This is a genomic window from Aquimarina sp. I32.4, assembly GCF_002924285.1.
GTDB lineage: Bacteria > Bacteroidota > Bacteroidia > Flavobacteriales > Flavobacteriaceae > Aquimarina.
This window is the reverse complement of sequence record NZ_PGUB01000035.1, coordinates 1-45,328: the sequence shown is the minus strand read 5'-3', so window position 1 is coordinate 45,328 and position 45,328 is coordinate 1. Positions and strand designations below refer to the sequence as shown.

The 45,328-nt window shown below is 32.2% G+C and carries 39 protein-coding genes; 17 read left to right on the top strand and 22 right to left on the bottom strand.

Features of this window, described 5'->3' with window-relative positions:
• Nucleotides 1-5: 5 nt before the first annotated feature.
• The 4 genes from CVD18_RS22340 to CVD18_RS09930 form a co-directional block, all read right to left on the bottom strand.
• On the bottom strand, nucleotides 6-185 hold the full coding sequence (locus CVD18_RS22340; protein WP_146052749.1) for a hypothetical protein: 180 nt from the start codon (nucleotides 183-185) through the stop codon (nucleotides 6-8).
• A gap of 262 nt (nucleotides 186-447) precedes the next feature.
• Entirely contained in the window at nucleotides 448-2,454 is a 2,007-nt protein-coding gene (gene uvrB / locus CVD18_RS09940) for an excinuclease ABC subunit UvrB (RefSeq protein WP_103865287.1), read from the bottom strand.
• Between the two features lie 170 nt (nucleotides 2,455-2,624).
• Nucleotides 2,625-3,458 carry an ABC transporter permease gene (locus CVD18_RS09935; RefSeq protein WP_103865286.1) on the bottom strand — a complete coding sequence of 278 codons (834 nt, stop codon included), beginning with the start codon at nucleotides 3,456-3,458 and terminating at the stop codon, nucleotides 2,625-2,627.
• A gap of 5 nt (nucleotides 3,459-3,463) precedes the next feature.
• Nucleotides 3,464-4,366 carry an ABC transporter ATP-binding protein gene (locus tag CVD18_RS09930; RefSeq protein WP_103865285.1) on the bottom strand — a complete coding sequence of 301 codons (903 nt, stop codon included), beginning with the start codon at nucleotides 4,364-4,366 and terminating at the stop codon, nucleotides 3,464-3,466.
• A 219-nt stretch (nucleotides 4,367-4,585) separates the two neighbouring features.
• Here CVD18_RS09930 and CVD18_RS09925 point away from each other — a divergent pair, with 219 nt between their 5' ends.
• Nucleotides 4,586-5,656 (top strand): hypothetical protein, encoded by a 1,071-nt coding sequence (locus CVD18_RS09925; RefSeq protein ID WP_103865284.1) that lies wholly within the window; start codon nucleotides 4,586-4,588, stop codon nucleotides 5,654-5,656.
• Between the two features lie 59 nt (nucleotides 5,657-5,715).
• On the opposite strand, the gene CVD18_RS09920 is transcribed toward CVD18_RS09925, so the two are convergent.
• The 10 genes from CVD18_RS09920 to CVD18_RS09875 form a co-directional block, all read right to left on the bottom strand.
• Entirely contained in the window at nucleotides 5,716-6,384 is a 669-nt protein-coding gene (locus CVD18_RS09920) for a hypothetical protein (protein WP_103865283.1), read from the bottom strand.
• Complete coding sequence (tssD, locus tag CVD18_RS22550) at nucleotides 6,384-7,964, bottom strand: type VI secretion system tube protein TssD (RefSeq protein ID WP_158250424.1); 1,581 nt, start codon at nucleotides 7,962-7,964, stop codon at nucleotides 6,384-6,386. Before tssD ends, CVD18_RS09920 begins: the two co-directional genes overlap by 1 nt.
• A gap of 254 nt (nucleotides 7,965-8,218) precedes the next feature.
• A complete protein-coding gene (locus tag CVD18_RS09910) occupies nucleotides 8,219-9,226 on the bottom strand; it encodes a hypothetical protein (RefSeq protein ID WP_146052748.1) in 1,008 nt (335 codons plus the stop codon).
• A gap of 183 nt (nucleotides 9,227-9,409) precedes the next feature.
• Entirely contained in the window at nucleotides 9,410-10,468 is a 1,059-nt protein-coding gene (locus CVD18_RS09905) for a nucleoid-associated protein (RefSeq protein ID WP_103865281.1), read from the bottom strand.
• 198 nt (nucleotides 10,469-10,666) lie between these two features.
• Nucleotides 10,667-11,179: a hypothetical protein gene (locus CVD18_RS09900; protein WP_103865280.1), complete on the bottom strand. Its 513-nt coding sequence runs from the start codon at nucleotides 11,177-11,179 to the stop codon at nucleotides 10,667-10,669.
• A gap of 43 nt (nucleotides 11,180-11,222) precedes the next feature.
• Nucleotides 11,223-12,239, bottom strand: coding sequence for a COX15/CtaA family protein (locus tag CVD18_RS09895; RefSeq protein ID WP_103865279.1), 1,017 nt, complete (start codon nucleotides 12,237-12,239; stop codon nucleotides 11,223-11,225).
• A gap of 23 nt (nucleotides 12,240-12,262) precedes the next feature.
• Entirely contained in the window at nucleotides 12,263-13,687 is a 1,425-nt protein-coding gene (locus tag CVD18_RS09890) for a CCA tRNA nucleotidyltransferase (RefSeq protein ID WP_103865278.1), read from the bottom strand.
• A gap of 7 nt (nucleotides 13,688-13,694) precedes the next feature.
• On the bottom strand, nucleotides 13,695-14,264 hold the full coding sequence (locus tag CVD18_RS09885; protein ID WP_103865277.1) for an L-threonylcarbamoyladenylate synthase: 570 nt from the start codon (nucleotides 14,262-14,264) through the stop codon (nucleotides 13,695-13,697).
• Nucleotides 14,257-15,381 carry a glycosyltransferase family 4 protein gene (locus CVD18_RS09880; RefSeq protein WP_233194520.1) on the bottom strand — a complete coding sequence of 375 codons (1,125 nt, stop codon included), beginning with the start codon at nucleotides 15,379-15,381 and terminating at the stop codon, nucleotides 14,257-14,259. Before CVD18_RS09880 ends, CVD18_RS09885 begins: the two co-directional genes overlap by 8 nt.
• The gene (locus CVD18_RS09875) at nucleotides 15,368-16,297 is read right to left on the bottom strand and encodes a glycosyltransferase family 2 protein (protein ID WP_103865276.1); all 930 of its coding nucleotides are present in this window, start codon (nucleotides 16,295-16,297) and stop codon (nucleotides 15,368-15,370) included. The genes CVD18_RS09880 and CVD18_RS09875 overlap by 14 nt, the downstream gene beginning before the upstream one ends.
• A 145-nt stretch (nucleotides 16,298-16,442) precedes the next feature.
• Between CVD18_RS09875 and CVD18_RS09870 the strand changes: the two genes are divergently transcribed.
• The 3 genes from CVD18_RS09870 (at nucleotide 16,443) to CVD18_RS09860 (ending at nucleotide 19,014) form a co-directional block, all read left to right on the top strand.
• The gene (locus CVD18_RS09870; RefSeq protein ID WP_233194519.1) at nucleotides 16,443-17,090 is read left to right on the top strand and encodes a methyltransferase domain-containing protein; all 648 of its coding nucleotides are present in this window, start codon (nucleotides 16,443-16,445) and stop codon (nucleotides 17,088-17,090) included.
• A gap of 3 nt (nucleotides 17,091-17,093) precedes the next feature.
• Nucleotides 17,094-17,891 (top strand): Kdo domain containing protein, encoded by a 798-nt coding sequence (locus tag CVD18_RS09865; protein WP_103865275.1) that lies wholly within the window; start codon nucleotides 17,094-17,096, stop codon nucleotides 17,889-17,891.
• 100 nt (nucleotides 17,892-17,991) lie between these two features.
• Complete coding sequence (locus CVD18_RS09860; RefSeq protein WP_103865274.1) at nucleotides 17,992-19,014, top strand: glycosyltransferase family 4 protein; 1,023 nt, start codon at nucleotides 17,992-17,994, stop codon at nucleotides 19,012-19,014.
• Between the two features lie 94 nt (nucleotides 19,015-19,108).
• On the opposite strand, the gene CVD18_RS09855 is transcribed toward CVD18_RS09860, so the two are convergent.
• From CVD18_RS09855 to CVD18_RS09845, 3 genes are all read right to left on the bottom strand, one after another.
• The gene (locus CVD18_RS09855; protein ID WP_103865273.1) at nucleotides 19,109-19,888 is read right to left on the bottom strand and encodes a glycosyltransferase family 2 protein; all 780 of its coding nucleotides are present in this window, start codon (nucleotides 19,886-19,888) and stop codon (nucleotides 19,109-19,111) included.
• Between the two features lie 26 nt (nucleotides 19,889-19,914).
• Nucleotides 19,915-20,976, bottom strand: a complete 1,062-nt coding sequence (locus CVD18_RS09850; protein ID WP_103865272.1) for a glycosyltransferase family 9 protein — start codon at nucleotides 20,974-20,976, stop codon at nucleotides 19,915-19,917.
• Nucleotides 20,977-21,046: 70 nt separating this feature from the next.
• The gene (locus CVD18_RS09845) at nucleotides 21,047-21,862 is read right to left on the bottom strand and encodes a 2,3,4,5-tetrahydropyridine-2,6-dicarboxylate N-succinyltransferase (protein WP_103865271.1); all 816 of its coding nucleotides are present in this window, start codon (nucleotides 21,860-21,862) and stop codon (nucleotides 21,047-21,049) included.
• Nucleotides 21,863-21,987: 125 nt separating this feature from the next.
• Here CVD18_RS09845 and ruvX point away from each other — a divergent pair, with 125 nt between their 5' ends.
• The 13 genes from ruvX (at nucleotide 21,988) to CVD18_RS09780 (ending at nucleotide 39,307) form a co-directional block, all read left to right on the top strand.
• Nucleotides 21,988-22,398, top strand: coding sequence for a Holliday junction resolvase RuvX (ruvX, locus tag CVD18_RS09840; RefSeq protein ID WP_103865270.1), 411 nt, complete (start codon nucleotides 21,988-21,990; stop codon nucleotides 22,396-22,398).
• Nucleotides 22,399-22,422: 24 nt separating this feature from the next.
• Nucleotides 22,423-23,013: a peptide deformylase gene (gene def / locus CVD18_RS09835; protein WP_103865269.1), complete on the top strand. Its 591-nt coding sequence runs from the start codon at nucleotides 22,423-22,425 to the stop codon at nucleotides 23,011-23,013.
• 109 nt (nucleotides 23,014-23,122) lie between these two features.
• Nucleotides 23,123-23,548 carry a DUF5606 domain-containing protein gene (locus CVD18_RS09830; protein WP_103865268.1) on the top strand — a complete coding sequence of 142 codons (426 nt, stop codon included), beginning with the start codon at nucleotides 23,123-23,125 and terminating at the stop codon, nucleotides 23,546-23,548.
• Nucleotides 23,549-23,752: 204 nt separating this feature from the next.
• Nucleotides 23,753-25,396, top strand: a complete 1,644-nt coding sequence (locus CVD18_RS09825; RefSeq protein WP_103865267.1) for a CTP synthase — start codon at nucleotides 23,753-23,755, stop codon at nucleotides 25,394-25,396.
• 89 nt (nucleotides 25,397-25,485) lie between these two features.
• A complete protein-coding gene (yidC, locus tag CVD18_RS09820; protein ID WP_103865266.1) occupies nucleotides 25,486-27,372 on the top strand; it encodes a membrane protein insertase YidC in 1,887 nt (628 codons plus the stop codon).
• 146 nt (nucleotides 27,373-27,518) lie between these two features.
• Nucleotides 27,519-28,199 carry a toxin-antitoxin system YwqK family antitoxin gene (locus CVD18_RS09815; protein ID WP_103865265.1) on the top strand — a complete coding sequence of 227 codons (681 nt, stop codon included), beginning with the start codon at nucleotides 27,519-27,521 and terminating at the stop codon, nucleotides 28,197-28,199.
• Between the two features lie 114 nt (nucleotides 28,200-28,313).
• The gene (mnmA, locus tag CVD18_RS09810; protein ID WP_103865290.1) at nucleotides 28,314-29,501 is read left to right on the top strand and encodes a tRNA 2-thiouridine(34) synthase MnmA; all 1,188 of its coding nucleotides are present in this window, start codon (nucleotides 28,314-28,316) and stop codon (nucleotides 29,499-29,501) included.
• Between the two features lie 16 nt (nucleotides 29,502-29,517).
• Nucleotides 29,518-30,471 carry a nitronate monooxygenase family protein gene (locus CVD18_RS09805; protein ID WP_255409436.1) on the top strand — a complete coding sequence of 318 codons (954 nt, stop codon included), beginning with the start codon at nucleotides 29,518-29,520 and terminating at the stop codon, nucleotides 30,469-30,471.
• 10 nt (nucleotides 30,472-30,481) lie between these two features.
• On the top strand, nucleotides 30,482-31,255 hold the full coding sequence (gene mazG, locus CVD18_RS09800) for a nucleoside triphosphate pyrophosphohydrolase (protein WP_103865263.1): 774 nt from the start codon (nucleotides 30,482-30,484) through the stop codon (nucleotides 31,253-31,255).
• Nucleotides 31,256-31,499: 244 nt separating this feature from the next.
• Nucleotides 31,500-33,029: an AraC family transcriptional regulator gene (locus tag CVD18_RS09795; protein ID WP_103865262.1), complete on the top strand. Its 1,530-nt coding sequence runs from the start codon at nucleotides 31,500-31,502 to the stop codon at nucleotides 33,027-33,029.
• Between the two features lie 178 nt (nucleotides 33,030-33,207).
• A complete protein-coding gene (locus CVD18_RS09790; RefSeq protein ID WP_103865261.1) occupies nucleotides 33,208-34,473 on the top strand; it encodes an AraC family transcriptional regulator in 1,266 nt (421 codons plus the stop codon).
• 269 nt (nucleotides 34,474-34,742) lie between these two features.
• Complete coding sequence (locus CVD18_RS09785; protein ID WP_103865260.1) at nucleotides 34,743-37,817, top strand: TonB-dependent receptor; 3,075 nt, start codon at nucleotides 34,743-34,745, stop codon at nucleotides 37,815-37,817.
• 14 nt (nucleotides 37,818-37,831) lie between these two features.
• A complete protein-coding gene (locus tag CVD18_RS09780) occupies nucleotides 37,832-39,307 on the top strand; it encodes a RagB/SusD family nutrient uptake outer membrane protein (protein WP_103865259.1) in 1,476 nt (491 codons plus the stop codon).
• A 94-nt stretch (nucleotides 39,308-39,401) separates the two neighbouring features.
• On the opposite strand, the gene CVD18_RS09775 is transcribed toward CVD18_RS09780, so the two are convergent.
• From CVD18_RS09775 to CVD18_RS09755, 5 genes are all read right to left on the bottom strand, one after another.
• A complete protein-coding gene (locus CVD18_RS09775; RefSeq protein ID WP_103865258.1) occupies nucleotides 39,402-40,031 on the bottom strand; it encodes a class I SAM-dependent methyltransferase in 630 nt (209 codons plus the stop codon).
• A gap of 5 nt (nucleotides 40,032-40,036) precedes the next feature.
• Nucleotides 40,037-42,166 (bottom strand): DUF349 domain-containing protein, encoded by a 2,130-nt coding sequence (locus CVD18_RS09770; RefSeq protein WP_103865257.1) that lies wholly within the window; start codon nucleotides 42,164-42,166, stop codon nucleotides 40,037-40,039.
• Between the two features lie 138 nt (nucleotides 42,167-42,304).
• Nucleotides 42,305-43,036: a shikimate dehydrogenase gene (locus CVD18_RS09765; RefSeq protein ID WP_103865289.1), complete on the bottom strand. Its 732-nt coding sequence runs from the start codon at nucleotides 43,034-43,036 to the stop codon at nucleotides 42,305-42,307.
• Entirely contained in the window at nucleotides 43,033-44,058 is a 1,026-nt protein-coding gene (locus CVD18_RS09760; RefSeq protein ID WP_103865256.1) for a DUF368 domain-containing protein, read from the bottom strand. The genes CVD18_RS09765 and CVD18_RS09760 overlap by 4 nt, the downstream gene beginning before the upstream one ends.
• Nucleotides 44,059-44,067: 9 nt before the next feature.
• Nucleotides 44,068-45,033, bottom strand: coding sequence for a DUF368 domain-containing protein (locus CVD18_RS09755; protein ID WP_103865255.1), 966 nt, complete (start codon nucleotides 45,031-45,033; stop codon nucleotides 44,068-44,070).
• Nucleotides 45,034-45,328 lie beyond the last annotated feature (295 nt).

Genomic DNA, 45,328 nt, shown 5'->3' with positions numbered 1-45,328 from the left:
TTTTATTAGTTCTTGCTCTTGGGAACACGACCAACAGATAATTGTAAAACTTCTTGCTCAACATTTGACATCATTGCAGCGTACGTAGATTCGTATTGATATCCATTCTCCATACGAGAAGGATCAGATAACCATTGTTCAAAATGTTTGTCGAAGATTAACGAGGCTTGAGTCTTTATATCCATTAAATATGTTTCTAATAAAAATACTAAATTTTAACAAAAAGGGAAATTTGTCGTACACCCTATAATATTTATAAGGGTTTATTCGTATTTTAATATCTCCTTTGGCAAAAAGCCCAGTAGCATTAGCTGTATTATATACTGCCTGTATAATTTCCTCTGGGGGTTTTAATTCAAGAATATGTTCTGAGCAATCTAAGATAAAATGAGGCATATTTTTTTAATATAAAATATTGAAAGATAATTGTTGAGTATATAATAGTACTTACACTTTTTGATCTTGAATTTTGCCTTGTAGCATTTTTATTTCATCTCGTAATTGAGCAGCAGATACAAAATCTAATTCTTTGGCAGCTTTTTCCATTGCGGTACGTACATTACGAATACGAGATTCAAGTTGTTCCTTGGTGTAATATGCAGTTTCTTCTTCTGCAGCTTTTAGAGTAGGAGCAGCCTCGAATGTGTATGGTTCTATTTTTTTTCCATATAAAGCATTGTCCATAGATTTTTTGATCGCAGTAGGGGTAATGCCATGTTTGGTATTATAATCCATTTGTTTTTGACGTCTGTATTCTGTATCATCCATAGTTTTTTGCATGCTATCTGTAATTTTATCTGCATACATAATCGCTTTTCCGTTTACATTTCTAGCAGCTCGTCCTACAGTTTGTACCAAAGATCTTTTATTTCTTAAAAAGCCTTCTTTGTCAGCATCAAGAATAGCAACCAATGATACCTCTGGTAAATCTAGTCCTTCTCGTAATAGATTTACTCCTATAAGGACATCAAAAATACCTTTTCGTAGATCTTGCATAATTTCTACTCGTTCTAATGTATCTACATCACTATGAATATATCTACATCGTATGTCAATTCGTATAAGGTATTTAGCCAGCTCTTCTGCCATTCTTTTGGTAAGGGTTGTTACCAAAATACGTTCGTCTACATCAATTCTCTTATGCATTTCTTCAATCAAATCATCAATCTGATTAAGGCTTGGACGAACCTCTATAACAGGGTCTAATAATCCTGTAGGTCTGATAATTTGTTCTACATAGATACCTTCACTCTTCTGTAGTTCATAATCAGCGGGGGTAGCACTAATATAGATAACTTGGTTTTGTAATGCTTCAAGCTCTTCAAATTTTAAAGGTCTGTTATCCATAGCAGCAGGAAGTCTAAAACCATATTCTACGAGATTTTCTTTTCTAGAGCGGTCACCACCATACATAGCATGCGTTTGGGGTACAGTGACATGACTTTCATCAATAATCATCAAATAATCATCTGGAAAATAATCTAATAGACAGAATGGTCTTGTGCCAGGAGCTCTGCCATCTAGATATCGAGAGTAGTTCTCGATTCCTGAGCAATACCCAAGCTCTTTTATCATCTCTAAGTCAAAATTAGTGCGTTCTTCCAATCGCTTAGCTTCTAGGTGTTTTCCAATTTCTTTAAAGTATTCTATCTGTTTACCTAGATCAAGAGCGATCTGATCAATAGAAGCATTTAATACTTCTGGTGAGGTAACAAACATATTAGCAGGGTAGATATTCAGTCGATCATATTTTTCGATGATAGCATTTGTTTGTACATTAAAGGCTTCAATTTCTTCGATTTCATCTCCAAAAAAATGAATTCTAAAAGCGTCATCAGCATAGCTAGGAAAAATATCTACAGTATCTCCTTTGATTCTAAAGTTTCCATGTTTGAATTCGGCTTCGGTTCTTGAATAAAGACTTTGTACCAAGCGGTGCAATAATGCAGTTCTGGATACAAGTTGTCCTGCTTCTATAGAAATTACATTTTTCTGAAATTCTACGGGGTTACCTATACCGTATAAGCAAGAAACAGAAGCTACTACAAGCACATCTCTTCTGCCAGAAAGAAGAGAGGACGTAGCACTAAGTCTCAGTTTTTCAATCTCATCATTGATAGATAAGTCTTTTTCTATATAAGTTCCTGAAGTAGGAATGTAAGCTTCTGGTTGATAATAATCATAGTAGGATACAAAGTATTCTATTGCGTTTTTAGGAAAAAACTGTTTAAACTCTGAATAGAGCTGTGCTGCCAGTGTTTTGTTATGTGCTAATATAAGTGTAGGTCGTTGTACACTTTTTATGACATTGGCGGCAGTAAATGTTTTTCCTGATCCTGTTACTCCCAGAAGAGTTTGGTATTTCTCGTTGGATTCAATACCATTAACGAGTTGTCGGATGGCTTCAGGCTGATCACCTGTAGGCTTGAATTCAGATTCAAGTTCGAACTTCATGTAGCTTTCTTTTTCAGAATAAAGATACTGAACTCATTTTATTCCTTGAAAAAAATGGATCAATAATTATTTTATCCATACTAATTATTGATTAATTTATAACTAGCAATAGTAGCTTCTAGAAATAAGTATACAACCTGTCTCTATTTCTAGAAGCTAACGTAATATTATTATAAGTCTCTTTTTTTGAGTAGATAATACGATAGAAATATAAAAATAGAGGTCCAGCCTAATACGATTAACAATTCATACCAATGTACAGCAAAGTCACGATTTACTTCTTCGCCAACCTGACTGGCGATAGATTTTACGGCATTTAATCTTGTGAATGGTTCTGCAATTAGATTCCACATAGATCCAAAAGGGAAAAAAGCAAATACTTTATCTGCAAATTCCTTTGAATACTTAGACATTAAGTAGATGTATGGAAAAATTTCTGCTATAATAAACCACATAAATAAAAAGCCTAAAGCAAACGCAGATCGCTTAATAAGTATTCCTACAAATAAGCAAAAGGAGAAAAAACCAACTAATTTTATAAAATAAGCGATCAAATACTCTAAATCTCTAAAGATGATACCTACTTCATTAAAATCAGAAAATGATAAGCCTAAGAGTAGGGATACAACAAAAATAAATAGTGTAGAGATAGCAGAAAAAGCTAATACAGTAAGAAACTTTGATAATATAAATTCTTTTTTGCTCAATCCATCGATTAGGTTCTGTTTTAAAGTTTTATTACTGTATTCATTGGCGACCATAGATACTATGATGATTGCCAAAAAGAGTTTAAAAAGAGCGGCAATAAAGGTGTTAAAATGCCAGATATATGGAAAGCTAAAGATTCCCATCTCTGCAAGATGAAATCGTATTGGTCCAATATTAAATTTGATTGATGCAAATAGCGCAATCGAGACTAATAAACCAAAGTAACATAAAATTAAGAATTTACTTGATTTATTATTCCAAAGTTTTATGAATTCTATCTGAAGGAGTCGTAACATGGTTTTTAGTTTAAATTGTTGGTTAATTGTAAGAATTGTTCCTCTAAGCTTTCTTTTCTTTTTACAAGATGAGTAAGTACAATTCCTTCTTCAAAAAGTTGCCTGTTAAGGCTTTCTGCATCTAATTCTTCTGCTAAAAAGGCAGTGATTTTGTTGTCTTCCCCTTCTTTAAAATCTTTAAAGGTATTTTGTTTTGATAACCATGTGAGTAATGCAGATTTTCGCTCACTTTTTAACTCAAAGAACCCAAAACTTTTATTCATATCATCAACGGGTCCAGAGTATAATTTTACCCCTTTTCTTATGATAACAACGTGGCTACATACTTTTTCTACTTCGTCTAGTAAATGAGAAGCTAATAATATGGTAGTGCCTTTTGCAGCAATCTTTTTAATAATTTCCCTGATCTGATGTATACCTTGTGGGTCTAGACCATTGGTAGGTTCATCTAGAATAAGGATTTCTGGATCGTTAAGCAATGCAGATGCGATGGCTAGACGCTGCTTCATTCCTAAAGAGAAAGTTTTGAATTTACTGTTTTTTCTATCTAATAAGCCTACTGTTTCAAGTTTTTCATCGATTTTATGATCAGATACACCTTTGATTTTACATACCAGTTTAAGGTTCTGTTCTGCGGTCATGTATGGATAAAAATTAGGACGCTCAATAATAGCTCCTACCTTTTTTAATGCTTGGTGTGTAGACGTGTTTCCGTCAAACCAAGTAAAGTTACCAGAAGTGCTATTAACGACATTGAGAACAATGCCCAAGGTAGTAGATTTACCACTTCCATTAGGTCCAAGAATGCCGTATACATTTCCTTTTTTTATAGTAAAAGAGAGGTCTTTGACGGCGGTAAGTGCCCCAAATTTTTTGGTGAGGTTATTTATAGTGAGAATATTTTCCAATTGTAATTGTTTTTGGTGGTTATATAAAACAAGACGACAAGTATAAGGTTTTGTTACAAGAAAACTAGAGGTTATCTATTGATTTTTGATGATACAGGAGTTCTGATAGTGTTTGGTTTTCTAAATATTTTTTTTGAAAAAAGTATGTAAACTTGATTCAGGGTTCTTGATTTGTTGTTTTAAAAGGTTGTAACTTGCTTTGTGAAATGATAGAAGATTATGGCAGAAAAACTAATGTCAAGAAAAAAACCTACGTATCCTATTAATGATAAATTGGATGCTTATCTGAAAGAGTGTAATCGTACCATTAAAATCCCAGTATTTTATGATGATTTACTTAGATTTTCGGGGTCTATAGTTGTGTATGATAGTAATGATGAAGATACATTATGGGTACGTGTGTATTATGAAGAACATGAACGATTAGAAATAGAATCAAGCTTAAAAAAAGCATATTCAATTCTTCATTCTGATGGTAATGAGGATGCAATAGAGTTTTTGAATATTGATGCAATTGATTATTGTACTTTTGGAAACTCAAAGCCTTTTAGAATAAAAGTAAGGAACATTCTTAATGATAACTATACTTATATTTATGTAAAGAAGGCAGATGCATCACGTATCTATGGTTTAGAATTGGAACATATGCTTTCTCCAAACCGAATCAACTTTTTGGTATATAAAAATACATTGATAGAGGAGCACATTGCTGGAATTCCTGGCGATGTGTTTATCAAGGATTTTTTGTCAGATTTGAGTGACCAAGCAAAATCACAGATAGCTAAGGAATTTGTGAAATTTAATGAACGTTGCCAAGTGAGGTTATTGGGAGATATGCGATCTTATAATTATGTGATTATCCCAATTCATGATTTTGATCATGTAGAATACAAAATTAGGGCTATTGATTTTGATCAACAGTGTTATGAAGGGAAATTAAAGGTGTATCAACCTCAGTTTTTTAAAGAAAATTATGATATGGTGGCTATTGTAATGAATAAATTACAGCCTAATTCTATCGAACAGTATAAGAAAGAAGAGCGTTCTATCTTGGCAAAAAGAGTACTTACATCAAGATCTCGTTATGAAACTCTGGTAACATGTATGTGTAAAGATGTTATCTCTACAGAAGAGAATTTAAAAGAGTTACGAGAACATTTGTACAATTTTACTCTGGATTTAAAATTTAGACGTAGTAAATCTATGGGAGAAGTACTAAAAACAGCAATGGATTTCGTGAGGCGAAATTATGAAAACGTAAATATGAAACGTTTGTTGGAGGGGGATTAAAATTACTAAATGTATACCTTGAGTTATTAGAAGTTCTATTGTATAAAACGGATTTGATTTTACCCAGGGTTTGCTGTAACCTTTACTTTTTTTATTACTTTACCAGTTTGTGCATTGATTACATAGCACCATGATTTGGCATGTTGTGTAACCTCTGGGTCTTGTGGCTCATCTATAAAGACTTTCCATACATAAGTCTTTTTTACATCAGTTACCAAGCTATCTCTGGTAATAGCAAATATAGAATCTCTCTTTCTTTTTAATCCTTCTGTAATCTTTAGAGCTTCTTTATAACAAATAGGATATTTATCTGCTTGCCTATAGTCAATAACTTTAGTGATGTTGCCGATATTATCGTAATAGGTTGCTTTATTTATAAGTATTGAATGATACATAAAATATGATACTAAAGATTGACCTTTAGTATCATATTTTATGGTTTTTTCTATGTTTGCCTGTTTATCTGTTTGTTTGTTTGTTATAACACTGTCTCCTTTCCATTGATATATAATATTAGTATAGCTATCATTATTTTCAATAATTATATTCCCTCCTTTTTTTAATTGCTTTTTATATCTATCTATATCAAAGGTCATTTCTTCTTGGGTAATCGTAAATATAGGGTCGTCATAATTACATAATGTATCATTGGTAGTAAACTGTTTGGTACTATCACAGGCAGTAATACATATACAGATGGTTATAATTGTAATACAATATGTTTTCATTACTTTGTGTATTTACTGTTATATAATTGATCCCACTGCCATTTATGGGTTTGTTTTTTGATACTACTATAATCCATATAATTTTTGGTACTCTTTTTTGTAAAGGTATGTTTTTGCCCTTTATTTATTGTTTTGCCCTTTTTATCTTTTTCTATAAAGGTATGGGGTAGTCCTATAGCATGCAAGACCTCATGAGGGATTTCTACAGCAGATTGTATCTTTTCGTTTTTTATAAACATAGCAGAGACCCCACTTGCTGTTAAACTGATCCCATTAGAATAATCATAAGCATCATTATCATTAGGGATTCTACACTTTAGGTTGGTAAGAAATAGAATAATCTCATTCGCAACATTAGTGGTACCTATGGTATCGACTTTATAAAGATGATGCAACTCTCTAAGAAATGTAGTTTTATCAGCCTCAGTAAATTTGATACGATCGCCTTTTTGAAATGTAGTATCAAACTCAGCTAGAGATTGCTTGATATAGTTTCCTTTTTGATCTAGCTTACTTTTGGCAGTTAATGCTCTTAGTTTATGGATATCCAGTATCTCTGCTTCTTCATTAACAATATCTACATCTATCAAAGCAGGAGCTAAGGCTTTTTTTAGATAACTTTCTAGTTTTTGTTTTGTAATTTTTTTTCCTAATTCATCTTTATCAGGGTTTACTAATCCCCCTTTGATCTCTACAAACACCCATCTTAGTTGTATAGATTTGGGTTTAGGGTGATATATCTCTAGCATACCTGCGGGATTGTTATCTGCGGTAATCTTGATCTGTGAGAGATCAGTAGCATTATTGAGGCAACGTATGGTTACTTCTTTGGCATCTATAATATCGGTAGGGTGTATATCAAAATCAGGATGAGGTTCTATCTGCACAGTGCTGTATTCGTTTCTACTACGGGTGGTATGATCTAGTTGCAGGGTAATAGTCTGGTCTTTTCTCATACTAAGTATAGGTGCAGCATAATCCTCGCCATCTACCTCGATACGGGTATAGGCATTGTGGTAGTTGGTTTTGTCTGAGGTACAGTTGCGTTCTAGTGATTTGCTCCACTCATCCCAACCATAATTGCCCTTACTTAGTTCATTACGATTGGGTTTAAAGATGGTTTTCCATTTTTTTATAAGTTCTTCCTCCTCCTCTTGGGCTATAGGTTGGTTTGTAGAGGTAGCGTCATTTTCTCTCCACCATTTAGAGAGTACCTGTTCGCCATTACGTATTACAACAGGGGTAGAGATTAGCAGAATATAGACAGGCCCATCTATGGTATATCCTATATTTTTTAGCCCCACACAAAAAGCTCCTTGAAACTCTAGTGTTTTAAACATCTTATCTCCCTCAAAGGATTTTTCTTCTATTGTACATCCTTTTCTCATATTGGGGGCTAATGCCCACTCATCAAACAGGTAGGTCCATCTGCCTATATCGGGTACTATTATTTGGTAGAATCCTCCTTGTGGCGCAGTAGATGGTCTCCCATTCCAATCGGTTTGTTGTTGTACTACTTCTGTATACGACAGCACAGGAATACTATACCCATCGATATAGAGTTTTACATTACTTCGCATGTTATGACTTTAGATTTTAATGAGTTGTGTGTGTTTAAATTTTACAATGAGGTAAATATAACACAAACAGAATTACTTTGCTTATAGATATTTATATAATTGTTACGGTTTTACCACAAAACTTACTGTGTAAGTAATTGTTTAATAGGGTTTTGCGGCATGCTTTATTGAACACTCCCAATAAGGGGGTACCCCCTTATTGGGAGGGGGTGAAAAAGAAAACCCAGATTTTTTATCTGGGTTTGTATTTTAGGTTATTTGATTTTCTTTTCTAATTCTAAATTTTTCTGTTTAAGTAAAGTTACTTCTTTTTGAAGTTTTGCCGTTTTCTTATTCTGTTCAATCATATATATAGTGAGTTCTTCAATTTTTTGAAGTAATTTGGCATTCATTTCTCCAAGTTGAATACCGTTTTGCGTTACTTCTTCAGCAGAAGGGATATCAGGTAAATGTCCTTTTTCTATAATATGATTTTCAACCTCTTCTAAGGTTTGTAAGTTGTACTCATGTTCAAAAACGTAATCAGGCCAGATGGACAGATCGACTTTTACTTCTTTAGCATGTATTTTACCATTTACGGCCAGCTTAGAGTCGGGGCTTGATGTTCCGATTCCTACATTACCATTTTTTAATATTGACATCTTACTTCCTCCATCAATTTGAAAGCCAAATCGAGAATTAGTTGCTCCTCCAACAATATTGATGTAGCTGTTGCCATCTCCAGAATTAAAAAGACTTACATGTCTATCATTAGAGTATGATGTTTTAATAACTCCTCTAACTTCTAGTTTTGAAGAAGGAGTAGTCGTTCCTATCCCAAGCTTACCATTGGCTGTCATTGTCATCATTTTTGTAGTGTAACTGGTCCATGAAAATAAGGGTCTGGTTTGTATGGGGCCAGCTGGTCTTCGAGCATCAAATGTTACTATGGAGTGTCCTCCATTATCATTGTTGTCAGATGTGGATCCCATAACATATATTGATGGTCTATTATCTGATTCATGATGCCCTTTTAGTGTTGGTATGAATTGGTTTACAGTTCCTGTAGCATTGGAAATTTGAAAATAATCATTAGGAGCATCAGATACTTTGAATTTGGCTAAATCTTCTGTTTGCCCAGAATTTGATTGAACAACAAATCTGGCAGTAGGACTTACTGTTCCAACTCCTGTATTATTACCGTTAACAGGAAAGGTGCTTTGAGCAATACTAGTTAATGATAACAATGCACATGACATTGATAGAAATACAATTTTCTTCATAATTATAAATTAGGTGAATAATGATGTTATTGTAGGGTAGGAAATGATGATAAAAATACAAAAAAAAAACTATCCTAAAAAGGATAGTAATTGTAAAAAAAATAGATGCTTTTGACAGAAGATAAAAACACAATTAGATAGAAAATTCAATGCCTTTATCTTCTGATAATAATATCGGTTATTTTATGTTTTTTGTTCTTTATTGAAGTATACTAGGTAGTAATACATTTGTTTTTCTTCGTCCCAGCCTTTTTCTACAAATTTTTCTGCTGATTCAGGATTTATAAAATCCATTTTTATTTGCACATTGGTATCTAGGTTGATGACGTTTTTAATTTTCTTACGAGCAGCTGTTACTGCATTATTGGCAATAGGGAATGTAGTAAGGTCTTCTATGTGGTATTTAGGTGCTTTTTCTTCTTTATAATGCTTAAATTCTGGAATAAGATCTGGATTGTCTATTACATCGTTTAGAAATGCGGTTTCTTCAAACTCATCATTTTTGGCAAAATGATTTACAGCACGATTCATAAACATTACTTCTTCTTTCTTATCTTCTGCGGGTAGTACTACATCTTTAGCAAAATCCTGGCAGAATTTCATGTACTTTTTAGTGTAAAAATTTTCATCTGCAAAAGCTTCTACTCCAAGAAAATGTTCTAACCAGTATTTGGTGTCATATTTGTTGGAATCTACAGATAGAATTTTATATCCTTCTTCTTTCTTATGATTAAAGATAAGACATCCTTTATCAAGCTTGTTAAGATTTACCCCTTGTTGAATCAATAATTCGATATCAGACTCTTTTTGTCCAAATTGAAGAAAATCATGTTTTAATTCTGATTTAAATATACCTACAGCATCAACTTTTTCATTATCAATAGTTACATTGTCGAGGTAGGTAATATATACTTCTCCGCTTTTGATATGAGGGTGTTGTGATTGTTCAAAAAGTAAAGAGGCAATTCGCTTAGATTTTTCGTGTACCGATGAAGGGTGGTCAAAAATCTCGGATACAATCTTATATAATGGATTGAATTCTATATCTACTTCATTGGCAAACTGAAAATAATTTTCTTCTTTTTCTCTAAAAGGTTTAAAGAAGTATTCTTTAAGTAGCGCAGTTAATTCATCATTGAGTGTATATGGAGATTCTGATAAGAAAATGTTTTCGTTTTTGTTCTTATTTCCTATCTGGTGAACTGATAACGATTCAATCTGCGTGCTATATAAGTTGATCATAATCTTATTATTTCAAAATAACAAAGTAGTGTTATTACTAAGTCACTTTTAGTTTAAAAATTTTAATGTTTTCGATCCCTCACAGAGGGTTTGATATTTTCAGATTTGTTTCAAAATCAAAAAACCTTTTCAAAAAAGCGTATCAGGTAAACTAGCTCCTAGGTTATTGATTTCTATAGGTATTCTTTATAAATAGAGTTAATTCCAGTTTTCGTCAAAACCAAGATCTCCATACTCATCAAAGTCTATAAAATCATCATTGTCATCATCCTCGTTATATTCGTCATCTGCTACAAACTCTTTTTCAGGAGCTTGATCTGGTATTTGGCCATGAATATACATTATGTTTGGATATTCTCTTCCGTTTTCATATTCTGCTACTTCCGCTAGTTCCACAAGAAATGTCCACATATTAAGAAAGTCATAGACATAGATTAGTCTAGGAGAACTTTCATTAGCTACATCACTAAGTGTGGTCTCATTCATTAATCGAACAGGTTGATTTCCTTCACTCATATCAAATAGAGATATTTCTTCTCCTTGATTCCATTGCTCATCACTCACATAAAAAGAAGCCATTTCGGTTCCGTCAAAACCAAAAGACTGAGTAATCACATTGTGAAACTGCTCTAAGGTAGTATCTTGCTCTATTTCAATGTCTCTAAACACATCTTCTTCTGTATCCAGAATTATTCTGAAACGGTATATCATTTTTTTACTAATTAAGAAATGCAAAGATACTACAAAAGCATTATTATTTACTAAAACGATGTAATGAAAAAGTCATTGCCCCTAATAAGAAAAAAGCTACAACTTGATGCAGAACTCCTAGTGTGATAGGTACTCTATAAATCAAGGTGAAAATACCTAGTAGGAATTGAAGACATACGATGAATAATAGCGTATTGAGAGCATTAGACTGAATGTAGTTTTTTTCCATCTTTTTACTTCGATACCAAATAAAAATAATGAAACCAACAACAAGATATGCTAGATAGCGGTGTATGAACTGAACGCCGCTTTTTCCCTCGATAAAGTTTTTTATAAAAGGGGATTGCTCGATATATACAGATTCATGAATTACTGTTTGATCATTCATTAATGGCCAGTGATTATGTAAAAGACCTGCATCGAGCCCTGCTACAAAAGCACCATAGATAATTTGTAGTAAAAGAAAACCAAGTCCCCATCTAATGAGGTTTCTAAATTTGATATTTACTGTTTTTCTTGTTGGATAGATAAGATCTAGAGCAACCCATAATGTATATGCAAAAGTTATAAATGCAGCAGTAAGGTGCATTGCAAGGCGATAATGACTTACATCTGGTCTATCAATCAACCCACTTTTTACCATAAACCATCCCAGAAACCCTTGAAAACCTCCCATGAGCATCAATAGTATTGATTTTTTGATAGTGGGTTTGGTTAATTGTTTTCTGATTAAAAAGTAAATAAAGGGAATTATGAATACGACGCCAATAAATCTTCCTATAACTCTATGAAACCATTCCCAAAAGTAGATGTTTTTGAAATCTTGGAGGGTGAATTGGTGATTGATTTTTTGATATTCAGGATATTGCTTATATAGATCAAAAGCAGCATTCCATTCGTTATCATTCATAGGAGGGATTGTTCCTGAAATCAATTTGTAGTTAGAAATTGATAATCCCGAATGGGTAAGTCTCGTTATTCCACCAACAACAACCATAACAAAAATTAATACACATCCTGTAAGTAGCCAGTATATTACTCTTTTATTGTCTTTTTTCATTTTTTTACACCTTAAAAAGGTATTTAGTTATTTTTTAACCCCAGTTCCTCTCCTTTTCTTATCATATATTCATAAGCGGCTTCATGCTCATTAGGTATTTCTCCTTCTAGAATGGCTTCTTTGATTGCCTCTTTGATGATTCCGATCTCACGAGAAGGCCTGATATTAAAAGTGGTCATAATCTCTTCTCCAGTAACAGGAGGTTGAAAATTACGAATATGATCACGTTCTTCTACCTCGATCATTTTCTGTCTTACAATCTTAAAATTATTATGATATTTCTTAAAACGTTTTGGGTTTTTTGTAGTGATATCTGCTTCACAAAGAGTCATTAATTGTTCTATATAATCTCCAGCATCAAATACAAGTCTTCTTACGGCAGAATCGGTAACCTCTGATGCAATGACGATAGGTCTAGAACTCATCAATACCATTTTCTGAACAAATTTCATTTTGTCATTTAATGGCATTTTTAACCTTTTAAAAAGTTTGAATACCATTTTTGAACCTACAAATTCATGTCCATGAAAAGTCCATCCTACTTTTTTACTAAATCTCTTTGTAGGAGCTTTGCCTATATCATGTAATAATGCTGCCCAGCGTAACCAAAGGTTATCAGTATTATTAGCAATATTATCTACAACCTCTAGAGAGTGATAGAAATTGTCTTTGTGTTTTTGTCCTTCAACTTCATCAATACCTTTTAGAGCTGTAATTTCTGGAAGAATATAGGCTAATAAGCCTGTTTGTTCAAGTAGTTTAAAACCAATTGAAGGTTTTTTACTCAACAATATTTTATGTAATTCATCTACAATACGCTCTTTGGTAATTATCTTAATGCGATCTTTATTGTCTATTATTGCTTTTAATGAAGTTGACTCTATTTTGAAATTAAGTTGTGTCGCAAAACGAATAGCCCGCATCATTCTCAAGGGGTCATCAGAATAGGTGATATCTGGATTTAGAGGAGTGCGAATTATTTTTGATTGTAAGTCTTCTAGCCCATTAAAAGGGTCTAATATATCTCCTTTGTTTTTAGTAGATAAGTGTAAAGCTAATGCATTGATTGTAAAATCACGTCTATTTTGATCGTCTGTCAGGGTTCCGTTTTCTACAATAGGGTTACGACTATCTTCAGAATAAGATTCTTTTCTTGCACCGACGAATTCGATTTCTATATCGTCAGCTTTTAGCATGGCAGTCCCGTAAGTTTTAAAAATCTGTACTTTGGGACGATGCGGTAATAGTTTTGAAACTTCTTTAGCTAATGCTATTCCGCTTCCTACAGTTACAATATCAATATCTTTGGCTGTTCCTCTTTGTAATATATGATCTCTTACAAAACCACCAATGACATAACTATCCAATTGTAAATTTTCAGACGCTTGAATGATGGTGTTAAAAATGGGGTGTTGTAAGGCTTCTTTATAATTTTTGACTTCCGACATGAATCAATTACTTCCTAATAATTTTTACGGTGCTATCGCCTCCGATCTTAATAACAGAAGAGGGTTTTGCTCCTTTATTTTGTAAGGGCAAATTTACAACATAGTCCACGCCTTCCAAAATTGCAGAAGATATTTCTTTAAAGTTTTTTGGAGCAGGTACTCCACTTATATTGGCAGAAGTAGAAACAATTGGCCTTTTAAATTTTCGGATTAATTTTCCACAAAAAGGATCTCTTACCACTCGTATTCCTAGTGTATTGTCTGTAGCAATAATATTTTCTGCGACTCGCAAAGGTCTATCGTAAACGATAGTGGTAGGTTTTGTAGCGTACTTTAATACATCATAAGCTACCTCAGGAACTTCTTCTACATATTGTTGTAGCATTTTGAAGTCATTTACTAAACAGATCATTGACTTGCTTTCTTCTCGTTGTTTTAATGCATATATCTTATCGATTGCTTCTGCATTGGTAGCATCACATCCAATACCCCAGACAGTATCTGTAGGGTAGAGGATAATTCCACCCTTTTTGAGGATGGTAATTGTTTTTTCTAATTCTATTTGTTGATCAGGCATTATTTACGGTTTTTTTATAAACTACCAGAGTTTGTTGTGCCATATTGTTGGTAGTAAAATTTTCTATAAGTTTTTTGTATCCTTTCTCAATAAAATCCATTTGTAGTTGTGGGTTTTTAGAAAGATTTACTACATGGTTTGCTAGAGTTTTATGGTCATGCATATCAGAAAGTAATCCATTATTGTTATGTTCTATAATCTCAGGGATACCTCCAACATTTGTAGTGATTACGGGGACTTTATGATACATGGATTCATAGATAAATTGAGGTATTCCTTCACTCTGTGAAGTGATTAGAGAAATATCAAATTGCGGAATAAAGTTTGAAGCGTTGATGGTATACCCCAAAAACAACATATAGTTTTCTAATTTTAATTCTTTTATACGGTTTAATAGAGCTTCTGTTCTTTCAGTAAACGTACCAATTTGTACAAAGAAAAAGTCATTTCTTTTTTCTTTATTGATAAGATTATCTGCAATATCAACCCAAGTGTCAAGATGTTTTGCTCTGATATGATTAGCAATATTCCCTATGATTTTTTTACTCTTCGGAATATTGTATTTATCTCGCAGTTGGAAAGATGTTTCTGAACTTTTTGTTTTTAAATTTGTACCATGATAGATTGTGATAAGTTTATCATGATCGTAGATTCCTTTTTCAGCCACTTTTTTAGTTTCTTCAGATACGCAAAGAATTTTCTTAATCTTAGAATAATTGTATTTGTATAAAGTCTTTTTGCGTTGCTTTATAGGAAATGATGTTTTTTTGCTAAAAATAAATGGAGGTAAGTTATATAGCTTATCTGCAATTATGGCCAACTGAATTGCACTTGGATCATGTATGTGAATCAGGTTTATGGTTTCTTTTTTACAAAAACGCCCAAGTTCGAAAATATACCTTGGATCTATTTTTATACCTAAAGTTGCGGTGGTAAATTGTATACCTGTATTCTTTAACCTTTCATGAAAAGGAGAATTGTTTACACAAAAAATTGTATTCTTGACTTCGGGATTAGTGATAGAAAGTTCGCTACATAGATTTTCGATGTGGTTTTCACCACCACCCCAATTCGTAACGGCTGATAAATGTAGGATATGTATATTATTGTTCTGCAATGGTTTGTTTTTGTTTTAATGATAAACTTAACGGAGCTCCTTTTAAGAATAAGATGAAAAGTTGAAAGTTTTTAGGTTTAAAAATGCATTTAAAAAAGAATTTAGTGGTTAACCACCATCTTAAGATTTCATAGGCTAAATACCCTGAATTCTTTCGTAATACATATAGTAAGGATATCTTGAGCTCTTTTTTGATGGCTATATTTTTTCCAGTACTTTGTCCTTTGAAATGAGTGTATCTTCCTTCTGGTACAAGAAAACAATCACCATTTTTTATGTTTTTAGCAATTCTATAACAAAGATCTGTCTCTTCATAATACAGAAAAATATTAGTGTCAAATCCCCCCACTTTATTAAAAGCATCTGCTTCTACCACTAAAAATGAGCCAGGTACACTCTGTACTTTTATGGGATTGGAATATGTTTTTCTTCTTTTTGGAAATTTAGAAGGATTCATTTTTTCCAATATTTTTCTTCCAAAAAGTTCTCTTCTTAGACTTAAAAAGTGATCAAAAGATTTTTGAACTTCGTCTTTCTCGTTATATTGTTGCGGACAACAAATGGCTGCATCTAGCGTGTTTTCAAGAAAATTAAAAGTTATAGCAAGACAGTCATTTTGTAAAACGGTGTCGTTATTAACAAAGGCATAATATTTGCCATTTGCAAATTGTATCCCATACATATTTCCACCTCCAAATCCAGTATTATATTTACTTCTTACTAATTTTAGATTTGGTAACCTCAGTTGGTCTATTGATTTCTTTAAAACAGTATAATCTTCTATTTCTGAGGCATTGTCAACAACAATAAACTCATAAGAGATTGAAGAAGAGGTCTGTTCTAAAATAGATTTGATACAATCAATGGTAAAAGTGGATGAGTTGTAGTTTATAAGTATTACTGAAATATCTTTCATGATTAGCTTTATGCTTAAAAATCAAAAGTACAAGTTGAAAACAGATTAAACAAATGATTGCGATAGCATTCAAAATTTATAATACAAATCTATGAGATATACTACTGTACTTTTTATTTGAATATATTTGCAGAAATACAAATCTATGGACTATAAAAATAAACCTGAGGGGTATTATGATAATATAAAACATGAAATGGTCAAATATTTACATAATAGTCCTAAAAAGATTATTGATATTGGATTTGGTAATGAAGCATTTGTAGGGGTTTTAAAAGAACAAACAGGTGCTGAGGTGTGGGGTGTAGAGTATATGGATAAAGAGACTCAGGTTGTAAATGGTAAATTAGATAAAATATTTTCAGGAAAGTGGAAAGATTATATTAATGAATTATCTGATAATTATTTTGATACTATATGCTTCAATAATGTCTTAGAATATTTGGTAGATTCATATATGGTTTTGGATATGATAAAGCATACACTTACTTCAAAAGGGTGTAGTAATAAGTTCGATACCATAGTACATAGTATGTTTATGAGAATTTTATTAAAAAAAGATTGGTTATATGAAGATTTTGGCGTGATAGACAGGATTTATCTTAGATTTTTTACAAGAAAAAGGATCCGTAGAATGTATGAGGAAACGGGATATTTGATAATGACAAACGAAGAAATTAATAAATGTAAATCTTTAAAACCTTGTTTGTATAATATTCCGTTGTTTTTTACTCAATTAGATATTAGGTATCCGCAATATGCTACAGTTACAAGATTTAAAAATAATAACTAAGTAATGCAAAATAAATTTGTAATACATCCAAAGTATAGTCCTGTAAGTAATCAAGTAGATAAAGCTATCTTCGAATTTGAAGAATATAAAGAGGTGTTAGGTGCTGCTGAACGTAATGTGATAAAAATAGTAACAATTGGTGGAGAAAGATATACTATAAAGTCTTTTAAAACGCCTAATATTCTTAATCAAGTTGTTTATCGTTTTTTTAGAAAATCAAAAGCAGAAAGATCATACGAATATGCGAATAAACTACTCGAATTTGATATAAATACACCTTTTCCTGTAGCTTATGAGCTTCAGATAACTCTTTTTTTATTTAAGAAAAGTTATTATGTAAGTGAATTAATAGATTGTGATTTGACGTATAGAGAATTAACTACAGATTTCAGTATTCCTGATCATGAAGATATACTTAGGGCTTTTACTAGATTTACATATAAACTTCATGAAAATGGAGTAAATTTTCTTGATCATTCACCAGGTAATACTTTAATAGAAAAAAAAGAGGATGGATATGTATTTTATCTAGTTGATCTGAATCGAATGAAGTTTGGTACTATGGATTTTGATACTAGAATTAAAAACTTTGCTAAACTTACAATTCATAGACCAATGATAGAAATAATGAGTAATGAGTATGCAAAATGTTCTGGTGGAGATGAACAAAAAATATTCAACTTGATGTGGCAATATACCAAAGATTTTCAATATCGTTATTATCGAAAAATCCGTATTAAAAAAAGAATTTTTTTCTGGAAAAAAAAGTATAAAAACGAGATTTCAGATAGCCCTATTTAATTTTTTAATGCTTAGCTATCAATAATTTATTTGATTAACAAAAGCTGTTTGGGGTTGTTGATATTGTGGGAGCAAAAACAAAAAAAATAACAAGATAAATATGCCAGAAAAAATCGATTTTAAAGAGAAATTATATTTTTTAATATTTCATAAATGGAAATATATTATTGCAGTATTATGGTCTAAATTTTATAAAAAATCTGCTGATAAAACAATTAAAAAAGTTGTTTACGTTGCAAGAGAAAAAGATAAAGATTGGATTTTTGGGGCCAAAGTAAGACGTTTGTCTCGGTATTCCTCATTAGATACAGAGACTTATTATCATAATAAATTACGAGATTTGCCCGATGCTGATGCATATTACTACATTTATCAAAATTATTTTTGCCGTTGTATACGTAGTACTCCGAATATATTGAATAAGAAAAATGTAGTAATGTTTACTCATCCTAATTGGTCTAAAAAATACTCTAAAGTACATGTGGTGTGGTGTCTTAATAAAGCAGATTATGTTATTTGCCTCAATTCTGAAATTAAGACATATTTGATAAGTATAGGAGTGAAGCCTAGTATACTTAGAGTTATACATATGGGCACATCGTCTAGCTTTTTTTACAAGCATGAAAGAGGAGCAGGAGATGTAGGGTTTTGTTCTAGTTTTCATCCTAGGAAAAATCCCGATTTAATTTTTGGTTTGGTTAAAAATATGCCTCATCGAGAATTTTATTTGATTGGACGTAATTGGGAAAATTATGATAGGTTTGAGGAGCTTTCTGTCTTACCTAATTTCACATATTATAATAATGTATCTTACAAATCTTATCCAGATCTTTATAATAGGATAGATGTTTTTGTTTCTCCTTCATTATTAGAAGGAGGACCAGTGCCAGTACTTGAGGCTATGATGTCTAATTGTGTTTCAGTGGCATCAAGAACAGGTTTTTGTCCTGATATTATAACACACGGTGAGAATGGATTTTTGTTTGATGTTGAAGCCAATTACAAAGAAGTTGTAGAACTAATAGAAAAAGCTTTTTTACTTAAAACTGATGTAAGAGAAACAGTGTTGTCATATACTTGGGAAAATTGCTCTAAAAAAATCGATGATTTATTTTTAAACTAAAGAGATTTATTTGAATTACTTATATTATTGTAATCCAAGCATAATAAAATATAGGATGAGGTGTGATGAAAGAAGTATAGAGATTCTTAATGCCTTACTTTCGATTTCTTCTAAGTAGCCAAAGTTTTACATACCTCATAAAAACAGCATAACACTGCACGTATCCAATAACAAGCCCAGGTGTACCATCTCTAAAGCCACTCTGTACAATATAATGTTTAAAGAAACTCCAGAAAGGTTTAATGACAAAATGATAGGGGGTTAATTCACCTGTTTTTTTATCATAATCTTCTGCTTGCCAAGTTGCATATTGATTTAATTTATTGATATAAGCATCAAAGGTAGTATATGTGTTGTGGTAAAATTTATTTTTAAGCATACCTACTTTTCCTTCGGTTACGATTTCTTCGTGTACGTGTCTGTCATTGTACTTACATAGATCTCTATGAAATAAACGGATAACTTTATCATTACGCCACCCACTATAGTGAATACGTTCTCCCATAAAATGATTCATGCGCTTGATCCAGTAAGCAACAAAATTATCTTTACTAGGGTTTTTGAGGATTTCTAATACCTCTTCTTTAAGCTCTGGAGTAACCCTTTCGTCAGCATCAACTAATAATATCCATTCATTATTTGCTTGTGGAATAGCCCAGTTTTTTTGATATGAAGGGTAGTCAAAAACTCGTTTTATTATAAAATCAGTATACTCTTTTGCTATTTCTACAGTTTTATCTGTGCTATAAGAATCTACTACCATAATTTCATCAGCAAATGATACGGATTCTAATACACCTCTAATATTATGTTCTTCGTTGTAACAAGGTATTATAGCTGTAACTTTTTGTCTATGTGAAGTATATGTTTCTATGATAAATTATTTTTAAAAGATACAAATTACAGGTTTTTATTTAAAAAAGCACGTAACTGATCAATGAATAATTGAGGCTTAAAATAGGGGTATAATTCTATAGATTTATTTTTAAGTTCTTTGGATGTTTTATCCAAAAATAACTCAGGGAGAAAATCTGATAAATGGACTGACATGTGTTTTTCTCCATCTTCAAACATGTTCCAATCTTTTTTTATGATCCATGGGGAGAAAATTGTAAAAGTAGGTATATCTAATGCTTTAGCCATATTTACAGCTCCTCCTTCATTACCAACCAAAGCATCGCAATGCGATAGAATAGCGAGAAAACCCCGTAAACTTTTAGCAAATACTTCAAAGTGGATGTGCCTTTGTGTTTTTGGCATTGTGATATTGTATATTGTACGAGCATCCTTTTCCTGATTAGGAATGTAATTAAAGAGGATACACGCGTCAGATATATTGACGGTAGCGTCAATTACTTTAGCCATATATTCAAAGGGTAGTGTTTTTCTTTTTTCGCTTCCTAAGACACTAATCATAACTAGAGGTCTTTTTGCTGTAATACCATTGGACTCTAAAAAATCTTTAGCCTTTTGTTTTTCTTCTTTTGTTAAAAATATTTTTGGTCTTGTAATTTCAGAAGCAATTCTGTTTTCAGGAAAAACCAAACGTAGTCTGTTTTCTATTGCAGTGCTAGCATTAGTAATAGGTTTTGGATTTCTTTTAATGGTTTTGGTGTATATAAATTGTGAATACCATTTGTAAAAAGAAACTTTTTGAGAAGCTCCAGAAAATAAAGTAATGAGATTACTTTCTAATTTACCGTAAGCATCGATGACATAATCATATTTGGTTTTTCGTATATCTACCAAGAAAGAATACAAAGCTTTTTTATTGTCTTGGTATTCTTTTTTGAATTCTATAATATTATCATAAAAAGGGTTTTCTATAATAACTGGTTTTGTGTTGGAGTTTACTAGAAAATCAATGGTTGCATCTGGGTGTTCTTTTCGCAATACCTCGCAAATAATAGTACTAGTAAGTACATCACCTATCATTTTTTGTTGAATAACCAAAATCTTCATATACCAGATGTAAAAATAATAGAGCTTGTCTTGAAATAGAAGACAAGCTCCGATTTTTTTTGTAAATATATTATACAGCTACGTCATACTCACGTAACGCATCATTAAGCGAGGTTTTCTTGTCAGTACTTTCTTTACGTTTACCAATGATTAGTGCGCAAGGAACATTGTATTCTCCTGCAGCAAACTTTTTGGTATAACTTCCTGGGATAACTACTGATCCAGAAGGAACAACGCCTTTTCTTTCTATAGGGGTGTCGCCAGTTACATCAATAATTTTTGTAGAAGCAGTAAGTACAACGTTAGCACCAAGAACAGCTTCCTTTTCTACACGTACTCCCTCTACAACGATACATCTAGATCCTATAAATGCATTATCTTCAATAATTACTGGGGCAGCTTGTAGTGGTTCTAAAACACCACCAATCCCTACACCACCACTGAGATGTACATTTTTTCCTATTTGTGCACAACTACCAACAGTAGCCCATGTGTCTACCATAGTTCCTTTATCTACATATGCGCCGATATTTACATAACTAGGCATTAAAATTGTTCCAGGAGAAATATAAGCACCATGACGAGCAACAGCATTAGGTACTACTCGAATTCCTTTGGCTTCATATCCTTTTTTTAATGGAATCTTATCATGATATTCAAAAATTCCTGCTTCAAGAGTTTCCATTTTTTGAATGGGGAAGTATAAAACTACTCCTTTTTTTACCCACTCGTTTACTTGCCAACCTCCATCGATAGGTTCTGCAACTCTAAGCTCACCTGAGTCTAATAGGTTAACGACTTCTCTTATTGCGTTTTGTGTTTCCGATTCTTTTAAAAGCTCTCTGTTTTCCCAAGCTTTTTCTATGGTTTCTTGTAGTCGGTTCATTGAATAAAAATTTTGGTAAAGATAACAGCTTCCTTTTAAAAAAGTACTTATTATAGATATTTTAGGAAACCGTTAATAAATAAGGTGTTTTTATAATAATATCATACTTTTGCAAAAAAAAACACATGGCACGAATTTTGGCAATTGATTATGGAGGTAAGCGATGTGGGATTGCAGTTACAGATGAATCTCAGATAATTGCCTCAGGTTTGACAACCGTAGATACAAAAGATCTGTTACAATGGCTAGAAGGATATGTTGCTAAAGAAGAAGTAGAGCTTTTTATTGTAGGAGAGCCAAAAAGATTACATGGAGAACCATCAGAAAGTGAAAAATTGATTCAACCATTTTTAGAGAAATTACATAAGGTACTTCCTACTATTCCTGTAAAAAGAATTGATGAACGTTTTACGTCAAAGATGGCATTTGATACAATGTTGGCTAGTGGTATATCAAAAAAGAAGCGTAAAGATAAAGCGCTGGTAGATCAGATAAGCGCAACGATTATATTGCAAGATTATTTGTATAATCAATAAATAATAGAAACCAAGAAATAATATATGATACTTCCAATCGTAGCATACGGAGATCCGGTACTAAAGAAAAAAGCAAAAGAGATAAATAAAGATTATCCAAATCTTTCTGATCTTATTGAAAATATGTTTGAAACCATGTATAATGCACATGGAGTTGGATTGGCAGCTCCTCAAATTGGACTTCCAATAAGGTTGTTTATGGTAGATGCTGAACCATTCTCTGAAGATGAAGAATTATCTGATGAAGAAATAAAGCAATTAAAAGGATTTAAAAAAGTATTTATTAACCCTGTTATTGTGGAAGAAACGGGTGAAGAATGGGCGTTTACTGAAGGATGTCTCAGTATACCTGATGTTAGAGAAGATGTTTTTCGTAAAGAGACGATAAAAATCAATTATTTTGACGAGAATTTTGTAGAGCATACTGATACGTATGGAGGATTAGCAGCTAGAGTAATTCAGCATGAATATGATCATATAGAAGGTGTTTTATTTACAGATAAACTCTCAAGCCTTAAGAAGCGATTGATCAAAGGAAAACTGGCTAATATATCCAAAGGAAAAATTAATTCAGAATATCGTATGCGTTTTCCTTTGCAGAAAAAAGGGAGGTAATAACCTTATTTTTTAAATATTTATATAGGTTGCTATTTGATTTTAAAAACGAACTACGGATATTTGCGGTCTTTGAAAAGGGAAAAAGAATATAGTATAAATAATATATATGAGCTTAGATAAAATATTAGCAATCTCGGGTAAGCCTGGTTTATACGAGTTGAAAACACAAACCCGAAGTGGGTTTTTGGCAGAATCTTTATTAGACGGTAAACGCCTATCGGTAAGCATAAGACATAATGTAAGTGTGCTTAGTGAAATTGCAATTTATACCTTTACAGAGGAAGTGCCTCTAAGAGAGATATTTAAGAAGATTTATGAAAAAGAAAATGGAGAGCAGGCTATAAATCATAAAGAGTCTAAGGGTAAGTTAGAAGCTTATTTTAGTGAGATATTACCTGATTATGATGAAGATAGAGTATATGCCAGTGATATGAAAAAAGTAGTGCAGTGGTATAATATATTGCAATCAAAAGGAATGACTGATTTTTCTGATCCTGAGGTAGAAGAAGTTTCTGAAGAAGAAGAAGAATAAAAACATATTTATTGATAATAAAATCCTGTCTTATGGCAGGATTTTATTTTTTTAAGAATATTATTAATTTATTTTTAGTTTTTTATGATGTTAAAGGAAAATGAATAAGTTATTTAATATAGATTGATTTTCGATGTATGATTTCAGGACTTCTTTGTATTTTTGCGCAAAATTTTAATACAATCTTACAAATATTTAGTTTACATGGCTAATACCAAATATGTTTTTGTAACAGGAGGTGTGTCTTCTTCTTTAGGAAAAGGGATTATAGCGGCTTCATTAGCTAAGCTATTGCAGGCAAGAGGATATAGAGTTACAATTCAAAAGCTGGATCCTTATATAAATGTAGATCCAGGGACTTTAAACCCATATGAGCATGGAGAGTGCTATGTAACAGATGATGGTGCAGAAACAGATCTTGATTTGGGGCATTATGAGCGTTTTTTAAACTCTCCGACATCTCAGGCCAATAATGTAACTACTGGAAGAATATATCAAAGTGTAATAGAAAAAGAACGTCGTGGAGAGTTTTTAGGAAAAACAGTTCAAGTAGTTCCGCATATTACCAATGAGATTAAAGAAAGAATACAGATACTCGGAAAAAGTGGAGCTTACGATATTGTAATTACCGAAATAGGAGGAACAGTAGGTGATATAGAATCATTACCTTATATTGAAGCAGTACGACAACTTAAGTGGGAGTTAGGAGATTCCAATGCTTTAGTTATTCACTTAACTCTAGTTCCTTATCTTTCTGCTGCAGGAGAGTTAAAAACCAAGCCAACACAACATAGTGTAAAAACATTAATGGAGAGTGGTATCAAGGCAGATATATTGGTATGTAGAACAGAGCATGAACTCTCTGATGATTTACGTAGGAAATTAGCACTCTTTTGTAATGTTAAACAAGAAGCAGTAATACAGTCTATTGATGCTTCAACGATTTATGATGTTCCTAATCTAATGCTAGAAGAAGGTTTGGATACTGTAGTTCTCAAGCAATTAGTCCTTCAAGATCATGATAAACCTGATTTAGATAACTGGAATAATTTCTTGCATCGACATAAAAATCCTAAATGTCAGGTTACAATTGGGCTTATCGGTAAATATGTAGAACTGCAAGATTCATATAAATCTATTTTGGAAGCTTTTATTCATGCAGGAGCAGAGAATGAAGTAAAAGTAAATATCGTTAGTATTCATTCAGAATACATAACTGATAATACAATAGAAAAGAAAATAGCGCACTTAGACGGTGTTTTGGTAGCTCCAGGATTTGGAGAAAGAGGTATTGAAGGGAAAATTAAAGCAGTACAGTTTGCTAGAGAGAATAAATTACCATTTTTTGGAATTTGTTTAGGAATGCAAATGGCGGTTATAGAATATTCTCGTAATGTTTTAGGATTAAAAGATGCGTGCTCTGCAGAAGTAAATCAAGATACGCCGAATCCAGTTATTGATATTATGGAAGAGCAAAAGAATATAACTGATATGGGAGGTACTATGCGCTTAGGAGCGTGGGACTGTAAATTAATAGAAAGAAGTAAGGTTTATGAAGCTTATGGTAAGACATTGATAGCAGAACGTCATCGTCATAGATATGAGTATAATAATAAGTATAAAGAACAGTTAGAAAAAGCTGGATTACAAACTACAGGAGTTAATCCAGAAACAGGATTGGTTGAGATTATAGAGATTCCTGATCACCCTTGGTTTGTTGGAGTTCAATACCATCCAGAATATAAAAGTACGGTCGCTAATCCACATCCATTATTTATTGCTTTTATAAAAGCAGCTGTTGAATATTCAAAAAATAATAAAAGTGCCAAAGTGTCACAAGGGCAGTAATTGGCTAGATAATTGACATTAGGAAATTAAATATAAACAAAGAAAAGTCTTGCTGAACGCGCAGATATAGGCTTTTTATACATCAATACATGGAAGAAAAGAAATTTGATCTTAATTCAATAATTGGATTTGCGCTTATTTTTGGAATTATCGTTTGGATGTTTTACTTAAATCAACCAACTCCAGAAGAAATTGAAGCAGAAAAAGCAAAGCAAGAACAAGTAGAAACAGAAAAGGAATCAGGGAAACAGAATACAGAAACTTTTGTAAAAGAAACCGAAGCTATAGTGGTTAATCCACAGGATTCTGTAGCTTTATTAAATGCAAAATCTCAACTGGGAGCATTTGCATATTCTGCAAGCTTGTCCTCTGCAAAAGAAGAGTATACTAAGATAGAAAATGAAGTTTTAAGTCTAAAAATTAATAATCGTGGAGGATATGTTTCTGAAGCATTATTGAAAAATTTTAAAACCTATGACTCTGTTCCTTTGTATTTGATAAAAGATGGAAAAAATGCTTCCTTCAATATTAATTTTAAAACGACAGATAATAGAATTTTAAATACTCAAGATTTGTTTTTTGAGCCTACTGTTTCTAGAAATGGAGAAAATACGGTGCTGTCTATGAAACTAAAAGTATCTGATTCAAAATTTTTAGAATATAGATATGAGTTAAAATCAAATGAGTACATGGTAGATTTTACCATTAAATCTCAAGGGTTACAACAGGTAATAAATAGTAGTCAGGAAGTAAAATTAGATTGGAGATTACAGGCAATAAGACATGCAAAGAGTGCAGCTTATGAGAATAGGTATACAGAGATCATATATGAATATGATGGAGATAAAGATGATTACCTAGGGCAAGGAGAATCTGCTGATGATGAAGAGGAAGATGTAAGTTGGGTGGCATTCAAGCAACATTTCTTTACATCAGTTCTTTTAACAGATACACCGTTTAAGAAAGCGAATTTTACATCAAAAAATATAGCTAATTCTAGTGATTTAGATGACAAAGATATAACTATCACAAAAGAGTTCTCTGCATCCATACCATTAGAATTACAAGGAGGGGAGCTTAATTACACGATGGATTGGTATTATGGTCCTACAGATTATAGGATTTTGAATACTTATAAACGTAATCTGGATGAGATTGTGCCGTTAGGATGGGGGATTTTTGGAGTTATAAATAGATATTTGTTTATTCCATTTTTTGCATTTCTTAGTGGTTTTCTACCTTACGGTGTTGCCATAGTTATAATGACTATTATTGTTCGTATTGTGCTATCTCCTGTAACTTATAAATCATATGTATCTCAAGCAAAAATGAAGGTTTTACGACCAGAGATTACAGAGATTAATGAAAAGTATAAGGATAATGCAATGAAGAAGCAGAAGGAGACTATGGCATTGTATGGTAAAGCTGGAGTCAACCCTATGAGCGGCTGTTTGCCTGCAGTGATGCAAATTCCTGTTTTTTATGCACTGTTTAACTTTTTCCCAAGCGCATTTCAGTTGCGACAAAAAAGTTTTCTATGGGCAGATGATTTATCAAGTTATGATACCATAGCAGAACTACCATTTACCATTCCTTTTTATGGAGACCACATTAGTTTGTTCCCAATATTAGCCTCTATAGCGATCTTTATTTATATGACAATGACAACAGGGCAAACAATGCAAACCCAACAACCTGGGATGCCAAACATGAAATTCATCATGTACTTGTCTCCATTGATGATGTTATTCTTCTTTAATAACTACGCAAGTGGTTTATCACTATACTATTTTATATCTAATTTGATTACTATAGGTATTATGTTAGTTATCAAAAAAGTGATAATTAATGAAGATAAGATACATGCAAAAATTCAAGAAAATAAGAAAAAGCCTAAGAAACAAGGTAAGTTCCAGAAGAAAATGAAAGAATTAATGGAGCAAGCCGAGCAACAACAAAAAACAAAGAAAAAATAAGCATTAAGTGTTAATTTCTTTAAAAAAGCTCCTATATAGGAGCTTTTTTGCCATATGAACTTCATTTTATAAATTTGATTTTATATTATGGTATACTTTTTGGAAGTTATATACGTTGAAATAATGCCTCAAGTTAAATAATAGTTATGAGAAGTATATTTTTATTTTGTATCGTAGTATTTACCTGTACATCGTTAATAGGACAGAGATATAATGCCTTTGATGCTAATGGTAAACGACACGGAAAATGGCAAAAAAAATATGAAAACATAGAGCAACTTCGTTATGAAGGAACTTTTGACCATGGAAAAGAAATTGGCCAATTTAAATTCTACAAACCCAATAGCGGGACTTCTCCAACGGCAATAAAAACTTTTCTCAAAAACAATGACACAGTTAGGGTTAAATACTTTACTCAAAAAGGAAAAGTAATAAGTCAGGGGCAAATGATAGGAAAAGAAAGAGTAGGAAAGTGGGTGTATTATCATAAAGGGTCTAACAAAATTATGATGACAGAGCAATACACTTCTGGAAAGCTGAATGGAGAACAACTTACTTATTTTACAAATGGTCAGTTAACAGAGAAAACTTTATATGTGGCAGGAAAGCGAGAGGGTAAAAGCTTTATTTTTTCTGATTCTGGAGTAGTGATGAAAGAATTTACATACGGAAATGATAAGTTACAAGGATTAACTAAGTACTTTGATACAGATGGCACATTGCTTATAGAAGGGAATTATAAGAGGGGGCGTAAAGATGGATTATGGAAGTATTATAAGGATGGAAAACTCTCAGAACAAAAAATATTTCCGATTAATAAAAGATAGTTTTACTGTGTAAAATACTAAAGAAGTGTATAAAACGACAAGGCAATGCTCTAGCATTGCTTTTTTTATTTATTACTTTTGCATAGAATTTTTAAAGATAAAAAAGAAATTTTGATGAAGAGAGTAATCGTTGGGTTGTCAGGAGGAGTTGATTCTAGTGTAGCAGCGTATTTGCTTAAAGAACAAGGGTATGAGGTTATAGGATTGTTTATGAAGAATTGGCATGATGATTCTGTAACAATTTCAGATGAGTGCCCATGGTTAGATGATAGTAATGATGCTTTGTTAGTAGCAGAAAAATTAGGGATTCCATTTCAGACAGTGGATCTTAGTAAAGAATATAAAGAACGTATCGTTGACTATATGTTTAATGAATACGGAAAAGGGCGTACCCCTAATCCAGATGTGTTATGTAATAGAGAAATAAAATTTGATGTTTTTCTGAAAATAGCACTTTCTCTAGGAGCTGATTATGTAGCTACAGGTCATTACTGTAGGAAAGATACAATTGTAAAAGAAGGGAAAGAAATACATCGATTATTAGCAGGAAAAGATACTAATAAAGATCAATCTTATTTTTTATGTCAATTATCGCAAGAGCAATTAGCAAAAACGCTTTTTCCTGTAGGAGAATTGTTAAAACCAGAAGTACGAGATATAGCCAAAGAACAAGATTTGGTGACAGCAGATAAAAAAGATTCTCAAGGTTTATGTTTTATTGGCAAAGTACGACTGCCTGATTTTCTACAGCAAAAATTACAACCAAAACAAGGAAATATTATAGAGATTCCTTCTTCAGAGAAAAAGTATCAACAAAAGCTCCCTCAATTTACATCTAGAAGGGAAGAATTAGAATTTTTGTCGAACAAGTATACATATGAAGCTCGTGATGGTAAGGTAGTAGGGCAGCATCAGGGGGCACATTATTATACAAAAGGGCAACGCAAAGGTTTAGCGGTTGGTGGGACACCAGAGCCTCTTTTTGTGATAGAAACAGATGTAGAAACCAATACCATTTATACAGGGCAAGGAAAAAAACACCCTGGCTTGTATAGAAAAGCATTGTTTATCTCTGATAATGAGTTGCATTGGGTGCGAAATGACATGAAGCTTATTGTCGATGAAGAAATGGAGGTAATGGCAAGAATTAGATATAGACAATCATTGGAGAAGGCTTTATTGTGTAAGGTAGATTCTGGAATGTACGTTGTTTTCGAAAATGATCAAAGTGCAATTACTGAAGGTCAATTTGTAGCATGGTACATTAATAACGAATTAATTGGGTCTGGAGTTATATCATAACTTTTTTTTAAGAAAAATAAAATACATGAATAAAATCACAGAATTATTTGAAATTCAATATCCAATAATCCAAGGAGGTATGATATGGGCTAGTGGATGGAGGCTGGCAAGTGCTGTAAGTAATGCAGGAGGACTAGGCTTAATAGGAGCAGGGTCAATGTATCCTGATATACTGAGGGAGCATATCCAAAAATGCAAAAAAGCTACAAATATGCCTTTTGGAGTAAACATACCGATGTTATATCCAAATCTAGATGAAATTATACAAATTATAATTGAAGAAGGAGTAAAGATTGTATTTACATCTGCAGGTAACCCTAAGACATATACATCATATCTAAAACAGAAAGGGATTACAGTAGTACATGTAGTAAGTAGTTTGAAATTTGCTTTAAAAGCCCAAGATGCAGGGGTTGACGCTGTGGTAGCAGAAGGTTTTGAAGCGGGAGGACATAATGGAAGAGATGAAACAACAACATTAGCATTAATTCCAATGGTAAAAGAGGAAATAAATATTCCATTAATTGCAGCAGGAGGTATTGCTACAGGAACTGCTATGTATGCTGTAATGGCATTAGGAGCAGATGGAGTTCAAGTAGGAAGCCGTTTTGTTGCAAGTAAAGAGGCATCATCTCATACAGATTTTAAGAAAATGGTAGTTGAGGCGAAAGAAGGAGATACGCAGCTCACTTTAAAAGAGCTAGCTCCTGTTCGTATGCTTAAAAATAAATTTTATAATGATGTAGCAGCATTGTATGCTAAAGGGTCTTCTGTGGAAGAGTTAAAAACATTATTAGGAAGAGCAAGAGCTAAACAAGGTATGTTTGAAGGAGATCTTATCGAAGGAGAACTAGAAATAGGGCAAGTGTCAGGCTTAATAAGCGATATTAAGCCAGCAAAAAATATTGTTAATGATATGATCAAAGAATTTGAGATAACTAAAGAAAACATGGGTAAAATTTCTTTTTAAGTGATATACAATGAATTCTAGACAAGAACAGCTTAAAGCGATTGATAGGTTATTGACTATCATGGAAGAATTAAGGGAACAATGCCCTTGGGATAAAAAGCAAACGTTTCAATCATTAAGGCATTTAACCATAGAAGAAACCTACGAGCTTGGGGATGCAATTTTGGATAATGATCTGAACGAAATAAAAAAAGAATTAGGAGATTTATTGCTACATATTGTCTTCTATGCTAAAATTGGTAGTGAAACGAAAGATTTTGATATTGCAGATGTAGCAAATGAGATTTGTGAAAAATTAATTTATAGGCATCCTCATATTTATAGTGATGTAGTTGTTGATAACGAAGAAGATGTAAAGCGTAATTGGGAAAACTTAAAACTTAAAGAGGGCAAAAAAAGTGTGTTAGAGGGAGTGCCACAATCTTTACCTGCAGTGGTAAAGGCTAGTAGAATACAAGATAAGGTTGCAGGAGTTGGTTTTGATTGGGAAGAACCTAATCAAGTATTTGAAAAACTGGAAGAGGAACTAGGGGAGTTGCGACACGAAATCAAAATGCAAAATCAAGAAAGAATTGAAGCTGAGTTTGGAGATGTTCTTTTCTCTATGGTGAATTATGCACGATTCTTAAATGTAAACCCAGAAGATGCATTAGAGCGTACTAATAAGAAATTTATAAAGCGATTTCAGTACCTCGAGAAAAAAGCAAAAGAAGTAAATAAGGAATTGAAGGATATGACGTTAGGTGAAATGGATTTTTTTTGGGAAGAAGCAAAAAAGCTATAACCTATAGCTATTATCTCTTTTTGATAATTTTATGTTATTATTTTTTTATAAAACAAAAATTCCATTGCTTTGCAGTAATTAAAGTAAGGTTTTTCCGTATTTCTGTAATACTGCTGTTTTAATGTTGCTACTTTTTTTACTGACTTTTTAGGTAAGGTATCATAGGGCAGTCTATTTATAACAAATCTTTAACAAAAACATGTCGTAAATTAGCAATCTCAATCAATCAATCAATCAATCAATCGTGAGGTTAACTCAAAGTGTTATAGTAAGATCTTTGTTTTTTGCTCTTGTTTTATTTTTTTCTCATAATGCATATAGTGTATCTGATGTAATGAGTATAGGAAATAAGGGTATGCTCTCCTATTGCTTTTCGTTTTCTAGTGAAAACTCTAATGGAGGGGCTAATAAGAGTAATGATCAAATGGTGTTAGGTAATAAAGGTAAAGATTCTATCTGTATCTTTAAAGAGTTTGCGTTTCAGTATGCCAAGAGAAATCAACCAAAAAATGCTAGTGTTTTTATTGAGAAATACATTAAATCTAGTTTAGATGTTACTTTTGTGGGGAATAGTAATTTTGATTCTATCAAAGAGTCTGAGAGCTATAAAGCACTAGTAGATAAATATCTTAAACAATTCGATTGGAGGGCAGTTCTATGTTTTTGTGTTGCTTTTATAGGTTTTTTTATAGCAGTAGTATTAAATTTAACAAGACGTTCAGATACGATTTCAAATCTTTTGATGGGAGCTTTTGTGTTGCTGAATTCTTGTTTTATGACCCATATGGGGTTGTATTTTATGAATTACGAGTATTACCTGCCACATACATTGTACTTATTTACTACATTTGCTTTTTTGTATGGTCCTTTGATCTTTTTTTACTTCAAAAGGGTAACTCAAAAATATAAATTCAAATATGTAGATATATTACATTTACTTCCAACGATATTTCTTATTGTATTGCTATTGCCTGTGTATCTTTTACCAGGAGATGAAAAATTGAGAATGGTGATTCATTATGAAAGACCTTACCTTACATTAATTTCAGTTTCTAAACTTATTTCATTATTAATTTATGGAGTATTAGTGGTTAAAACATATGTTCAACCCCCTAGAAATGATTTATATATATCAGAAGAAACGCATAAATGGCAGAGAAACATAGTCATTTTTTGTTCAGTGTATATATTGTCTTATGTAATATATAGTGTTCTGAATATAAGTCATATAGGGAGTGGTTTTTTGTTTAATCTTCAAGTGATTTCAATTGCTGTAATGGTATTGTATGTTAGTTATTCTGCATTTGTTCAGCCATCACTATTTGGGAGACTTAGAATTGTGAAATCTCAAAAAGGAGTAGTGGAAAAAAAGGAAGGAGAAGTTCTAAGTAAGAATAATAAATATGAAAAATCAGGACTTACAGTAAGCTTTTCATTAGAACTCAAAAAGCATTTAGTACAGCTTTTAATAGAAGAGAAAGTATTTAAACAAAATGATATTACACTTCAAAAACTTTCAGAATTATTGGGTACAACAAGACATAATACTTCTCAAATTATAAATGAACATTTTGGACTTAACTTTTTTGAATTAATTAATAAATATAGAATTGAGGAGGCTAAAAAGTTGTTGCAAGAAGAAAAGTATAAAGGCTTTAATATTATAGACATAGCATATGAAGTTGGTTATAATAATAAAGTGACTTTTAATAAATCATTCAAAAAATATAATCAAATTACCCCTTCAGAATATCAAAAGCGTTATGTAGCGTAGTTTTTCTTTAATAAAATATGTTAATTAATAATAATGTTATATTAAAAAGAGAACCAGTATCATTTTTCAATGTAATTTTTATTTACTTGGAACGACTTTCCTATAATTTAGTTATAGGTTAATGTTTTAATAAAACTGTTGTGTTTTTTTGTAAAACATAATTGTTGTGATAAAGGTCATGAGGATAACACAGACATTATTTTTTCTATCATTCATTTTTGTTGTATTTGTTTATGTTACTAATAGCTCTATCAAAAGCGATGAAGGTAAGGTTGCTTATTATTCTGAATCTCTTATAAGAGATAATGCAAACTTAGGGCTAGGTGTTTTATTTGATCAAGATAGTTTTGAAAAATCTAAAGACAAAATTAATGAAGTAGGAGAGGGTTGGAGGATATTCTGTGTTTATGTAGGTTTTGTAGGAGTCTTTGTTTCTGTTTTTTTAAATCTAAAAAAAAAATCTGATAGAATTGCTAATTTGTTGATTAGTATGTTTTTATTTCAGTATGCTATTTTTATAATCAATATGGGTGGCGTATTGACTAATGATTATAGTTTTTCATATAATTTGAACCTATTTTCACTTTTCCTATGTGGTCCATTAATTTATTTTTATTGTAAAAGGGTATTAGTAGCTTATAAATTTACTCTTTTAGATCTTTTGCATTTGATGCCTATATGCGTACTTCTCTTTTTATATCAATTAGATGATGATAGAGAAATAATCGTTGCAATATTTTATACTAACTATTCATACATAAGATTATTCTCTTTACTGATTTATATGATTTTAGTAATGCAATTATTTGCTGAACTTTTCAAAAAAAGGACTGTTATGGCGAAGAAATTGAATAATTGGGGGCGAAATATTATGATTTTATATACAATATATGCGACTAATTATGTTGTTTATGAAGTTGTTGCTATACAGTTAGTTGTAGAGAGTGATTTTATTGTATTCTCTCAGGTTATATTTGCTATAATATTAATTTTATATGTCAGTTATATAGCTTATGTCCAACCAGAGATATATGAAAAAATTATAAGTATAAAACGTAGGGTAAAGAAGGGAGAGGATAAATACATAAAGTCTGGTCTTACTAGAGAGTTGTCTGTAGAGTTGAAAGAGAAATTGTTGGTGTTGTTTAATGAAGAAAAAGTATACAAACAGAATGATATTAATCTTCAAAAATTATCAGAATTACTTGACACAACCAGGCATAATACCTCTCAAATAATAAATGAACATTTTAATCTTAATTTTTTTGAACTCATAAATAAATACAGGATACAAGAGGCAAAAAGACTTTTAATAGATTACCGTTTTAAGAAGGGGAATATTATTGATGTAGCATATGAAGTGGGGTTTAATAACAAGGTTACGTTCAATAAATCTTTTAAAAAGTATAATAAAATTACTCCTTCAGAGTACATTAAAGTTTAGTGAGTAATATTAGGTAAAAGTAAAGGTAAAACTTCTTCGGATCAGGTAAGAACTTATAGGGGTTACCCCTTTTTAGGTGATCAAAATGTTTCTTTGAGCCTAAGTAACCATAAATAAGGAAAGGGTAAGCGTTAGTGTTTTCCATAAAAACTTTGTTCAAGTTTTGTGAAAGTATGTTTGAATTAGCCTTCAAGATATTCTTGCTCTTCCTTTTTGTGGTTATATCTAATAACTATGTTTAAGTATTAATTTTTTGAAATCTTTAATTTATGAAAGTACATTATTACAAGCTACTGATGTTATTCTTTTTTATATGCAGCGTTTCGTTCGCCCAAGAAAAGGATATCTCAGGAACTGTTACAGATGATAAGGGATTACCACTACCAGGTGTTAATGTCCTTATTAAGAACACCAATAAAGGAACACAGACTGATTTTGATGGTAATTACATTATCTCTGCAAATAGAGGTGCTGTAATTTCTTTTAGTTATGTAGGGTTTACAACCAATGATGTGGTTGTAGGTGATAATACTACAATAAATATTAAGTTAGCTACTTCTGCGGCAGAACTAGAAGAGGTAGTTGTAACAGCTTATGGAGTTTCTAGAAAATCTAGTGTAACATCTGCTATATCAACTGTAGGAGCTGAGGACTTACAAGACTTTGTCCCATCAACAAGTATCGATAATATACTTCAGGGGCAAGCTGCTGGTGTACAGGTTACTGCTTCAAACGGGCGACCAGGAAACACAGCTTTTGTTCAAATTCGTGGAGTTGGATCACTAAATGCAAGTACGACTCCTCTTTATGTAATTGATGGGGTGCCTATTCCAATTACAGATAATGACCCAGATCGTAACTTTAATCCTTTAAGTAATTTAAATCCTAATGATATAGAATCTCTTTCTATACTTAAGGATGCGGCTTCTGTTTCAAAATATGGTTCTAGAGGTGCAAATGGAGTTGTTTTGATTACAACAAAAAAAGGTAAAAAAGGTGATGCTAAAATTAAGTTCACTTCTTCTTATGGTTTTGGTCAACGTATTGCTGATCCTTTTGATCTTATGAATGCTGAACAGAAACTTGAGATAGAAAGGCAGTATGCTGAATTAGGAGTTGATGCGGCTACAAGTTTACCTGGAGCAACATCATCTCCTCAAGAGTTAAGAGATTTAATTGCGCTTGATACTAATTGGGAAGAAGAATTGTTAAGAAAATCTGTAATTCAGTCTAACTCTTTATCTATATCAGGAGCAAATGATAAAATAAATTACTTTTTCTCACTAGGTTATAACAAGGATACTGGTATAATAGATAGAATAGATGGTTTCGAGAGAATAACTGCACGTTTGAATACTTCTTACCAAGCAAAAGATTGGTTAGGTATTGATACTAATATTTCTTTTGCAAGAAGCTCTACAGATTTACCTAGAGATAGAAACAATGTTCAAAATCCATTTAGAGCATTGTATGATTATAATCCATATGAACCACTTTTTTCAAGAGATGCAAATGGAGGGATTTTATTAGATCTTCAAGGAAACCCTGTATATAATCCAACATCAACATTTTTTCCAATTGCTAGAGCTTTACAGACAGAGACTGAAAATACACGTAATTTTTTAATTATTGGTAATGTTGCGGCTAATATTAGTTTATCAGAAAAATTCTCAAACCGTTTTTCTGTTGGTCTTGTAAGTAACCGTTTTAATAGAACAAATAGATCAATTCAAGGAGGAGTACTTCAAGGATTTATTGGAGATAGCCAATTTCCAGGAACACAAACTGAGAATTCTGCAATAGATTTTGAATATAATGTAGCCAATTTATTTAGCTATAATGATACATTTAATGATGTTCATAATATATCCGCAAGTTTCTTATTAGAATATAATGAAAATATAAGAACTGATTTATTCGTTAATGCACGAGGATTTCCTTCGCCAGATATTCCATATATTGAGGTAGCAGCTGAACCTACAGGTGCAGGATCTGAAGAAGATAGAAGAATCTTATTTTCTCAAGCACTTTTTGCCGATTATGATTATGATGGTAGATATATTGCTTCATTCTCTGTTAGGCGAGATGGTTCTTCAAAATTTGGACCAGATAACAAATATGGTACTTTTGCAAGTGGTAGTGTTGCTTGGAATATTGCAAAAGAAAGTTTTATGGATAACTCATTTTTTAATGATTTAAAATTGAGAGCTTCTTATGGTACTTCAGGTAATCAAAATATTCCAGATTTTCAGTATTTACCAGCATTAGGGTTTGAGAATTCTTATAATGGTTTTTCAGCAGGATCTCCTTTGAGAGCTCCAAACCCTCTAATTCAATGGGAATCTCAAGCTATTCTGGATATCGGAGTAGAATTTGGGTTCTTTAATAACAGGATAAATGGAGTTATAGATTATTTTAAAAAGAATTCAAAAGATCTATTAATCAACAGACCAATCTCTTTTACAGTAGGAGATGAAGATAATGGTATATTCCAAAATATTGGAGAGGTTGAGAATAGTGGAATTGAATTTTCATTAAATGCCGATGTAATAAGAACTGAAGATTTTACTTGGTCCTTAGGAGGAAACCTTACAATATTAGATACCAAGGTTAAAAAACTAGTTAACGGTCAAGATATTGTTAGAGGAACGTTTGGTAATATTATATTGAGAGAAGGAGAAGATATAAACTCGTACTATCTAGTAGAATATGCAGGTGTAAACCCTGCTAATGGAGCTCCTCAATATGTAGATTTAGATGGGAATATAACAGAAACATATAGTGATAGTTTCCAAAAAATCCAAAAAGGAAAATCACCAATTGCTAATCTACAAGGAGGTTTCTTTACCTCGTTAAAATATAAAGGTTTTGGCGTAAGAGGTGACTTTGTGTATAGAGGAGGGAATTATATCTTAAATCGTCAACGTCTAGCAGGTGAATCAATTGGGAATATCAATAGAAACCTAAGAACTGATGCTTTTAATTATTGGAAACAACCAGGTGATACAAATGTTTTACCAAGTCCATTATTTGAAACAAATGCTGATCAAGGAGGAACTACTAGATTTTTAGAAAAAGGTGACTTTATTAGATTAAGAACATTGACGTTGGATTATAATATGCCAAGAAAATTCTTAGAGGTTATCAAATTAGATGCACTTAGATTCTTTGTTACAGGTCAGAATATTTGGACAATAACTGATTATAAAGGTGACCCAGAAATAGGAATTGGTTCTGCTGAATCTGGAGAACAGGGAGATGCAGGTTTTGTACCTGGAGAGTTTAGCTTGTTTAGTTACCCTCAGGTTAAATCTTATACGTTTGGAGTTGAAGTAGGATTTTAATAAAATAAAAAGAGATGAATAATAAATTTTATATAATAGGTATTTTATTCTTATCATTAGGGTTTTTTGCCTGCGATGATGAATTAAATGATTTAAAACCTTTCACAGAAACTGAGCCGAGTGTTTTTCTAACAACACCTCAGAATTTTGAAATCGCAATGAATGGTGTGTATAGACAATTATGGCTGTACTATTCTGATGAAGCAAGTGGATTACAAGGAGTTCCTGATATAATATCAGATAATGTAATTCAATCTCAGACAGGTAGAAGGTCTAATGATAATTATTATGACCTTAGATATGTTGCAAGTACTTTAGGGGCGATTTCGTTATATTGGAGTGAAGCTTATGAGGCGGTAAATGGAGCAAATTTGATTATTGAAAACATAAGCAATATAGATGGTACTCCAGAACAAGATAATATTCTTGGGCAAGCATTAGCGACAAGAGCATGGGCACATTTTGACCTTGCTAGAATATATGGGCAAATCCCAACGCAAAGTCCAGGTGCTAATACTACTTTGGGAGCGGTTTATCTTAAAACTGAAGATGGAGATACTGGTAGTACTATAGATGATGCTCTTGCTCAACCAGCGAGAGAAACTATAGCATCAAACTATGAAGAGATTATCGGAGATTTAGAACGTGCAGCTCAACTTATTGATGATGATAATGGAGAAGGACGTTTGAATAGAAATGGTGTGGAAGCATTGCTGTCTAGAGTGTATTTGTATAATGGAGAATACCAGAAAGTAATAGATGCTGCAAATAAAGTAACAGCTAGTTTAGCTACTGCAGAAGAACTTCCTGATGTATATGTAGATAATATTAATGCAGGTGTGGTGATAGAGTTATCTATTAATACGACCACTCAAGCTAATACGGGTAATCCTGTTGGAGTACTTTATAGTCAAACATCTAGAGGTAATACTGTTTCAGAATATGTAATGGATTTTGATTTCTTTAATAGTATTGATGCTACAGATGCAAGAAAGGATGTTTTACAATTTGTTGGAACTAACCGAGGAAATGATTATAATGCAATCAAAAAGTTTTTGGGTGAAGAAGGACAAACGAATGGTTTAGTAGATGTAAAAGTTCTTCGTATGGCAGAAGTAATTCTAAATAAAGCTGAGGCACAATTTGAACTAGGTTTAGAAGCAGGTGCTTTAGCTTCTTTAAATGAATTAAGAGAAGTTAGATATTCTCCTTATGTAGCTGGAACAGAAACTGGCATTGCTCTTGAGGATGCGATTCAGTATGAAAGAAGAGTTGAATTGGCTTATGAAGGACATAGATTCTTTGACCTTAAAAGAAGAGGTGAAGGCATTAATAGAAATGCAACAAATGGAGATATCATAGATGGTACAGGAACTCCTCCTGCTGCTACAACTTTGCCTGCGGGGAATTTTAGATTTCAATTTCCAATTCCTACTGCTGAGATCAATGCAAATTCTACTATAGCTAAACAGCAAAACCCTGGTTACTAAGTAGTATTTATAATATAGTATTTAACCTAAAATAATTAGGTAAATCAAAATCCCTGTCAGTTAACTGACAGGGATTTTGTATTTTATGAAAAAATTACTTCTTAAAAACTATTAGATCATTATCAGCGATTTCTACTGATTTAAAGCTGAATCTTTTTTTGATCCATTGTATTGTATCCATTGTATAAAAAAACACGTGAGTAGGATCGTTTTTATACCACCAGGAATCAAAATCTGTACGTGGGTCATAAACTTTAGTTTTGCAATACAGTGTTCCATTAGGGAGTAATAAAGAGTGTAGTAAATCAAACTCTTTGTAAGGGGTGTAAAAATGCTCTATCACTTCACAACAAACGATATAGTCATATTTCTTTTCCAGAGCATTTACATGGTTGTAAAAAAAAGGGTCATACTCTGTGATGGTATAGTTTTTCTGTTTGAGTAAATGCGAAATAACAGGTCCGCTTCCTGATCCAAAGTCGAGACCTTTATGAGATTGGGTGTAGTCTTTTTGAATTCTGTTTACAATAGGTAGTGCATACTTTTGAAAAGAAAGATCATTCACATTATTTTGATGCAATTGATATCGTTGTTTTTCTTCTTCTGGTGTAAGGAAATGAGCAGGATGTAATAATATACCCTTACACTGTAAACATTCAAAATAAGCACGTCCTTGTGCCTCAGAAAACAGCTTTGTTTCTGAAGCACAAAGAGAGCATGTCATTTTGATTATAGTTGTTTGATTTTTTTGAGCTTGGCTTTCCAGACTTCTAGAGTTTCTTTATGCTTTTCTATATTTTTATTTACATCCATTACCATAGGATTATCGTCACTTGCGTGTTTAAAAAATAGAAGGTTATTCTCTAATTGACGAATTTCACCATTTACTTCATCAATTTTTTTGCGAATAAAATTTTGTTCATTTCTAAGAGCTCTATCGTCTGTTTGAGAAGATAAAGTGTTTAATTTATTCTCATATTTGATAAGTTCTGTTTCTTTACGGCTTAAATTAAGTTGTTGAAAAAGTTTATCAAGAATCTTATTGTATTCAGATTCTATGTTTTTCTTTTTATACGGCACTCTTCCCAGTGTTTTCCAGACAGCGATATCTTCTTTTATAGTTTTAAGGTCTGCATCTGGATCACCAGAAAGTGTTATTCCTTTTATTGTTTCTAGGTGTTTTTGTTTGTTTTCTAATGCGACTATTTCCTCTTTATTAGCTTCATCTCTCTCTGCATGGATTTTATCAAAATACGCATTACAAGCATCTTTAAAACGTTTCCATATACGGTCACTATCTTTACGAGGAACATGCCCAATTTTTTTCCAGTCCGATTGAATTTTTTTCATCAATGGAGTGGTAACCTCATGGTCATTACTATCTTTATTGTCTTCGGCAATCTGGATCAGTTCCATTTTTTTACTTAGATTGTTAAACTGATCTTTTTTGAGGCCTTTGTAGAACGTATTTTTATTACGATTAAAATCTCTCACAGCAGTTTTAAAATCGCTCCAAGTTTGTTCATTTACATTAGAAGGGACTTTTCCTGCTTTAAAAAAATCATCTCTTAATGCTTCAATCTCTTTAATTTTCTGTTGCCATCCGTTATGATTTTTAGGATGATCTATACTAACACCAATGATTTTTGTGATGATTTCTCTTTTTACTTCTAGATTTTCTTCAAATACCTTATCTAGATCTTTAAAGTAGTTTTGTCTATTTTCATGAATCTTTTTGGTTAAAGCACTAAACTTTTCCCAGATAGGTTCTCTAAATTCTTTTCCAACAGGTCCTAAGTCTTCTTTCCACATTTTGTGGAGTAATTGTAGTTCTCTAAATGATCTGTTTACATCTGTCTCTTGAGCTAGTTCTGTAGCTCTTTCGATAATTTTGAGTTTTTGTTCAAGATTATGTTTAAAGTCTAGGTCTCTAAACTCTCTATTTAGATGTAAGAAGTCATAAAAATTCTCTGTATGGTGGTGGTAGGTATTCCAGACAGTATTGTATTTGTCTCTAGGAATAGCCCCTGCATTACGCCACCTTTCTTGTATGCTTTTAAAATGATTATATGTGGTATTGATATTTTCATCCACATTAAGTAATCCTTTTAGTTCTTCTATTAATTCGAGTCTTCTTTTTAGATTCTCTTGATGATCTTTTTTTAGATTTTGATAGTAAGCATTACGCTTTTCTTTATAATCAAAATAAACAGAATTGAATTCTTTTTTTATAGGCGTAGAGTAATAGAAATCAATAATATCACCACCATCTGCTAAGAATTCTTCTTTTTTCTGTTCTACTTCTTCATTGAATTTGGCATTAAATTCATTTTTAATTTCATCAACATGCTCTTTTATTGCTTGAATTTTTTCATTCTTGATCAAGTTTTGTAATTCTTTGATCAGTTCTTCTTTGGTCAAAGCATGGTAATCCTTTTTTTCTATATTATGGCGTTCTATAGTAGTTTCATCTTCACTATGTTCTGCCACAGCTTCATCCATTTGATCTTGAATTTGATCTTTGTCTGTGGATGCAGTTTCGTTTTTAGACTCTTCCTTATGGGCAATCGTTTCTTTTGGAGTATTTGTTATTGCAACGGTAGATGGATTAGTATCATTTTCTTCATTTTCAGAAGATGTTTGTACAGCATCGGTAATTTGTGGATTCACTACTTCAACAGGAGTTTCTTGATCAGACTGTTTTAATGTTTCTACAGTAGCAAGCGCACTATCTGATTGCCGCTGTGTTGTTTCTTGTGTAGTCGTTTCTAGATTTTCAACCTCAGAGTTTATATCTAAAACTTTGGATTTGTTCTCTTCGTTTCCATCTGCCTGAGGCAGGTTATCGCGTGTTGACATTGTGTGAGCTTTTTTATTTTCTGAGCATAATAGCCTGACTAAGATACTAACATATTAGAAAAACTCAAAGTTATTGATGGGTTTTAAGATTACTTTCTTTTGATTTAAGTAAGAGTTTTAATACAAAACCCAATAAAATTAGGCGTTCCAGATTTCCCAAGCTTTTTCTGCTTGTAGTTTTAACATTTGTAGTCCATTAGAGACAGTAGCTCCTTTTTCTTTTCCTTGATGCATAAAAGTAGTCTCGGCAGGGTTGTAAATCAAATCATATAATACATGGTTATTAGTAATATATTGATAAGGAATATCAGGGCAATCATGGATATTGGGGTGTGTTCCCAATGGGGTGCAGTTTATAATCAGTGTATGATTTGCCATAATAAGCTTGTCAATATTTTTGTAGCTAAGTTTGTCATGACCTGAGTTTCTAGATACAAATGTATATTCAATGTGTAGTTGTTGTAGTGCATAAGCAATTGCTTTTGATGCCCCACCAGTACCTAGGATCAATGCTTTTTTTACGGTATCATTAAGCAAAGGTTTTAGAGATTCTATAAATCCATAATAATCACTGTTGTATCCTATAAGGCCTTTTTCTTTGTTAAATTTAATAACATTGACGGCTCCAATTTCTTTGGCAATAGGATCAAGGTCATCAAGGTACTCAATGACTTCTTGCTTATAAGGTATGGTAACATTAAGACCTTGTATCTTTGTGTCTTTAATAACTTCTGTAATATCTGTTATTTGTGGGATATCAAAATTGGTATACTCACAATCTAAGTTTTCAGTCTCAAATTTTTCAGAAAAAAAACCTCTAGAAAAAGAGTAGCCAATGTTTCTACCTAGTAACCCGTATATATTTTTCATTTTGAATTTTTTTGTGTTTGCTGTCCGTACCATTCTAATCCTAGGATAATTGCTATACCTATAAAAATATAGAAGATAGCAAAATAGGTTTCGATAGAAGTGATATCAGGAAAATAGCGATCATAATTATCTAGTATAGGATTGCCCAGCCCATCAATTAGTGTGGTTCCTAGAAGGTCGGTTTTGTATATTTTGTGTTTCCATGGCCATACAACACCCAGTGATCCTGTAATAAATCCTATTATTGCTGCAAACGTGGCATTCTTATAATGTTTTAGTACATATCCCAATAAATGTGAAAGTGTTACCAAACCAGTTAATGAACCTAGGCTAAAAACAATTAGAACTTTTAATAATCTGACTCTTTGAGAGTCTGCTACAAACGAAAAATCCCAACGTATAATATCAGCCATGGTATCATATAAGGCATTTACAGAATCTACCAGCAAGAGGACATAATTACCAAATAAAATAAGAATAAAAGAACCTGATAATCCTGGAAGTGTCATGCCAGATACTCCAATAATACCACAAACAAAGACAAACCATAGATTGTCATTTTCTTTAGCAGGGTCAAGTAAGCTAATTCCAACCCCGATTATAGTACCGATAGCGATGAGGCATATGTTTCTTTTGCTCCAATCATCAAAATCTTTTACTATATAGTATATAGAACCGATAATCATTCCAAAGAAAGAAGCCCAAACATATAGTTCAAAATGAATAATCAGGTAATCCAGAATTTTAGAAACACTAAAATAGCTAATCAGCATTCCCAAAATAAGAAGCCCTAGAAATCGTCCATTGATATACCTCCAAAAGCTTCTGAATCTAAAATTGATAAATAGTTTAAAAGCTTTGAAATTAATTTTTTGAAGCGAATAGATAAACTCTTCATAAAACCCAGCAACAAAAGCAACGACACCTCCAGAAACTCCAGGAACTTTATTGGCTGCTCCCATAGCTAGCCCTTTAATAATAAGGAAAAATTTATCGGTGAGGGTTCGGGTACTGTGCGGCATTGGCAGGGGTTAATTTGTTTTTTTTACAGAAAGACGTTCTAATATCAGAATTAATAAAAAGCCAATAGCTATAAAGAGTAAAACCCATAGTATTCGTGGATCATTTTCATATTGAGAGGGGAGAATACTTTTTTCGATAAAAGGAACTTCGATTCCTTCAGAATTTGTTCTCCAGGATAGTACTTTTTTCCATGGCCATAGTTTATTAAGAGAACCTATCATAAAGCCTGTAAGTATTGCCAGTGTGATATTGTTATGATGTTTAAACATCCAGTTCAATGCTTTAGAGAATAGCTTCAAACCGATTAGTGCACCAACGCCCATAATCATTATTTTAGAAATGGCTCCCCATAATAGATCAAAATCTAGATTTACAATGCCGTTGCGTAATTGATTTATGAGATCGATAGCGGTTTGATATGCGCCTAAAATAAGCAGGATAAATGCGCCAGATACTCCTGGGAGTATCATGGCTATGATTGCTATAAAACCACAAAATAAAAGATACCAGTTACTATCTGGTGAGGCTAGCGGTTCTGCAATGGTGATATAATAAGATACTATTGCGGCAAGAAGAATACCTAGTATTGTTTTTGGTTTCCAAGAACTTATTTGTTTACCTATATAGAAAATACTAGCAAGTACTAATCCAAAGAAAAATGCCCATAACAATAGCGATTCGTGGTGTAAAAGCCATTTTATAACCTTGGCTAGAGAGAGGATGCTTATCAATATCCCTAGAAAAAGAGCGCATAAAAAGGAGAGGTTATGGTGTTTCCATGCAGTAGCAAAACCTTCTTTTTTCCAGAGAGAGAGAAAACCTATATCGAGATTATTAATGGTTTCTATTAATTCTTCATAGATACCAGATATAAATGCAATCGTTCCTCCTGAAACCCCAGGAACCACATCTGCTGCCCCCATAGCTATTCCCTTTATTGCAATGATAAGGTAATCTTTAAGCTTTCTTTGCATGTGTGATGTTTTGATATTAATGATCAAAACAAATGTATGGATTTTTGTATTGTAAATCTATTAGAAAAAAAGAGTCTTTTTCTATGTTTCAAAATAAAATACATCGATAGGGATATGTTGTATCTAACATTTTATTTTTTGCCTGAATCAAAATATAATTTAATTCAGATTGCGGTCATTCCATTTTGAGAATAGATATTATTTATTATGCTTATCCTTATGTTTCCCTATTACTTGGTATCTTTAAAGTATGAAATTAATTGAGTTTTTTAAGCATTATCCAGACGAGGAAAGC

What these genes read in the sequence shown, in the direction of transcription:
- CVD18_RS22340 (WP_146052749.1), bottom strand. Translation starts at nt 185, where the DNA reads ATGGATATAAAGACTCAAGCCTCGTTAATCTTCGACAAACATTTTGAA.
- uvrB (WP_103865287.1), bottom strand. Translation starts at nt 2,454, where the DNA reads ATGAAGTTCGAACTTGAATCTGAATTCAAGCCTACAGGTGATCAGCCT.
- CVD18_RS09935 (WP_103865286.1), bottom strand. Translation starts at nt 3,458, where the DNA reads ATGTTACGACTCCTTCAGATAGAATTCATAAAACTTTGGAATAATAAA.
- CVD18_RS09925 (WP_103865284.1), top strand. Translation starts at nt 4,586, where the DNA reads ATGGCAGAAAAACTAATGTCAAGAAAAAAACCTACGTATCCTATTAAT.
- CVD18_RS09920 (WP_103865283.1), bottom strand. Translation starts at nt 6,384, where the DNA reads ATGAAAACATATTGTATTACAATTATAACCATCTGTATATGTATTACT.
- tssD (WP_158250424.1), bottom strand. Translation starts at nt 7,964, where the DNA reads ATGCGAAGTAATGTAAAACTCTATATCGATGGGTATAGTATTCCTGTG.
- CVD18_RS09910 (WP_146052748.1), bottom strand. Translation starts at nt 9,226, where the DNA reads ATGAAGAAAATTGTATTTCTATCAATGTCATGTGCATTGTTATCATTA.
- CVD18_RS09905 (WP_103865281.1), bottom strand. Translation starts at nt 10,468, where the DNA reads ATGATCAACTTATATAGCACGCAGATTGAATCGTTATCAGTTCACCAG.
- CVD18_RS09900 (WP_103865280.1), bottom strand. Translation starts at nt 11,179, where the DNA reads ATGATATACCGTTTCAGAATAATTCTGGATACAGAAGAAGATGTGTTT.
- CVD18_RS09895 (WP_103865279.1), bottom strand. Translation starts at nt 12,239, where the DNA reads ATGAAAAAAGACAATAAAAGAGTAATATACTGGCTACTTACAGGATGT.
- CVD18_RS09890 (WP_103865278.1), bottom strand. Translation starts at nt 13,687, where the DNA reads ATGTCGGAAGTCAAAAATTATAAAGAAGCCTTACAACACCCCATTTTT.
- CVD18_RS09885 (WP_103865277.1), bottom strand. Translation starts at nt 14,264, where the DNA reads ATGCCTGATCAACAAATAGAATTAGAAAAAACAATTACCATCCTCAAA.
- CVD18_RS09875 (WP_103865276.1), bottom strand. Translation starts at nt 16,297, where the DNA reads ATGAAAGATATTTCAGTAATACTTATAAACTACAACTCATCCACTTTT.
- CVD18_RS09870 (WP_233194519.1), top strand. Translation starts at nt 16,443, where the DNA reads ATGGACTATAAAAATAAACCTGAGGGGTATTATGATAATATAAAACAT.
- CVD18_RS09865 (WP_103865275.1), top strand. Translation starts at nt 17,094, where the DNA reads ATGCAAAATAAATTTGTAATACATCCAAAGTATAGTCCTGTAAGTAAT.
- CVD18_RS09860 (WP_103865274.1), top strand. Translation starts at nt 17,992, where the DNA reads ATGCCAGAAAAAATCGATTTTAAAGAGAAATTATATTTTTTAATATTT.
- CVD18_RS09850 (WP_103865272.1), bottom strand. Translation starts at nt 20,976, where the DNA reads ATGAAGATTTTGGTTATTCAACAAAAAATGATAGGTGATGTACTTACT.
- CVD18_RS09845 (WP_103865271.1), bottom strand. Translation starts at nt 21,862, where the DNA reads ATGAACCGACTACAAGAAACCATAGAAAAAGCTTGGGAAAACAGAGAG.
- ruvX (WP_103865270.1), top strand. Translation starts at nt 21,988, where the DNA reads ATGGCACGAATTTTGGCAATTGATTATGGAGGTAAGCGATGTGGGATT.
- def (WP_103865269.1), top strand. Translation starts at nt 22,423, where the DNA reads ATGATACTTCCAATCGTAGCATACGGAGATCCGGTACTAAAGAAAAAA.
- CVD18_RS09830 (WP_103865268.1), top strand. Translation starts at nt 23,123, where the DNA reads ATGAGCTTAGATAAAATATTAGCAATCTCGGGTAAGCCTGGTTTATAC.
- CVD18_RS09825 (WP_103865267.1), top strand. Translation starts at nt 23,753, where the DNA reads ATGGCTAATACCAAATATGTTTTTGTAACAGGAGGTGTGTCTTCTTCT.
- yidC (WP_103865266.1), top strand. Translation starts at nt 25,486, where the DNA reads ATGGAAGAAAAGAAATTTGATCTTAATTCAATAATTGGATTTGCGCTT.
- CVD18_RS09815 (WP_103865265.1), top strand. Translation starts at nt 27,519, where the DNA reads ATGAGAAGTATATTTTTATTTTGTATCGTAGTATTTACCTGTACATCG.
- mnmA (WP_103865290.1), top strand. Translation starts at nt 28,314, where the DNA reads ATGAAGAGAGTAATCGTTGGGTTGTCAGGAGGAGTTGATTCTAGTGTA.
- mazG (WP_103865263.1), top strand. Translation starts at nt 30,482, where the DNA reads ATGAATTCTAGACAAGAACAGCTTAAAGCGATTGATAGGTTATTGACT.
- CVD18_RS09790 (WP_103865261.1), top strand. Translation starts at nt 33,208, where the DNA reads ATGAGGATAACACAGACATTATTTTTTCTATCATTCATTTTTGTTGTA.
- CVD18_RS09785 (WP_103865260.1), top strand. Translation starts at nt 34,743, where the DNA reads ATGAAAGTACATTATTACAAGCTACTGATGTTATTCTTTTTTATATGC.
- CVD18_RS09780 (WP_103865259.1), top strand. Translation starts at nt 37,832, where the DNA reads ATGAATAATAAATTTTATATAATAGGTATTTTATTCTTATCATTAGGG.
- CVD18_RS09775 (WP_103865258.1), bottom strand. Translation starts at nt 40,031, where the DNA reads ATGACATGCTCTCTTTGTGCTTCAGAAACAAAGCTGTTTTCTGAGGCA.
- CVD18_RS09770 (WP_103865257.1), bottom strand. Translation starts at nt 42,166, where the DNA reads ATGTCAACACGCGATAACCTGCCTCAGGCAGATGGAAACGAAGAGAAC.
- CVD18_RS09765 (WP_103865289.1), bottom strand. Translation starts at nt 43,036, where the DNA reads ATGAAAAATATATACGGGTTACTAGGTAGAAACATTGGCTACTCTTTT.
- CVD18_RS09760 (WP_103865256.1), bottom strand. Translation starts at nt 44,058, where the DNA reads ATGCCGCACAGTACCCGAACCCTCACCGATAAATTTTTCCTTATTATT.
- CVD18_RS09755 (WP_103865255.1), bottom strand. Translation starts at nt 45,033, where the DNA reads ATGCAAAGAAAGCTTAAAGATTACCTTATCATTGCAATAAAGGGAATA.